The organism is Streptomyces violaceusniger Tu 4113 (assembly GCF_000147815.2).
In the GTDB taxonomy this organism is placed as follows: Bacteria; Actinomycetota; Actinomycetes; order Streptomycetales; family Streptomycetaceae; genus Streptomyces; species Streptomyces violaceusniger_A.
This window is the reverse complement of sequence record NC_015957.1, coordinates 5,497,670-5,555,100: the sequence shown is the minus strand read 5'-3', so window position 1 is coordinate 5,555,100 and position 57,431 is coordinate 5,497,670. Positions and strand designations below refer to the sequence as shown.

Sequence of the window (57,431 nt, the reverse complement as noted above, 5' to 3'; positions counted from 1 at the left end):
GCCCTTGAAGACGTCGAGGTGGGCGGGCAGCTTGTCCGCAAGGGCGAGGGGATCATCGTCTCGCTGATCGCGGGAAACCGGGACCCCCGCGCCTTCGGCGCCAACGAGGGCGAGTGTCCCGCGGACACGCTCGACATCGCGCGCAACGCCCGTCGCCACGTGGCGTTCGGATTCGGCTCCCACCAGTGCCTGGGCCAGAACCTGGCGCGGGTGGAGATGCAGGTCGCCTGGCCGCGGCTCTTCGAGCGCATCCCCGGGCTGCGGCTCGCCATCGCCCAGGACGAGCTGCCGTTCAAGAAGAACTCCATCGTCTATGGCCTCAACTCCCTTCCGGTCACCTGGTGAGCCGGGCGGGCCCCTGACGACGGAAGGACTGGCCATCGAGGTACCGCAGAATGAGGTGCATGAACGAGGACACCGCCACCGACACCACCCGTAGGCGCAATCCCCGCGGCCAGGGGGACCGGCTGCGCGCGGAGATTCTGGCTGCCGTGGCACGGCTCCTCGACCAGAAGCTCACCGGAAACCCGCTGCCGGTGTCCCTCCGGGAGGTCGCACGCGAAGTCGGCATCGCCGCCCAGAGCGTGTATCTGCACTTCGCCGACAAGGACCAGCTCGCGCGCGCCGTCGCCGAGGACGGCTACCAACGTGTCGTCGCGGCCATGCGCGACGCCGACGCCCAGGCCGCCGACCACGGAGCCGACGCCGGCGAACGCCTCCGCGCCCAGGCGAACGCCTTCTGTACCTTCGCCCGCACCGAGCGCGGTGTCATCCGCCTGATGTTCGGTCATAACTCGTCCAGCTTCGGCGAGCCCGGCCAGACCCACCCGGCCCGCCTGCTGTGGCGGCAGTGGGTCGATGCCATCGAGGCATGTGAACAGGAAGGGCTGCGCTGGCCGGATGGTGCCGAGCAGACCGCGATCCTCCTGTGGTCCGCCCTCTTCGGCCGCTTCGCCCTGTGGACCTCCACTTTCGGGCGCCACGACGCTCAGGAACTCACCACCTTCGTCGACCGCACCGTTGACACTCTGCTGCGCGACGCGCAGCGGTGACGGGGTCTCAGAGCTTGCCGGTGGGTGCGCCACATACGGCAGACTGCGTGCGGCATCATGATCACTCGCCGTCCCGTATTGGCGCGGTGGCCGCTCCACCCGGCGAAGCACCTGAAAGGAACGACGGATGACCTTGGACGCAGGACCGATACGCTCCGGCGCGCACTCAACGGCTGACGCGGTGGCGGACGCCCTCCCGGCCACGATGCGCGCGGCGCGGTTCGATGCGGCAGCGGGCACGCTCACGGTTGAGGATGTGCCCGTGCCCCGGCCGGGAGCGGGCGAGGTCGTGGTCAAGGTGGCCGCGTGCGGCATCTGCCAGTCGGACCTGAGCCAGCTCGACGGCCACATCGCACCCCGGCTGCCGGTGGTCACCCCCGGGCACGAGGCGTCGGGCGTGGTGGCGGCGGTCGGCGACGGCGCCGGGCACTGGAAGGCGGGCGACCGGGTGGTCCTGGGCGCGGGAAAGGCCTGCGGCACATGTCCCGCCTGCCGGTTCGGCGGTGGCACGAACACCTGTGAGGACCTCCAGGTCATGGCCTTCCACTACGACGGGGCCTGGGCCGAGTACGTACTGACCGACGCCACCACGCTCATCGCCGTGCCCGACTCCGTACCCCTGGAACACGCCGCCGTGCTCGCCGACGCCGTGTCCACCCCGTACGGCGCCATCGACACCGCCCAGCTGCGGTCCGCCGAATCCGTGGGCATCTGGGGGCTGGGGGGCCTGGGCACCCACCTCGTGCAGCTGACCCGCATCTGCGGCGCCTCCCCGATCGTCGCCCTCGACCCCCTGCCCGCCGCACGCGAACGCGCCCTCGCCCTGGGCGCCGACTTCGCGCTCGACCCGACGGACCAGGACGCCCGGGCCAGGCTGAAGGAGATCACGGCGGGCAAGGGCCTGGACGTCGCCTTCGACTGCGTCGGCCGTACGCCCTCCTTCACCCAGGCGGAGCGTGCCCTCGGCCATCGGGGCCGCCTGGTGCTCGTCGGCATCTCTCCCGACCCCCTGTCCGTCGGTCCCGAACTCCACTTCGTACGCAACCGCCACACCGTGATCGGGCACACCGGGTATCGCATGGAACATCTGGAGGACCTGGTCGAGCTGACCGCCCGGGGCCGTCTGGACATCTCCGGGTCGGTCAGCGCGATCCTGCCACTGGAGGACGTGAACGAGGCCATCCGCCGACTGCGTGACCGGGAGGGCAACCCCATCCGCATCCTGCTGCGGCCCTGAGCCGGGTCCGCTGTTCTGATGGGCGACGGACCGGTCGATGACGTACCAGAACGCCGGCGACCGTATCGCGTCGAAGTCGGCCCGATCCGGCAGCAGCGGGCCGGTGTTGAGGTCCAGAAGGTACCCGGCCGCACCGGAGGGGCGGCTGAGGAAATCCGTTCCGTAGACCACCAGTTCCAGGCCCGCCGCCGGGCAGTGCAGGTGGGGGTGGGTGAGGGCCCCGGCCAGGTCGTGCAGGGTCGGTCCGGGCAGTGACGGCTCCACGGCGACCGTCACATCGACGTCGCTGCGCCCGTGCCGATAGTCCCGCAGCGCGAGGGAGCCGACCGCGACGACACTCGCCAGATGAGGCCCGCACACCGTGCGGGTGCGCCGGATGAGTTCCTCCAGGTAGGGCCGTAGTTCGATGGGGAGGGAGCGTGGATCTTCGCGAGGGTGGGCCACGTGGCCAGTATCCACAGCGTGATCCGGGCCGCTGATTCCCTCTGGTGCTCTATTTATCCCCTATTCTGCCTTTTGTCGTAGAGCCTTCGTGAGCGGGACGGAGTCGGGGACGTGACGTTCGCGGAGTCGGCCGGTGGCGGCGAGCCCGCGTCCTCTTCCGAGTCCGGCCCGGTGACCGGCCTGCGGTACTGGGTCCCGCTGCTGGCCGTGTGTGCCGGGTACTTCATGGTGATCCTGGACGTGACGGTCATCAACGTGGCCGTGCCGGTGATCGGCCGGGAGCTGTCGGCTTCGCTCACCGGCATCCAGTGGATCACCGACGGGTACACCCTGGTCTTCGCCGGGTTCCTGTTGAGCGGTGGCGCGCTGGGGGACAGGCTGGGAAACCGCCGGATCTTCTGCACCGGCGTAGTGGTGTTCACCATGTCCTCGGCCGCGTGCGCATTCGCGCCGAGTACGCCCGTCCTGATCGCCGCCCGGGGGGTGGAGGGCCTCGGCGCGGCGTTGATCGTGCCCGGCTCACTGGCCCTTCTCCAGCAGGCATATCCGGCTCCGGCCGCCCGCTCGCGGGCCTTCGGCGTATGGGGCTCCATCGCGGGCATCGCGGCCTCGGCGGGGCCGCTGCTGGGCGGACTGCTGGTCTCCACCGTGGGCTGGCGGTGGGTGTTCCTCATCAACCTGCCCGTCGGCGTCGCCTGCCTGGCGCTGACGCTGCGCCACGTGGCACCCTCCGACCGGCTCACCGGCCGGGCTCTGGACTGGCCGGCGCAGTGCGCGGTGGTGGCGGCAGTGGCCTCGCTGACCGCCGCGCTCAACGAGGCCGGCCGGCGTGGCTGGTCCGATCCGGCCGTCCGCGGCGGGGTGGGCCTGTCCGTACTGGCCGTGATGGCGTTCCTGGTGCGCGAGCGGCTGGCCCGCTCGCCCGCCGTTCCGCCGAGCCTGCTGCGCTCGCGTGCGCTGGGCGGCGGTGCCGTCATCGGCCTGCTGTTCAATTTCGGCTTCTACGGCATGGTGTTCACCGCGAGCCTGGACTTCCAGCACCAGCGTGGCTACAGCGCCCTCGTCACCGGCCTGGCGCTGTTCCCCGCGGTGGCGATGACCATGTTCGCCTCCGTTCTGTCCGGGCGGCTGGCCCGCGCGACCGGCGACCGTCCGCTGGTGTTCACCGGCATGCTTCTGGCGGGCCTGGGGCTGGCCGGCTGGGTCGCGGCCGGGGCCGACCCCGCCTACCCGCTGCTGGTGGCCCCGATGATGGCGGCGGGATTCGGCACCTCCTTCGCACTCACCGGTTCCGCCTCCACCGTCATGGGCGCCGCGCCCCCGGCGTACTCAGGGACCGCCTCCGCCTTGTTCAACACCACCCGGCAGCTCGGAAGCGCCATCGGCGTGGCGCTCGGTGGCACCCTGCTGGCCACGGCTGCCGACTACGGCGAGGGGCTGCGCACCAGCATGGCCATCGGCGCACTCGCCTACCTGGCCGCCGCGGGTCTCTCACGGTTCTGCGTACCGCCCAAGTTCAAGGGTGAAACGCCTGATGCGGAGGCTCGCACATCCCGCTGAGCGGTTGCCGATCCTATTACTGAACGTCGCGCGTGCGGCCGCCCGTCGTCGGGGGCACGTTGCACGCTGATAAAGGTAAGTGACAATTCGTGACCGGCGTTTCGGGTCGTCTCGGGGCCGCTGACTTGACCCGTAATTCAGCCGAGCAGAACCGTTGTTTCGCTGCCCCAGCGGCTTCTGCCGCTGTCGTAGGCAGGATGCGCGCGTCCGCGTACGCGTCGATGGCCGGGGGTCGCCCCGCGCATCCGTCCGTGGTCGAGGAGGGTGCGGAAGCCGAGGCGGGTGTGATCGCTCCGTTCCGTGGTCGCCGTGCTCACCTGCCGGAACGCCATGGCGGATCGCCGGTCTCGACGACGGTCCCTCCGGCCTGCCGGACATCGGCTTGTCTCTGCCGCCGGAATCAGGTCATCGAGGCGGCATGGTCATGGCCCGCGGGCCGCCGTCGAAAAGCCGCCGTTCCGTTGGTCGTTCGGCGGTGTCGCCGGTAAACATGACCCGTCTCATATGTCGGCTGATTGGCCGAATAACGAAATGGTGAACGTAACGGACGGACCGGGCCGGGCGGGCCACGGCACGCGACCGGCCCTGGCCGTGCGATCGGTCCGGGTCGCGTCGGATCGTCAAAGTAGGCCCTCCTGCGGTTGAATCGTGCACGAATGCCCGAAAGTAAATCGGGATGAAACGGTCATGGGGTGACCGCTTTTGCGGCGGGGCGGCCGGAACTAGCATGCGACCTCGCGCGGCGGCAAGGGCGCCTATGCGTGATTGGCCAGATCGAAATGCATGATCGATTTAGGCTGAAACTAGTGGCCTGAACATCATTGCCGCTCCGGAAGAGGCCCGGATACCGTAAATGAGGGCCCCGTACGACGCGAAATGCGCAGGGAAACAAATTTCTGCCCGGGGTCCATTTCGCTGGACCCACCACTCCGGTATAGCGCAGTAAGTGAACCTATTGCCGCGGGTTTTGTCGCGCCGCCATGGCGTTTCGGAACCCGGTCGGCGGATGAGGCCTCGCCGGAGGCCGGGACCGAAATGAGGGTGATGCACAGGTGGATGCTGTCTTCGTCATGCCCGGAACTGTGGCCGCTCCGCGCGGGGGCGTCCTTCGCGACCTCCACGACCGTTACGAGACCGTCCGTGACGCGCTGTCCCGCATCGACAAGGCAGCCGGGGGCCTGGGGCTGCCCGACATCAGCACCAGGCTGATCGAGGACAACGGTACGAGCGACCGGCGCGGTCCCGAGGTCCAGTATCTGGAGATCTTCGCCGTCAGCCTCGCGACGCACCACATGCTGGTCGCCGAAGGTGTCGAGCCCATCGCGATCGTCGGACAGAGCATCGGGGAGCTGTGGGCCCTCGCCGCCGCGGGCCACCTGCCGGTGGAGGACGCCGCGCGCCTGGCGGTGGCCCGGTCTCAGGCGCTGACCCGGCAGAGCTGGCGGGGGAAGATGCTCGCGGTCGGCGTGGACGGCCGGCGGGCGGAGTCGCTCGCCGGGCTGATCGACCATCCCCACCTGGTACTGGCCTGCGAGAACGCCCCTCGACAGAGCGTCATCAGCGGGCCCGAGGAACTGATCCGGCATGTGGAGCGGGTCGCCGACGCCCTCGGCTGGCCGAGCCTTCCCCTGGACGTACCACACCCGACGCACACTCCGGCGATGGCGCAGGCCGCGCGGGATCTCCGGGCGACCGCGCCGAGGGTCGCGTACGGTTCCGGACGCTGGCGAGTGCGCTCCCCCTGGCTGGGGAGGGACGTCGGCAACGACGACCCGGTCGACCTGGTCGCCGGTGCGCTCACCGCCCGGGTCCGGATGCTGCAGACGGTCCGCGAGCTGCACGCGGCGGGTGCCGACGTCTTCGTCGAGTGCGGGGAGTGGCCGGTCGTCACCAAGTTCGTCGAGGCGTCGGTCCCGGGTGTGCGGTGTGTCGTACCGCTCAGCGAGAGCGATCCGGTCGGAGCCGTCCGGGCGTGGGCCGAGGAGTCCACGGCGATCGGCCCGTTCTACTCGCGCCCGCCGGTACGGCCGAGCGACAGGCTCCTGCCCTCCGCGCGGGTGAGCGCGCCCGAACCGGCCGGCCCGCCTTCGGCGGTCGCCGTCGCCGAGGCGCCGGCCCGGGTCTCCGTGCCCGTGCCCGCCGCCCCGGCGTACTACGCGGAGCCCGCCGCTCCGCCCGCCCCGGCCGCTCCGGTCATCCCCGCCGCCCCGGCCGCTCCGGTCATCCCCGCCGCTCCGCCCGCTCCGGCCGTTTCCTACGCTCCGCCCGCTCCGGTCGCCGCCCATGCTCCGGCCGCTCCTGTCGCGTCGGCCGCTCCGGTGGACGCGGTCGCCCCGCCGTCCGCCGGGCTGGACTACGAAACGGTGCTGGCCGAGCTGCGCACGCTCTACGGTGACTTCCTGGGCTACCCGCCGGACCTGCTCGGCGAGGACGATGGTCTGGAGTCCGAGCTGGGTGTGGAGTCGCTCAAGCAGGTCACCCTGCTCGGCCGGGTCTCCGAGCGGTACGACCTGCCCGATCTGAGGTCGAACACCTCGCTGCTGACCGCCGGTACGCTGCGTCGGATCGCGGAGGGCGTCGTACAGGGCCGGGCGGAGGCCGCCGGGTGACGGACGACAGCCTGCGGGGCAAGATCGCCCTCGTAACGGGCGCCGCGAAGAGCCTCGGCGCGGACATCGTGCGCCGCCTGGCGCAGGGCGGCGCCCATGTGATCGTGAACTACTTCCACTCGGTCGACCAGGCGAAGCTGCTCCAGGAGGAACTGGAACAGGCCGGCCAGAGCTGCGAGTTCATCCGCGCCTCCGTGGCCAAGACCAGCGAGATCGACCGGATGTTCGACCTGGTCCAGGAGCGCCACGGTGGCCTGGACATCCTGATCAACAACGCCGCGGGCGGGGCGTTCCTGCCCCTGTTCGACATCGACGACACCTACTGGCAGCGGGCGTGGTCCACCAACGTGATGGCGGCCTACCACTGTTCGCGCCGGGCGGCCGAGCTGATGACGGGACGGGAGGGCGCGAGCATCCTCTGCCTGTCCAGCGTCGGGGCGCACCAGCCGGTTCCGGGCTACGGTCCCGGTGGTGTCACCAAGGCGGCCCTGGAGTCGCTGGTCCGCTATCTCGCGCTGGAACTGGTCGGCCAGGGCATCCGGGTCAACACCGTGCTGCTGGGCTCCGTCGCCAGCGAGATCATCGTGAACCTCGACGGCCCGGCGACGGTCGGCGGCGCGGATGCGGTCGACGAACTGATGAACCGCACGCTCTCGACGCCGGAGGCGGCCCGGCTGATCGTGCACCTCCTCCACGAGGACGCCGGTTTCATCACCGGGCAGACCCTCGTCGCCGACGGTGGTATCAGCATCGGCGGGATGCAGGGCCTGCGACTGCACAGCAGGCTGGCCGACCAGGTGAGCAAGCCCGCCCGCCGCCCGGTCCTGTCGGCATCGGTTCCGACAGCGTCGGCGCCACCCGCGGCCGTATCGGCCCCCGCGCCATCCGCGTCCGCCCCCGCGCCCGTGCCGTCGGCGTCCGCACCATCCGTCCCCGCGCCAACCGCACCCGCACCGCCCCCAACACCTCGGCCAGTGGTGACCCCGGTGTCGGACGAGGTGCCGGACCGGTCGGTGGAGGCGGACCCCGGTGCCGTCGCGGTCGTCGGACTCGGCCTGGCACTGCCCGGGGCCAACAACCCGGCGGAGTTCTGGGACCGGCTGCGGGAGGGCGTCCTGCTCTCCAGCGAGCCGTCCGCCTTCGACCTGAAGCACTTCTGGGCTCCCACCCGCGAGGAGACCGACGCCTTCTACGTCCGCGAGGCCGGATACCTCCACGACTTCGTGCCGGACCCCGCCTCAATGGTCGAACCGGACGGGAACATAGGACACCCCGGCTGGCCGCGGACCACCCGCTGGCTGCGGCACTGTGCCGTCCAGGCTCTGGCGGGGGTGCGCCGGCGTCCGACCGACCGCTGGCTCACCGCGACCACCGGCATCCACGACCAGACCGGGCTCGGCCCCCAGGGCATCGTCCTCGGCGACGAGTACAAGCGCATGGTGCGCGAGGCGATCCCTGCCGACCGGGACGGCGACTGGCTGGCGGAGCTTGCCGACCACGCGATCAGCGCGCAGTACGGCGGTGACGGCGGCGACCCGCAGTCCTACCTGCCCGCGTCCGTCGTCCGCAACGCGTTGCGCGGGCTGATCCCCGGTGATACACAGCACCTGACCCTCGACGCGGCCTGTGCCAGCGGGCTGTTCGCCCTGGATGCGGCGGTCAAGGCGCTGCGCGAGGGCTCCTGCGACGTGGCGCTGGCCGGTGGCACCTCGGTGATCGAGCCGATCGGGTTCACGCTGTTCTGCCGGGCCCAGGGCATCTCGATGAGCGGCCGGGTACGGCCCTTCGACCGGGCGGCCGACGGGACCCTGATCGGCGAGGGCGCCGTCGCGCTCGTCCTGAAGCCGTACGCGCGGGCCGTCGCGGACGGCGACCGGGTGCTCGGCGTCATCCGGGGCACCGGACTCGCCGCCGACGGGCGGGGCAAGGGCATCCACGCCCCGGCCACGCGCGGGCAGGAGCTGGCGATCGCCCGTGCCTGGGCGGACGCGGGCGTCGAGGCCGACGACGTGGACTGGGTCGTGGCGCACGGCACCGGAACGCCGGTCGGCGACGAGATCGAACTCCGCTCGTTGCTGTCCCGGCTCGGGCCGGGCGAGCGGACGTGTCTGCTGACGTCGAACAAGCAGGTCTTCGGGCACACCGGGGTTCTGGCGGGCCTGGTCTCGGTCGCACACGCGCTGGTCGCCCTCGAACGCGGAGCGGTGCCCGGCCAGCCCGTGGTCACCGATCCGCATCCGCTGCTGGGCGACGGCGAGCGGCTGACCGTGCCGGTCAAGGACGCTCCCTGGCCGTCCGGCGGGGCGCGACCACGGGTCGTCGGGGTGTCGTCGTTCGGCCTCGGCGGGGCGGACGCGCACGTGGTCCTGTCCGACCACGTGCCACGGTCCGTCCCCGCGCGGAGGCAGGGCGTCGACGTACGCGACGACACGGAGGACCTGGTCGTCGTGGGCTGGAACACCCACCTTCCCGGCCTGGAGCCCGATCAGGTACCCGCCTGGCTCCGCGGCGACGGGCCCCTCCCGGAGCCCGATTTCGGCACCCCGTACCCCCTGCCCTCCCCGCGTGACGTGCGCATCCCGCCGCTGACGATGCGGCACATGGACGCCGCCCACCTGATGGTGCTCCAGGCGCTGGGCCCGCTGCTGGAACAGCTCGGCGAGCCGGGCACGAGCCTGCGGCCCACCACGGCGATCGTCATCGGCTCGACCTTGCCGACCACGCACAACACCCAGGCGGCGCTGCGGGTGCACGCCGCCGAGTGCGCCACCGCGTTCGACCTGCTGCCCGACCCGGCGCAGGCCGAGGTGCTCAAGGAGTACCTCGCGAAGGGCATGGCGGAGGCCAAGGGAGTGATCCCCGGCGATCTGAACGAGGACGACTTCACCGGCGCGGTCTCCTGCATCCTGTCGGGCCGGGCCGCCAACTACTACGACCTCCAGGGCCTGGGGACCAGCGTCTACTCCCAGCGGGACTCCGCGCACACAGCCGTCGACCTGGCCCTGCGTCAACTCCGGCACCGGGCCTGCGACCTCGCCCTCGTCGGCGCCGTGTGCCTGCGGCCGATCAGCGGCTGGGACCGGCACCTCGCCCACTTGGCGCCGGAGGGCCGGTCCATCGCGGAAGGCGCCGCGGTCCTGGCGGTCACCCGGCGCTCGACCGCGCTGGAGCACGGACTTCCCGTCCTGGGCACGCTCTCCGCCGAGGTCGCCGTCGCCGACCCCCGGCACCCGGTCACGTCGTCGCACGCCCTTCCCGTGCTGGCCGGCACCGGACACACCTATCTCTCCCTGGACGCCCTGCTGACGGTTCTCAAGGCCGTCGTCACGGAGACGGACACCGTGGTCCGGCCCGCCGCCACGGGCTCGCCGCTGATCCGGTTCACCCCGCCCGCGGGCCCGCGGGACGACGATCCCGGAGCGGACCGGCGGGAGACGGGGAAGCGGGACGCGCTCACCGGCCCGGAGCAGGCCCAACAGGAGCAAGCCGACCCGGAACGTGCCGACCCGGAACGTGCCGAACCGGAACGCGCCGACCCGGAACACACCGGGGTGGAACACACCGGGTCCGAGCACACCGGGTCCGAGCACACCGGGTCCGAGCACACCGGGTCCGAGCACACCGGGTCCGCGAACGCAGTGTCCGCGCACGCCGCGTCGGAACCGGCCGGTGCCGAACACGCCGAGGAGTTCACCGGCCGCCGTCAGACCTTCCGGCTCGTGCCGACCGACCCGCCGCCGACCGAGCCCGCCACGCCGTCGATCCCGCCGGGCACCGTCGTCATCACCGACGCCCCGGACCTCGCCGCCGCGGTCACCGGCCCGGACACCTCCGTCTGGTCACCGCGGCCCGGCGTCGCGGGCGCCGCCCATGTGCCGCCGGAGGACGCGCCCGGCGCACTGACCGGCCTGCCGTTCGTCCCGCGCCACATCCGGGTGCTGTCCCGGCTGCCCGTGGACGACGACGGGTGCGAGGAGGCCGAGGCCGCCCGGATGGAGGACCTCCAGGACCTCGCCTTCACCACGCTCCAGGCGGCGTTGCCCGCGCTGCGCTCCGGCGGCTCGCTCGCCGCGCTGCTGCTCGGAGCGGTGCCGGACGATCTGCCGCCCCCGCTCAGCGGGCTGTTCACCGGTCTCGTCCGCTCCGTGCGGGCCGAGGTGCCGCAGTGCGGCGGACTGACCCTGATCAGCGACGCGGTGGACGCGGCGACCGCCCTGGGCCAGTTGGCGCGGGCGGGCGCCGCCCAGGTGCCGACCCACACGCTGGCCTGCCGCGGGGACGAGTGGCTGGCCCTGGCCGTGGCCGACGACCCCGTGTCCCCGTCCGACGGCGTCCCGCTGCCCTCCGGCGCGGTCGTGGTCGCCTTCGGCGGCGCCCGGGGGATCACTCCCGAGCTGCTGCACGAGGTGGCCCACGGCACCGACCGGCCCCATGTGTACGTCATCGGCCGCACCCCGCTGCCGGACACCGACGATTCACTGCCATCGCAGGCCGAGTTCATGGCCGCCGAGCGCCGAAGGCGTCCCGACGCCTCCGTGCGCGAGCTGCGCGTCGCCTACGAGAAGGCCGAGGCGCGTCTGGAGGTGCGCCGTACGGTGCGACGGCTGGCGGAGCTGTGCGGCCCGGACCGGGTCCACCACCGCGTATGCGACGTCCTCGACGCGAGACGCACCACCGCCGTCCTCGGCGAGATCCTCGACCGGCACGGACGGATCGACCTGCTCATCAACACCGTCCTCGACCTGCGCTCACGTGCGCTGCACGCCAAGACCCTCACGGACTTCCGGGCCGTGCGGGCCACCAAGGCGACCGGCTACCGCAACCTGAAGCGCGCCCTGGCCGGACGCGCCCCCCGGATCTGGTGCAACTTCAGCACCCTGGCGACGCTCGCCCCCGCGCCCGGCGACATCGACTACTGCGCCGTCAACGAGTACCTCGCGTACGCGAGCGCCAGGGCACAGCGGCACGGGCCGGCGGGCCGCCACGAGATCGCGGTCCTGTGGAGCGGCTGGCGCGAAGTCGGCGTCGCCAGCAGCGTCACCATGCGGGAGACCCTCAAGCGCAACAAGATGGACGCCTACATCAGCACCGCGCAGGGACGTGCGCAGTTCCTGTCCGCGGTGACCCGGCCCCCGGCGGGCGGAGTGGCGTTCTTCATCCGGGAGGAGGAACGCGTCCTGCTGGCCCGGCGCGGCATCAGCACCCACGGCTCCCGCGCCGAGCCGCGGACCGAGGCCCCGGACGCGCCGGATCCGGCCCCGCCGGACCCGGAGTTGACCACACCGCTGCTCGACGGTGTGCTGTACCGGGGCGACGACTGGGCCGTGTTCACCAAGACCTGGGATCCGGGCACCCTCGCCGAGCGGGACGGCCGGTGGATGCGTCATCACCAGGTCAACGGTGAATACACGCTCGCGGGCACGTTCACCCTGGAGGCGGCGGCCGCGGCGGCGGCCACCCTCTGTCCCGGACTGCGGGTCACCGGGTTCCGCGGTCTCGTCTGCCGGTCGTCGATCACGGTCCGGCTCGCCGGGCCGATGCGCACCGTCGCGGTGGAGGCCCGGGTCGTGAGCCGTGTGGGCGACCGCGCCGAGGTGGCCGTCCGGATCACGGCACACCGGATCGGCAAGAACGGCAAGGTACTGCGCTTCGACGACCTGCTGTGCGAGACGCGGGTGCTGCTCGCGGACCGTTTCCCGGCGCTCGCCGGACCGCCCGACTTCTCGGGCCACGAACCCGAACCCGACTTCGCGATGCCGGTGTACTCCCCGGATCCGCCGATCTCGCTCACCGGACCGTTCGCCGGTACCGGTGACTACGCCCGCGGGCCGGACGGCAACAGCGCCAGGTTCCGTCTGGACCACACGGCCTGGTCTCCGGTCCTGGCCGGGATGACCGTACCGGCGATCCTGCTCGACGCGATGGTGCACCTGTTGCTGCTGCCGCCGCGCGGTGACCTGCCACCGCTGGTCGGGCCGATGGCCGGGCTCGACGAGGTCGACCTGGGCGGCCCGGGCGACGACTGCCGGCTCAGCGCGCTGCATCCGGTCATCCGGCTGCACTGCGACTTCGCCACCGGGGAGCTGACCGCGCTGACCGGTGACGGGCAGGTGCTGGCCCGGATATCCGGGGTCAGCGCACACGCCCTGGACCACAGCGGAGAACTCGTCCGGCCCCGCGGCGACGCGCCACGACCGGTCCGTTCCTGACAGCCGATTCGTGACAGCCGAGGAGACAGCAGTGTTGTGGCAGGACATCACGATCGCCGGGACCGGTGCGTGGATACCGCCGATCCGGCAGAAACACGAGCCGTGGGACAAGCCGGTGGACAACGGGCCGCCCTCCCTGGTCGCGCTCAACGGATTCACCTCGGCCGCCGTCTCCACGGACAGCACGCCGTCGCAGATGGCCGCCCGCGCCGGTCTGAAGGCACTGCGCCACGCGGACGTCACGGGCGCCGACCTGAGCCTGCTGGTGCACGCCAACTTCCAGGACGAGGACCACTACGCGCCCTCGGCCTATCTGCTGCGGGTGCTCGGCGGACCGGACACCAACGCGATCGAGCTGGGTGCCGCCAGCGACGGCGGGGGAGCCGCGCTGGTCACCGCGGCCGAACACCTCACCGCCAAACCGGCCGCGAAGGCCGCGCTGGTGACCGCCGGTGTCCGGTTCCGGCCCGAGCGGTGGGGCCACGTATCGGAGATGGGGCATCTGGCCGGTGACTCCGGCGCCGCCGCCGTCCTCACCCGGGGGACGGGCTTCGCGCGGCTGCTGGCGACCGACCAGGCCGCGCAGCCGCAACTGGAGGTGCTGACCCGGGCCCGGACGGCGGCCGACGGCAGCGGCCGGCCGCTCCTCGTCGAGGAGACCGGATTCATGCCGTACATCGACGCGCTGCGGCAGTCCACGCGCCGCTGTGTCGAGACCGTCCTCGAGGAGACCGGCGTCCGGCCGGAGGGCATCGCGCGCGTGGTGCCCATCGCGATCGGGGCGGAGGTGCTCGACCTGCTGCTCGGCGGTGCGCCGCTGGGCCTGCGGGCCGCCGACACCAGCTGGACCTTCGGCCGGCACCTCGGCCACTGCGGACCGTGCGACGTCCTGCTCGCGCTCGACCGGGAGTTCCGCTCCGGCACACTGCGGGCCGGAGAACGGGTCCTCGTCGTGAGTTTCGGGCTCGGCTTCCGCTGGACCACCGCGCTGCTGGAGATCACCCGCGATCCCGTCACCGCGGTGCCGGACGGCCACTCAACGAAGAAGTGAGGTTCTCCATGACAGACACGAGTACGGCCTCCGCCGGGTCGGTGCCGCTCGCCCCGCGGGCGTGGCCGCTGCTGGGCCACGCGCTGCCGCTGCTCCGTGATCCGCTGGCGTTCATCATGTCGCTGTCCGGATACCGCGAGATGGTCCGCGTCCGGCTCGGCCCGAGTTCCGCCGTGATGATCTGCGATCCCGACCTGACCCGGCAGGTGTTCCTGAACGACCGGACCTTCGACAAGGGCGGCCCGATCTACGACCGGATCCGCGAGGTGATCGGCGACGGCCTGTCCACCTGCGCCTATCCCCTGCACCGGCGGCAGCGCCGGCTGTGCCAGCCCTCGTTCCACCCGACCCGCCTCGCCGGGTACGGCACGGTGTTCGCGCGGGCGGCCGCCGCCAAGGCGGGCTCCTGGCGGGACGGCGACGTCCTCGACGTCACCCAGGAGATGATGACGCTCACCACGCGGGCCACCATGGAGACGATGTTCAGCGGCGCGCTGCCGGCGGAGACCATGCAACGGTGCCTGGCCGACACCGCGGTGATCGTGAGCGCGTTCTTCCGCCGGATGATGACCCCGGCCCTGCTGCGGCGGCTGCCGACCCGGCAGAAGCGGCGCTACGACGACGCCCGCACCCGGCTGGCCGCCACCATCGCGGAGATCATCGCCGAGCGGCGGGCCGATCCGACCGACCACGCCGATCTGCTCTCCACGCTGGTCGCCGCGGTCGACGAGGAGAGCGAGGACGGCCGACGGCAGCTCAACGACGCCGAACTCGCCGACGAGGCCCTCACGTTCTTCCTCGGCGGCATGGAGACCACGGCCATCACCCTGGCCTGGGCGCTGCACCTGCTCGCGACGAACCCGGACGTCCAGCACCGTCTGAAGGCCGAGACCGACCAGGTCCTGGCGGGCGGGAAGCTCGACCCCGCGCATCTGCCCTCGCTGGGCCTGGCCTCCCGGGTGGTGACCGAGACGCTGCGGCTGTATCCGCCGGCCTGGATGATGACCCGTGTCGTCCGGGAGGACGCCGAACTGGGCGGCGTGCGGTTCAAGGGCGGCAGCACCATCGTGCTCAGCCCCTACCTTCTGCACCGCCGGGCCGACCTCTACGACGAGCCCGACCGGTTCGACCCGGACCGCTGGCTCGACGCCCAGCCCGACCGCCGGGCCACCTACATCCCGTTCGGCGCCGGTGCCCGTAAGTGCATCGGGGACCAGTTCGCCCTCACCGAGGCGATCCTGGCGCTGACCGCCATCGTCGACCGCTGGGAGCTGTCCCCGGTCGGTGACCAGCCGTTCCAGCCCAAGGTGGAGACCAGCCTGAGCTCACGGGGACTGCGCCTGCGGCTCACCGAGCGGCGGTCCGCCGACCCCGGCGACGCGGAGCACGCCGCCGCCGCACCGCTGTCCGCCTCCGTCCAGCCGTCCACCCAGCCGGGCGCCGCCGCCTGCCCGGTGAAGCACGGGAAGTGATCCCATGAGGCCTCACCTCAAGCCCCTGGTGAAGCAGTTGCTCGGCTCCCGGGAGATCAGCCTGCACGCCGCGGAGCCGGCCGACGCCCTGCACGCTCCCTCGCGGCCCTACCCGAACGGGTGGTTCTGCCTGGCCTTCAGCGACGAGCTGCGGGCCGGGTCCCTCACCACCCGGCGGCTCGCGGGCGCCGAGGTCGTCCTCTACCGGACGGCCAAGGGTGTGCTGCGGGCGGTCCGGCCCCAGTGCCCGCACCTCGGAGCCCATCTCGGCGTCGGCGGATCGGTCGAGGGCGAGGACATCGTCTGCCCCTTCCACCGGTTCGCGTTCGACCCGTCCGGTGCCTGCGTGCGCACGGGCTACGACCAGCCGCCGCCGAAGGCGTCGCTCACGCAGTACCCGGTGTGCGAGGCCAACGGCTCGGTCTACGTGTGGTGGCACGCCCTCGGCATGCCCCCGCAGTGGGACGTCCCGCTCTTCCCGATGGACGACCGGCAGCCGTTCAGCCACGGCACGTTCGACATCGCCGGTCACCCGCAGGACGTCATCGAGAACGCCTTCGACTGGGGCCATCTGCCGGCCCTGCACGGTCTGGAGGAGGTCGACATCGAGGGCCTGCCGGTGACGGGGGAACCGGTCAGCACGGTCACCGCGATGGCCCGCAACACGATGATGCGGGGGTTCCACCAGTCCTACACGCTCACGGTGATCGGACTGGCCACCATCGCGGCGCGGACGGTCCTGCCCGCGGGCGCGGGAAGCCTCTATGTGATGCTCCACGCGACCCCGACCGCCCCGGGGCGGATGCAGGTCCGCTTCGGCACGAAGCTGGAGCTGAACGGACTCCCCGGGGTGCCGGACTGGCTGGGACGCCCGGCGGTGATGCCCCTGGCCCGGTTGCTCAGCGAAGTCCTGCAACGGGTGGGCAGCGTCGACACCGGCGCGGACTTGCTGATGTGGCACCACCAGGAGCACGTCGCGCGCCCCCGGCTCGCCAAGGGCGACGGTCCAATCGGCCGGTACCGGCAGTGGGCGCAGCAGTTCTACACGGAACCCGCGGGTGACCTGATCCCACCGCGGCCCGAGCGCACCGAGATGAGCCGCTCGGAGGAGTGAGCGCAGGCGACAGGGCACACGGGATGGCGGCGTCGCCGGTCGACCTTGACGGCGCCGGCCGGACGACGAGGCCCCGGGGCGGATCGAAGGCGCTTCTACGAGTACGAGGGAGAAATGGGCATGGCCATGTCATCGGACCGTGCGGTTCCGGAGCCCTTGGGCGACCCCGGCGACATCGAGACGGAACTACTGCGGTTCCTCGAACTGCGTACCGGGAAAACCTGGCTGGCCGACATGGACGTCTTTGGCTCCGGCGGGCTGTCCTCGCTCTTCGCCATGGAGCTGGTGGTGCACCTGGAGCGGACGTACGGCATTGCCGTACGCGGCGGGGATCTCCAGATGGACAACTTCAGGACCGCGCGGAGCATGGCCGCCCTGGTCGGCCGCCTCCAGCGACCGGCCGTGGGCGGCTCCGGCGCATGACGCCGTCGCCGCGGCGGCCTCCGCGACCACCGAGCCGATCGGCGACCGGCAGCCGACCCGCCCACGTCGTCGAACGCACCGGCGGTCGCCTACGGCTCCTTCTAGAGGGCGGCGTCGTACCGAGGGGAGTCGCTGTCGCCGTTGTGCCCGTCTTGTCCAATTGACGGTGTGACCAGCCTTTGCCACGGGGTGAATCCCGCAGCCTGATCACGACTCGATACGCGCCCTCGTGCAGCGGACGGGGTTCACATGATCCGCCGGACAGAACGCAAGCGGCCCAGCCGCTGGAAGCAGGGTCAGCCTCTGGCGACCACGCAGAAGGGATGCCCAGCCGGATCGGTGAGGACCCGCCAGCGATCTTCATTCGGCTGGTAATCCGGCTTGCCCGCGCCCAAATCCAGTAGCCAAGCCTCGGCCTTGTACAGGTCGTCGACGTCGAAGTCCAGGTGGAACTGCTGGGGAGCGGTTTGGTCGGGCCAGCGGGGAGCCTGGTAGTCGTCGACCCGCTGGAAACCGATGAAATGGCAGCTCCGGGGCGGTCGGTGACCTTCGCGATGTCACACACTAATGGGACCGTTGGGACCGTCCTGTCGAACCCATGCGTCCGCGCCCGAAGAACACCCCGCCAGGGCCTACTGGCCGACACATCGGCACGGCCGTCGTGCGTTCAGGCGTCCATGGGTGGTAGCCCGGGCAACAGCTTCTCCAGCGTGATGGGGAAGTCGCGGACACGCACACCGGTGGCGTTGAACACCGCGTTGGCCACCGCCGCACCGGACCCGCAGATGCCCAGCTCACCGATGCCCTTCGCGCCGAGGACGTTGGCCTTGTCGTCGTATCCGTCCAGGACGACCGCCTCGACGTCGGGGATGTCGGCGTTGACGGGCACCAGGTATTGCGCGAGATCCCGGTTGACGAAAGCGCCGGAGCGTGGGTCGACGACGGCCTCTTCCTCGAGGGCGGCGCCGACGCCCCAGATCATGCCGCCGATCAGTTGCGAGCGGGCCGTCTTCGGGTTGAGCAGGCGGCCCACGGAGAACACGCCGAGCATCCGCCGCAGACGGATCTCGGCGGTGTCCGCGTCGACGCCCACTTCGGCGAAATGGGCTCCGTAGGTGTGGATGGAGTAGTTGGTGTAGTTGGGCTCATCGCCCATGAAGCGGGTCTCGCCCTCTGCCGCCACACCGCCGGGGTGGTTGCGTGCGACCAGCTCGCTCAGCGGCTCCGACGCGCCACCGATGCGGACGTCGCCGTCGGAGAACACGGCGTCCGCCGGGTCCAGGCCCCGCAGCGCGGAGCGCGCGTCGTCGTGCGCCTCGGCCAGCAGTTTCTCGCGTAGCGTCGCACACGCCCGGTGCACCGCGGTGCTGGAGTTCGCGGCGCCCCAGGAGCCACCGGATCCCCAACTGGTGGGGTTGTCGGAACGCCCGAGCTCAATGCGCACCCGGTCGGCCGGCAGGCCGAGCCCACCGGCCGCGACCTGAGTCAGGATGGTGTACGTGCCGGTGCCGATGTCGGTCATGTCCGTCTGGACGACGGCGGTGCCGTCCGCCTCCAACCGCACCCGCGCCGCGGCCGGCCCTTGGAGATGCACCCGGATGGCCACGGCCATCCCGTAGCCGACCAGCCACCGTCCCTCCCGTCTGCTCGAAGGAGTGGCGGGGCGTTGCTCCCAGCCGAACCGGCTCGCGCCTTCGCGCAGGCATTCGACCAGATGACGGTCGCTGTACGGCACGCCTCGCTCGGGGTCGAGGGTGGGCTCGTTGCGGATCCGCAGCTCGACCGGGTCCATCCCGAGCGTATCGGCCAGCTCGTCCATCGCCGACTCGACCGCCAGCAGGCCCGGTTCCTCGCCCGGCGCGCGGACGTCCGTCCCACGCGGCAGGTCGAGCGGCGTGAGCCGGTGGCTGGTGAGCCGGTGGGGCGCGGCGTAGAGGCTGCGGCTGGTGGCCGCGGTCTGCTCGGCGTACTCCACGTCCGGGTTGGTGTGCATGGTGACGTCATGGGCGATCGCGGCCAGCCGTCCGTCGCGCTCCGCGCCCAGTCGGACCCGCTGGCTCGATGTGGAGCGCATGCCGATGAGCTGGAAGATCTGCTGCCGGGTCATTGCGACCTTGACCGGGTGGTCCAGCTCGCGAGCGGCGAGCGCCGCCAGGATCGTCTCGGCGTGGATACCCAGCTTGGATCCGAATCCGCCGCCGACGAAGGGGGAGAAGACGTGGACCCGTGCCGGGTCGATCCGCAGCGTGTTGGCGATCGATGTCTGCGCCGCGTCGACGATCTGGGAGCTGACGTAGACGATCAGGTCCTCGTCACGCGGTGCCACCAGGCACGCGTTCGGCTCGATGGGCATGGAAAACTCATACGGCGTCGTGTAGAGCTGGTCGACCTTGACCGCCGCGCCATCGAATCCGGCATCGAAATCGCCCACCGACGTGTCCGTGGGCAGTCCGGCGTTGACCGTTTTCGGGACGTACGCCTCACCTTCGTGCTCGGCGAAGGCGAACCGCCCCCGCCCGCCCGCGTACTCCACCTCGATGAGCTCGGCCGCCGCCCGGGCCTGTTCGAAGGTCTCGGCGACGATCAGCGCCACCGGCTCGCCGTAGAAGTGGATGTCCGGGCCGGTCAGCACCGGCTGGGCGCGCCAGTACTCGAACGGAATGGACTCATCACGGATGCCCTGCTCCGGGGCGTTGAGATGCGTCATCACCATGCGCACTCCCGGTGCGCCTTCGGCGTCCTCGGTGTCGATTTCGATGATGCGGCCCTTGCCGATGGTCGCGCCGACGATGAACCCGTAGAGCGGTTGGCCGGCCTCCCAGTGCTCGTAGGCGTAGGCGGCCCGGCCGGCGACCTTCAGCGGGCCGTCGACACGCTGTATGGCTTGCCCGATCATCTCGCCTCCTCAGCTCGCCTGGGCCGCTTGCGCCAGCGTGCGGCACAGCGTGCGCCTGGCCAGCTCGATCTTGAAGTCGTTGTCGCCCCGCCCGACCGCGTCGCGCATCGCCGCCTCGGCCGCGTCCCGATAGGTGGCCATCGTGGCCGGACGGCCCGTCAGCGCGTCCTCCGCCTCGACGGACCGCCACGGCTTGTGCGCCACTCCGCCGAACGCCACGCGCGCCTCGCTGATCGTTCCCTGATCGGCCGCGACGATGGCGGCCACCGAGACCAGCGCGAACTCGTACGACGCCCGGTCGCGCACCTTGCGGTAGATCTGCCGGCCCGGCGGGGGCGAGGGCAGCACCACGCTCATGATCATCTCGTCGGGGGCCAGCACGGTCTCGATGTGCGGGGTATCGCCCGGCAGCCGGTAGAAGTCCGTGATGGCGACGCGGCGTACCGATCCGTCGGCCCGGAGCAGCTCGATCTCCGCGTCGAGCGCGGCCATCGCGACGGCCATGTCGGAAGGATGGGTGGCGATGCAGGAGTCGCTGGCGCCGAGGATCGCGTGTATCCGGTTGAACCCGCCGATCGCCGCGCAGCCGGATCCGGGGTGCCGCTTGTTGCAGCCCGCCGCCGTGTCGTAGAAGTAGGGACAGCGCGTGCGCTGCAACAGGTTTCCCCCGGTGGACGCCTTGTTGCGCAACTGGCCCGAGGCGCCCGACACCAGCGCCTCCGACAGCGCCGGATAGCGCGTACGCACCCGGGAATCGGCGGCCACATCGGAATTCCGCGTCTGGGCGCCGATGCGCAGTCCGTCGTCGGGCAGCTCTTCGATGTCCCGGAGCGGAAGCCGGCTGATGTCGACCAGATGGCTCGGATCCTCGATGTCGAGCTTCATCAGGTCGAGCAGATTGGTGCCGCCGCTGATGAACTTCGCGCCGGATCGCGCCACCGCGGTGACGGCGGCCTGTGTGTCGGTCGCCCGCTCATAGGTGAAGGACCTCATCCCGGGCCTCCCTCCGCGCTGTCGCGGATGGCCGCGACGATGTTCGGATAGGCGGCGCACCGGCAGATGTTGCCGCTCATCCGCTCGCGGATCTCGTCATCGGTCATGGTGATTCGCGGCGCGGACACGTCGGCGGTGGCGTGGCTGGGCCAACCCGCCGCCACCTCGGCGAGCATGCCGACAGCCGAACAGATCTGGCCGGGAGTGCAGTAGCCGCATTGGAAGCCGTCACGCTCGACGAAGGCCCGTTGTACGGGGCCCAGGTGGTCGGGATCGCCCAGGCCTTCGATCGTCATGATCTCGTCGTCCTCATGCATGACGGCGAGCGTCAGACAGGAGTTGACGCGCCGGCCGTTGATCAGCACCGTGCACGCACCGCACTGCCCGTGATCACACCCCTTCTTGGTACCGCTCATGCGCAGCTGCTCGCGCAGTGCGTCCAGCAGCGAGGTCCGCGGATCCACTTCGAGACGCCGCACCTGGTCGTTGACGTTCAAGGTGATCGCCGAGTGTGGGGCCGGCTCGCCCTGGCTCCGCCTCATGGCGTCCGTATCCGAAGCGCTCATCACGGCCCGCCTTCCTCACTAGGTGCAGGGATCACCCCGGATGTGCGGCGCCACTGCCGGGCGCGACCCCGCGGCCCGTCGCCACTACCCGGGCACGCTCCCCTTTCTCCAGCGTCTCGCAAGAACGCGACCGTCGCACCGCGAGGGTTTTGCCACCGGCGGCTCGGCAGCCGCAGTTCCGCATCCCGATGGAAGTAACAGTGTGTTGAGCGCTTGTGGCCTATCGTGGTCGTGCGGGCGGCCGTCGAGCGGAGTTGGGCAGACTCGGCTGTTTCCTGTGGTGGCTGCGGGGATACAGTCCGGCCAAGGTCCGGATGGGTACCAGGGGAGGGGCTGGTGTGTTCGAGGTCGTGACGGTGAGTGCGCTCACCACATTCCTCACCGCGGTGGGGAACGGCGCCGCCGGGGAGATGGGCAAGCAGATGCTGCTGTCGACGGGCGCACTGGTGAGGCGGACCCTGGGGCGGGAGACGCCGCTGCCGGCCACCCCGGAGGGGTGGCAGGTGCTGGCGAGGGAGACGCATGCGCGCCTCAGCGGGGATCCGCGGCGCGGTGGTGAGTGGGCCATTCTGCTGCGGACCTTGGAGGATTCCGAGGTGACGCTGCGCCCCGGTGCCGGACTCCCGCCTGCCACACGCGACTTCACCGACCGTCAGGCCGTCTTGCGGCGGCTGAAGCGAGAGGCGACCCGCGCCGCGGCGGGGCGGCCACGCGTAGCGCTGTTATACGGGCCGCCCGGGATCGGAACCAGCGCGGTGGCTCTCCACTGGGGCGCCGACCAGATCGCGCAGTACCCCGACGGGCAGTTCTACGTCGACCTGCGCGATGCCGCCGGGGAGAGCGGACTGGAGCCGTCCGCCGTCATGCTGCGCCTGCTGGGGCAGATGGGCGTCGAGCCCGAGGAGATTCCGCCCGCGGAGGCGGCGCGGGTCGAGCTCTATCGGCGGTTGCTGGCCGGCCGCAGGGCGTTGGTGGTGATCGATCACGCGTCCTCGGCCGCGCAGGTCCGCGGCCTTGTTCCGGCCACGCCGGAGGTCTTCCTGCTGGTGGTCGCCTCCGGTCCGGCCTTCGCGCTGGAGGCCGAGCGCATCGCCGTACCGCCGCTGAGCGACCGGGACGCGGTGAAGATGCTGCGCAAGGTGGCAGGGCCGGAGAAGGTGGCGCTGGCCAAGCCGCGGATGCCGTCCCTGCTGGGCCACTGCGCGGGCAACGCCTTCGCCCTGAAGGCCGCGGCGATGAGCCTGCTGGCCGATGAGCCGCCGCTGCCGGAGGACGTGGCGGCGTCCACGGCACGTCATCCCGTGCACGGCATGGTGCGGAGCGCCTGCCGCCGCCTCCGGCCGGACACCGCACGGCTCTGCCGGCTGACCGCTCTGGGCGGCTGGCCCGCGATCGACGCCCGGCTGGCGGGCGACACCGCGGCGGTCGGCCAGGAGGAAGCCGCCCAGATGCTCGCCGAAGCGGCGGACGCACAACTGGTGGAGGCCCTGGGCGACGGCCGGTACCGCTTCCGGCCCGAGGTGCGTCGCGTTCTGGCGGACACCGCCGCCCTCGAACACGGGATCCCGGAGTGTTCCGCGGCGACGTCCCGGGCCCTCGACGGACTGCTGAACCGAGCGCTGCACGCCGCGCACGCGGCGCTGCCGCAGAGCTGGCGGACCGAGCCGGCACCGGCGCAGGGCACTGCGTGCCGTAACGAGGCCGAGGGCATGGCGGCACTGCTGGCCGAGACCGGAAACGTGGTCCGGGCGGTGTTCGTGGCGGAGGACTACCAGCACATCGACACGGCGATGCGCATGGCCCGCGCACTGTGGCCGGTGCAGCTCAAGGCCGGGTTCTGGGACGAGGTGCTGCCCGCCCTCCGGATCGCGGCCCGGTGTGCCGACCGGCATCACGCAGATCCCCGCATGGCGGGTGCACTCCACTTCCAACTCGGCCACTGTCTCGGTGAATTGAGGATGTGGGACGAGGCCGATCGCGCGGTGCACACCGCCGCCGCATGTGAACGCGCCGCAGGACACGTACGGGGCGAGGCATCGTCCGTCGAGATGCTGGGCCTGCTGAATCTGAACCACTGGCGGTACGACGCGGCGTACGAGCGGTTCGTCGAGGCGGAGCGCATCTACCGGCGGATCGCTCCCGGCCAGGAGGGCGCGGAGGACCTGCCACGTGCCCTCGCCCTGGCCGAACGCCACCAAGGGCGAGCCCTGCGTGGTCTGGGCAGGCTGGAGGAATCCCGCGCCCGCCTGGAGACCGCGCGGGACTTCTTCGCGGAACGGGGAGAGGCGTACAACCAGGCCCGCGCCCTCACCGACCTCGCCGAGACGCTGCACGACGCCGGCGACGACGCCGAGGCGCTGACGAAGATCGCCGAGGCCGAGCGCCTGCTCAACCCGGAGAAGGCGACTCCGCACCTGAACCATCTCGCCCGTCTGCGGCTGCGCTGCCAACCCCCGCGCTAGCGGGCATCACCGCCACCGGGTGCACGCCGCCGGCCGTGTGCACCCGGAGCGTCGTCCCACCGGGTGGCACGGTCCGGCCGCCCGCCAGCCAGGCGTGCAGCGAGGAGGCGTACGCGGCCGGGTCGGCGTCCGCACCCGGGCCCGCCTTGAGCTGGAACACGCCGTGATCCCGGCCGCGCACGGTGCACCGGTCCGGCCCGCTCACGTACACGGCGAGCGCACAGTGCGGATGGCGGTCCAGCACCTCCGCGCTCCACTCCTCCGCGCCACCGAGGCGGGGGTCGTCCGGCTGCCCCTCGCGTACGATCACGTCGGCCAGGGCCAGGTCGCCGGGGTCCCGGGTGTCCTCGTGCACGGCGAGGTGTGTTTCGCCGACGGCCTCGTACGGGTGCCCCGTGGTGCGCTCGATACGGACCTCGGTGCCGTGCACACGGGTACGGACGTTCAGCGGAGCCGTACGCCGTGGGGGATCGTACGGTGGCAGGGGCAGCGGCTCCAGCAGCGCGGGGGCCGCGGGCTCGGGGAGATCCATCAGGCCGTAGAAGAGCCGCCGCAGCAGCGCCGCCGAGGCACCCGGGGCCGAGCTGGTGAACTCCGCCGGACCGGCGAGCGGGCGGTGCCACGCCAGCAGCTCCTCCAGCTGATCCCGTGGCGGGCCGTGCGGATCGAGCCGCGGCGCCTCCCGTACGAACGTGGCGAGCGGCGCGGCGGGATCCAGCCTGTCCTGTGCGGCGGACGCCAGCAGTACGGGGATGCCCAGCGCCGCGGCGTAGTAGGAGACCGCCCCGAAATCCCCCACGACGACGTCCGCCGCCAGCAGGGCCTGCCGCCACGCGTGCACGGGGTCGATCAAGGTGAGACCGCTGCGGCGGGCCCGGTCCAGCCACACCCGAATCTGCCCCGGGCCGTGCCCATACCAGATGTTCGGATGCAACACGGCCACCAGCCGGTAGTCGTCGGCCGGCAACTCGGCGGCGAGCCGGGGCAGCAGACTCGGCAGGACGTCATGGTCACCGCCGTTCCCGAAAAGACCCTCCGGATTCCAGGTGGAGTTGAGCACGACGAGCCGCTGACCGCGCCGCACACCCAGAGCCCGCCGGAACCGCTCACGGTAGGCACGGCCGGCCAACAGGCGGTCGAAGCAAGGGTCGCCCGCGAGGACGGCCGCCTCCTCGGCTTCGGGGCATACCCGCCGCAACCGCTCAAGCTGCTCCGGATGGGACAGCACGAGACCGTCCACGAAGGGTTCACCGTTCGCGAGCAGCCACTCCGGTGACAGCCCGAACGTCGGCTCGCGGCCTCCGGCTTCCGTCACCACCAGCTTCTTGGTGTATCCGACACCATGCGACAGCACGGCTAACCTGCCACGAAGCCGGTCGAGTTGACCACCGAAGCTCGCGGAAACCGCCAGGTCCACCGGTGTCGCCAGCGCCTGCTCCCAGGGCAGCACGGGCAGACCCAGCTCGGCGAACAGCTCGCGGATCCCCCCTTGGAAGGCGGATGACTCCGTCGACGTGGCCAGCAGTTGCACCCGAAAGTCGTCGTGGAACAGCGGCAGCACGTCCAGCAGCCGTCCGGCAGAGGTGACGTTGTGCACCACCAGCAGGACGCGGCGGGGGGTGGCCCGGCTGGCCCAGCGATCGGAGCCTTCTCCGACCGGGACCCGTATCGCCAGGGGATCGGCTGCCCCCACTCGCCACCTCCTGCTGGTCACGCAACGTCCTCGGTATGCCGGATCACCCTAGCCATGTGATCGAGTGCACGGTGACCGAACGCCACGCCGTGCCCGGTGCGCTTTCCGCCGTATCGTGGAAAGAGTCCACCGGGGACGGCGCCTCGTACGGGTCGTGCGGGGTGGCGGGCCCCGGACAGGCGGCGCCCCGAGGGCGGAAAGGAGCGCATCGGAGATGGACCAGACGAACCCAGTCCCGGACCCCGAGCGCACTCCCGGACTACGGCCCAGCGTGGGCGTGCCCCCGGGGGAGACCCCACCGGCCGAGGACGGCCTCTCGGAAGCGGGCCCCCAGGAGACGTACAACCCCACGAGAGGCTGGTCGAAGGGCCCCACGATCATCATTTGGGCCTTTGTGGTGCTGTTCGCGGCCTTCTGCGTCGCGTTCGCGATCGCCGTGCTGTAGGCGGCCCGGGGCGGGCGAGGCGGCCCGGGGCGGGCGGAGGTGACCGCTCGCGGCGCCCTTGGCCGCGGTGGCCTTGTGCCGGTGTCTCTCGTTCCTCGCCACTCACTCATCGCCTCCCAGGTGATGTTCACCTTTCGCAGTGGCTGGGAACACGGGGGTGGACGCGAAGGAGGCCCGTTGATGCATGACGACCACGAGGCGCCGAGGAACGAGGGTGGTGAAGTGCGGTCCGGCCGTGTGGAGACCCGGGAGGAGCGGGCCGACCGCAAGTGGGCCGAGTTGCTGCAGGAGGTGAGGGTGACGCAGACGGGCGTGCAGATTCTGTTCGCCTTCCTGCTCGCGGTCGCCTTCACCCCGCACTTCCAGAGCCTTGGCCACGTGGATCGGTCCATCTACGTGGTGACCGTCCTTCTGGGGGCGGCGGCCACCGGCGCGTTGATCGCGCCGGTTTCCCTGCACCGGATCGTCACCGGACGCCGACTGAAGCCGGAAACGGTGGACTGGGCCTCCCGTTTCACCGTGGCCGGGCTGGTGCTGTTGCTGTGCACGGTGGCGTCGGCGCTGCTGCTGATCCTGCGTGTCGTCGTGGCCGATGCCACCGCGTTGTGGCTGGCGGCCGCGGCCCTGATCTGGTTTGCGACCTGCTGGTTCGTCCCCGCGGCCTGGCTTTTCCACCGCTCGCGCAGGGAGGGCTGAGGATCGCTGAAGGGCCGTCGTCCCGGCCCGGCGTCGCACGGTTTCCCGTCCGGTGCGGCGGGGCACCCGTCGCCCATGGATCACATGGAGGCTCCCGTCCTGGAGGCCCTGGCCCGGTACCACGAGCGTGGGGCCCTCCCCTTCACTCCGCCCGGGCATAAGCAGGGCAGGGGCGCCGACCCGGAAGCACCGGCATAGGCACAGGCAAGGTGGGGCCGGCCACGACAGAGACGACCCACCACGACAGAGACGACCTACCACGACAGAGACGACCTACCACGACAGAGGCAGAGGGAACGGTGAGCGAAACACGTCCGGCGAAGCCGACCCGGCCGATGCCCCTGCCCACGGCGCGGGGAGAGGTGTCCGGCGCGCTCGTCGACGCCCTCGTACGGGAGCCCGGCGGGGCGACACTCCCCGTCGGCCGGTCGCTCCGGACGGCCGATGCCTACGGCGATGATCTGCAGCTCGCGCTGTACGTGTGCTACGAACTCCACTACCAGGGCTTCTCCGGTGTGGACGACACCTGGGAGTGGGACCCGGATCTGCTCCGAATGCGGCACGCGCTGGAACGCCGCTTTCTGGATGCTCTGCGCTCCGATGCCACCACCCACGACGACCCGGACACCGCCGTGGCCCGGCTGCTGGTGGAGTCGGCCGACGGCGCGGGGGTGTCCCACTACCTCCGGGATGACGGTGAGCTGTGGCAACTGCGTGAGTACATCGCGCATCGGTCGCTGTACCAGCTCAAGGAGGCCGACCCGCATGTGTGGGTCATTCCGCGGCTGCGGGGCCAGGCCAAGGCGGCGATGGCGGCGGTGGAGTACGACGAGTTCGGGGCCGGGCGCGGGGAGCGGGTGCACGCGGAGCTGTTCGCCGATCTGATGACCGACCTGGCTCTGGACCCCACGTACAACCACTATCTGGACGCCACATCGACGCGGATGCTGGCGGTGGTCAACATGATGTCCCTGCTGGGGCTGCACAGGGCGCTGCGCGGCGCTCTGGTGGGACACTTCGCCACGGTCGAGATCACCTCCTCACCCGCGTCCGACCGGCTGGCCCAGGCGCTGCGACGGCTGGGCGCGGGCGAGGCGGCGGTGTTCTTCTACACCGAGCATGTGGAGGCCGACGCCGTCCACGAGCAGGTCGTACGCCACGGCGTGATCGACGAACTCCTGAAGCGCGAACCGGGCCTGGCCGCGGACGTGGCGTTCGGCGTCGACGCCACCGTGTTCCTGGAAGACCGCCTGGCCGAGGAACTTCTGGGCGCGTGGCGACAGGGCCGCTCCTCACTCCACGTCCCGCTGTGATCCCGGCTGTCCCGCCTCCGCGGACTGCGACTTTGGCTCCAGCTCGGGCGCCGTCGCCGAGGTGGTGCGGCCCGGCAGTACGACCAGCGCCACGGCCGCGCCGACCAGGGCGGCCGCCACTCCGACGCTCATCGTGACGGACTGGGCGTCCGTGAAGGCCGAACGGGCCGCCTCGGCCAGCCCCTCGCCATCCGGGCGGTGCCGGGCGTGCGACAGTGTGGCGCCGAGCGAGGACATCGCGTCGTCGGGCAGACCGTCCGGCAGCTTCCTTCGGTAGACGGTGGCGAGCAGACTGCCCAGCCCGGCCACGCCCAGAGCGATGCCGAGTTGCTGGTGGGTGTCGTTGAGCGCGGAGCCCATACCGGCTCGCTCGGGCGGCACCGCCCCCAGCACCGTGCTGGTGGCCGAGGGCCCCGCGATACCGGATCCGATACCGGCCAGCGCCAGCCCGATGGACACCGGCGCAAAGCCACTGCCCTCGGAGAGCGAGGCCAGCACCACGAACCCGGCCCCCGTGACGGTGAATCCGGCGACGATGCAGGCCCGCGGCCCGAACCTGGCCGGGGCCCGGCCGCCCACGGTCGAGCCCGCCACGACCCCCGCCGCGAGCGGCACCGCGGCCAGACCGGTCTCGAACGCGCTGTAGCCCAGCACCAGTTGCAGATACTGGCTCAGCACGAAGAGAGTGCTGCCGGTGGTGATCGTCATCACCGCCACCGCGAAGCCGGCCCCGGAGAACCGCCGGTCGCGGTAGAGCCGCAGATCGACCATCGGCGTCGCGGAGCGGTGCTGCCGTACGCCGAAGCCGATCAGCGCCATCAGCGCCACCGCCGTCCCGCCCAGCACCGCGGGCGCGTTGTACCCGTACGCCGGGGCCTCGATCAGAGCCCACACCAGGCCGGTCATGCCCGCGGTGACCAGAACCGTGCCGAACGGATCCAGCCCGCGGCCATCGGGCGCCCGCGTTTCGGGCACCAGCCGTACGACCCCGAACAGGGCCACCGCCACCACGGGGACGTTGATCAGGAAGACCCCCGCCCAGCTCCACATGTCCACCAGGGCGCCACCGAGCAGCGGCCCCGCGGCCATGCCGACGGAGGCGACCGCGCTCCACACCGCGAAGGCCCGCGGGCGCTCCTGTTCGGGGAAGACCACGACGAGGACCGCGAGCGTCGCGGGCATCACCAGCGCCGCGCCCACTCCCATGAGCGCCCGCATCGCGATCAGCCACCACACCGACGGGGCCGCCGCTGCCAGCGCCGACGCCGCCCCGAAGACCAGCAGCCCCGCCACGAGGGTGCGCCGCCTGCCGTAGCGGTCGGAGAGCACACCCGCGGTGATGAGGAGCCCGGCGAAGACCACGACATAGGCGTCGATCACCGCCTGGAGCTGGTCCGTCGAGGCGTCGAAGGCATCGCCGATGGCGGGCACCGCGACATGCAGGACGGTGTTGTCGATGACGATCACGAGCAGGGCGGCACATAAGGCCACCAGGATCGCCCACCGGCGCGGATGGCCTTCTTCGTCCCTCATGGTCCTCCCTCGTTCCACGTCTCCAACGCTGTTGGAATCTATCCAACACTGTAGGATTGGTGGAACGGTAACGGCAACGGGGTAGGCTGCGGGCTCGTGAGCGTGAAGCCGAACGGGACCAAGCGACCGAACGGGACCAAGGGAAAGAAGGCGCTGGACAACGCGCCGGGAGCGGTGTGGTTCCGCGCCGAGAAGACGTCCCGCCCACGGCCCCAGCTGTCACATGAGCGGATCATCGCCACCGCCGTCGAGCTGCTGGACCGCGACGGCGTACAGAAGCTGAGTATGCGCCGGCTCGCCGACCGGCTCGGTGCCCACGCGACCAGCCTCTACTGGCATGTGGCCACCAAGGACGACGTCCTCGACCTGGCCCTCGACGCCGTCTTCGCCGAACTCGACCTCCCCGAGGAGCACAGCGCCTCATGGCAGGCGGACGTCGAGGCGTTCATGACCGGCCTGCGTTCCGTCCTCCTGCGCCACTCGTGGGCCGCTGCCTTGGCCAACTCCCGCCCCCTCATGGGGCCCAACGCCCTGCGCTCCTCGGAGTTCGCCTACACCGCGCTCACCACTGGCGGCTTCGAAGGGATCCACCTGTCGTCCGCCGCGGCCACCATCACCCACTATGTGATCGGCTCCGCCTCCTCCGAAGCGGTGTGGCAGCAGCGCTCCGACGAGGCGGCGACCCGCTCGGCCGTGGACGCCCACATCCGTGCCCATATCGACGAATACCCCACCCTCGCCGGTCACTTCCCCCTTCTCGAGGAGGACGACTGGGACTCCCACTTCCACCGCGGCATGCGCCTGCTGCTGGCCGGTCTCACGTCCCCCGACGCTCACGCGTGAGCGGTTCGGCGCCGCAGGACACCGACCACGCCGACGAGCCAACGAAAGGAACGGTCATGACCGCCCCGGCCTCGACGCTGATCGAGGCGGCCCGGCGCCTCGCCGACGAGGTGCTGGCGCCCGGCGCCGAGTCCGCCGACCGCGAGGGCGTCTCCGTAGCCACGATCGCCGAGGTCAAGAGGTCCGGGGTGCTCGGGGTGGGCGGGCCGGTGGCGTACGGCGGGGCGCAGGTGCCGGACGCGGTCGCTCGGGAGATTGCCGAAATCCTGGCCGGGGCCTGCTGTTCCACCTACTTCGTGCAGGCCCAGCACCACAGCCCGGTCAGGATGCTCGCCGCCGCCGACTGCCCGGCGCGCGAGAGGCTGTTGCGGCCGCTGTGCGACGGCACGCTGCTGTCCGGAATCGCCTTCTCCCATCTGCGGGCCCACCCGCGCAAGCCGGTGCGGGTCACCCGGGTTTCGGGTGGCAGGCGCTTCGACGGCCGGGTGCCGTGGTACACCGGCTGGAGCCTGAATGACGTGATGTTGCTCGCCGGGGTCACCGACGACGACGAGGCGCTGTTCGCCTTCGCGGACGCCCGTGAGCAGCCCGGTCTGCGGCCCACACCGCAGCTCCAGCTGGCCGCGCTGACCGGCACCCGCACGGTCGGGCTGGAGCTGGACGGCCTGGTGGTGCCCGAGGAGGACGTGGTCTGGAGCCGTCCCTACGAGGAGTGGGCCATCGCGGACCGGCCGAAGAACACCAACCCCAACCCGGCCATGTTCGGCGTGGCCGGGGCGGCACTGGACCTCCTGGAGGCCGCCGGGGACGCGGAGGCGAAGGAGACGGCGCAGGTGCTGGGCGAGCGGCTGCGTGAGGTGCGCCGGGAGGCGTACGCGCTGGTGGACGAGGTTCCGGCGGGTGAGCGACTGGCGGACCGGCTCGCGGTGAAGACCCGGGCCTACGACGTGCTGCGCGCCGCCACCACCGCGGCGATCGTCGCGGGCGGCGGCCGGGCGTTCGGCCTCGGCAGCCCCGCGCAGCGGCTGGCCCGGGAGGGCCTGTTCCTGGTGGTGCAGGGTCAGACCGCCGACGTCCGCAGCGCCCACCTGCGGGCATTGCGTGGGTGACCCGCCGCCGTGGCCCCAGAGGTGATCGGCGTGCCCCTGAGGCGGCCCGGCCACGTACGGTCCTGCGCCCGCGCCGCCTACTCCAGGCCGGACGCTCCCAGGATCCCCCGGGTGGCCGTGTCGTCGAGTCGCCGGCCCAGTAGCAGCAGGATCTCCGTGCCGTGCCGCAACGTACCGCGTTCGAGGGAGCGCCGCGCACCGGTGTCCAGCTCATGCCAGAGCAGGGGATCCGCGACCAGGACGCGCAGGTCGAGCGTCACCCGGCGGCCGTAGATGTCCCACAGGCGGGTGGCGATCCGGCCGTCCTGCCACACCCCGGCCAGGGGTGTCGGTGCGCACCCGGCGGACACGTACGAGGCCGCGTACCGTCAGCCAGCCACCGCCCGCCGTCACCCCCGGTGGCCGCAGCACGGTGAACACCACCACCGCGAGCAGCGCCCACGGATCGGCCCATCCCACGGTGAGCCCGCCCGAGGCCCAGTCGAGCAGCGTCGTCACCCCGCCGAACGCCAGCGCGAGACACACCGCCCACCGCCCGCCGCACGCGGACGGCCGCCACGGGGCGTCCGGGCGGGCCCGCCCATCAGCCGTTCCATACGGGCACGCTAAGCGGGCACAGGACGGATGGAACGCACCCTGACGCGCCCTGACGCTCCTCTTACGCCGCCGGGATGACCTTCAACGGGACTTTGGCGCTCCGCCGGAGCCTCCGTCGGTGTGAAGGTGGCCGGACCCGACGCAGCCGGTCCGGCCACCCCATCTCACGCGGTGAGTTCCTTGTGGATGCGGTTCAGCATGAAGGCGGAGGACTCCCGGGCCCGCTCCTCCCAGGCGAAGACACAGGCGGTGGCCACGCCGTCGAAGTTCAGCTCGCGGAGGGTGCCGAAGAAGGTGTCCCAGTCGACTTCGCCCTGGCCGACGTCCAGGTGCTGGTGGATGCGGGCGGGGGTGCCGGGCGGGTTGAGGATGTAGCGCAGGCCGGAGGAGCCCTTGTGGTTGAAGGAGTCCGCGATGTGCACATGCTGGAGCTTGTCGCCCGCGTAGCGCATCATTGCCGCGATGTCCGCCGTCGGCTCGGCGCCGGAGAGGTGGAAGGTGTGCGGAGCGCAGTAGAGGTAGTTCACCCAGGGCTTGTTGATGGCGCGGACCAGGTCGACGGCGGGAGTGTTCTCCTCGCAGAAGTCGTCCGGGTGGGCTTCGAGGTTGAGGGCGATGCCCTCGCGTTCGAAGAGCGGCAGCAGTTCCTCCAACGAGCGCCAGAAGGCGGCCTCGCTCTCGGCGGCGCGCTCCGGGCGGCCGTTGAACTCCGAGTTCATCAGCGGGCACTCGAGGTCGGCGGTGATCTCGATCATCCGCTTCCAGTAGCGGACGGCAGTCTGCCGCTCGGTCTCGTCGGGCGAGGACCACTTGTACAGCGGCAGCACGGAGGAGAGCTGGACACCATGCGTGCGCAGGGCCTGCTTCAGCGCCGCGACGCGCTCGTCGTCCGCCCGGGGATGGAGGAAGAACGGCATGAAGTCGTCGCGCGGGGACAACTCGATGTGGCTGTAGCCGAGTTCGGCGACCGTGCGCACCATCTCGTCGAGCGGCAGCGCGCGGAGCATGTAGGGGTCGAGTGCGATCTTCACGAGGTGGCTCCGTAGAGGACGGGTCGGGGCTTCATATCAACGGTGATGACCTCGCCACCCGACTCCAGGGACTGGACGGCGGCGTCGGTGATGACGGTGGCGGCGTAGCCGTCCCAGGAGGACGGGCCGGTGGGCTCGGCGCCCGCCGTGACGGCGGCGACCCACTCGCCGAACTCGGTGTCGAAGGCATCGCCGAACCGGCCCTTCCAGTCCTGCAGTACGGCGGTGCCGTGCCGCCCGGCGGTACGGATGCCGACGGCCGCCGGGTCCGGCAGTCTGACCAGGCCGTCCTCGCCCACGGTCTCGCACTGGATGTCATAGCCGTACTGGCAGTTGACGAAGACCTCCAGGTCGATGCGGACACCGTTCGCCGTCTCGAAGAGCATGATCTGCGGATCCTTGAGGTGGCCGAACCGTTTGCCGGTGGCGCGCGGGGTGATCACCTGGACCGAGCTGATCTCGTCGTCGAGCAGCCAGCGCAGTACGTCGATCTCGTGGACGGCCGTGTCCTGGGCCGCCATCGCGGAGACATAGCTGTCCGGCACGGTCGGGTTGCGATGCGCGCAGTGCACGATGAGCGGAGTGCCGATGGCGCCCGAGGTGAGCACGTCCTTCATCTGGCGGTAGCCGACGTCGAAACGGCGCATGAAACCGACCTGGACGAGGCGGCGGCCGTGGGCGCGTTCGGCCTCCACGATGCGCAGACAGTCCTCGGCGGTGGTGGCGAGCGGCTTCTCGCAGAACACCGGCTTGCCCACCGCGATGGCGTTCAGTACGTGCTCCGCGTGGGTGGGGCCCCAGGAGGTGACGAGGACGGCGTCCACATCGGGGGAGTGGATCAGGTCGCTGCCGGTGGGCAGTGCGGTGGCGCCGACGCGGGTGGCGACCTCGGTGGCGCGGGCCTGGTCGATGTCGGTCACGGCGGTGACCGTGGCACCGGTGATGACCTCGGTGAGTCGCCGGATGTGGTCCTGGCCGATCATTCCGGCGCCGATGACACCTATATGTACGGTCATGGTTGATTCCTTCAGGAGCGGGATCAGGAGCGGGATCAGGGGCGGGGTCAGGAGCGGATTCAGGCGCGGGGTCAGGAGAAACGTGTCCGGAGCTCGGCTTCGAGGACTTCGAGCGTGCGGCCCTTGGTCTCGGGGACGTAGAGCTTGACGAAGGTGAGGGAGAGCAGGCCCGCCACCACGAAGAGGAAGAAGGTGTTGGAGATCCCGATCCCGGAGACCAGGGACGGGAAGACCAGACCGATCACGAAGTTGGTCAGCCACAGCACCACGGCCGCGACACCCATGCCGAAGCCGCGCATCCGCATGGGGAAGATCTCCGAGAGCATCAGCCAGGTCACCGGGGAGATCGCGCCCTGCTGGAAGGCGAGGAAGGTGATGGTCATGGCAAGCACCGCGTACGCGCGCCCGTCGCCCGAGGGCAGCACCAGGGAGAAGACGCCGATCAGCAGCAGGGCGGAGGTGGTGCCGAGCTGGCCGGTCATCAGCATCGGGCGGCGGTTGACACGGCCCAGCAGCCAGATGCCCACGAACGTGGCCAGTACCGAGATCACACCGTTGGCGATGTTCGCCGTCAGCGCGCTGTCCGCGGCGAAGCCGGCGTCGGTGAGGATCTGCGTGCCGTAGTACATGATCGTGTTCACGCCGGTGATCTGCTGCACGATCGCGATGCCGAAGCCGGTGAACATCAGCTTGCGCACCCACGGCGTGGCCCTCATGTCCTGCCAGCCGCCGAGTTTCTGCTGCTCCTCCTTGATGGCGAGCGCGGACACCTCACTCAGCTCGGCCTCGGCCCGCTGCCGGGAGCGGACTTGCTTGAGAACGCCGAGCGCGTCGGTGAACCGGCTCTGGGAGGCCAGCCAGCGCGGGCTCTCCGGCATGACCAGCATGCCGAACCACAGCACGACGGCCGGAATTGTGGCCAGCACCAGCATCCAGCGCCAGACGCCGCCCGACTCGCCGCCCACCTGGGCGATGATCGCGTTGGAGGTGAAGGCCAGCAACTGGCCGCTCACAATCATGAGTTCATTGCGGGTGACCAGGGCTCCGCGCCGTTCGGCGGGCGAGATCTCCGCGAGGTAGACCGGTACGGTCACCGACGCTCCGCCGACCGCGAGGCCGAGGACGAACCGCGCCACGACCATGACCGCGGTGGTCGGGGCGAGGGTGCAGCCGAGCGCGCCGATGAAGAACAGCACGGCCAGGGCGAGGATGGTGTGCCGCCGTCCGCGTGCGTCCGACAGCCGGCCGCCGGTGACCGCGCCGAGCGCGGCACCCAGGAGGAGCGAGCTGGTGACCATGCCCTCGGTGACCGGGGTGAGGCCCAGGTCGTCGGTCATATAGGGCAGCGCGCCATTGATGACGCCGGTGTCGTAGCCGAAGAGAAGACCGCCGAAGGTGGCGACGACCGTGATGATCCGCAGCCGCCGGGAGACCGCCCGCGGAGCGGGGTCCGTGATGGCGGTGGCTGGTGTGGGGGCCTGTGTCGCGTCGTCCCTGACGTCCATGGCCGCCTCCTGCCGGTTCGAGGGGAGGGGGAACGGTCTAGCGCGCTCTACTAGCGCGCTCTAGGCGAGTACGATGGCCCCTGTCCGAATGTCATGTCAATAGCTTGTTGCCGGGGGGTTTCGCGACTGCCCGTAAGGTGGGCGGCATCGGAGGGTGGTCACAGGTGGATGGATCGGGCAAGCAGCGGCCCACCATGGCGGACGTCGCGGAGCGGGCGGGCGTGTCCCGGGCACTCGTCTCCATCGTCTTCCGCGATCAGCCGGGAGCGAGCCCGCAGACCCGCGACCGCGTGCTGCGCGTCGCCGACGAGATCGGCTACCGGCTCGACAGCGCGGCCCGCCTGCTGGCTCGCGGCCGCAGCCGCACGCTCGGCGTGATGTTCACCGTTCGCCAGCCCTTCCATGCCGACCTCGTCGAGGGCATCTACCCCGAGGCCGAGCGGCTCGGCTACGACGTCCTGCTCTCCGCGACCGCTCAGGGGCGCGGCGAGGCCAAGGCCGTCGAGGCGCTGCTCGGTCACCGCTGCGAGGCGGTGATCCTGCTCGGGCCCGACGCGCAGCCCGCGGACATCGACGCGCTGGGACACCGCACGGTCACCGTCTCCGTCGGCCGCCGGGTCCCCCACGCCCGCGTCGACAGCGTGCACACGGCCGAGGGCAAGGGCGTACGGCAGGCCATGGAGCACCTCGTCGAACTGGGCCACCGCCGGATCGTGCACATCGACGGCGGCCGCGGACCGGGCTCGGCCGAACGCCGCCGCGCCTACCGTGCGGCGATGCGCCGTCATGGCCTGGAGCCGGAACTGCGGGTGATCCCCGGCAACCACACCGAGCAGTCCGGCATCGAGACGGGGCGACTGCTGCTGGACGAGCGCGACCACGGCCGGCCCCTGCCGACGGCGGTCCTCGCGGGCAACGACCGTTGTGCGATGGGGCTGTTGATGACCCTGACCCAGGCGGGCGTCGACGTCCCGCGCGACCTGTCCGTCGTGGGCTACGACGACAGTCACCTCTCTCATCTGATGCCGATCGGCCTGACCACGGTCCGCCAGGACGCGGTGCTCATGGCCGAGCACGCGGTGCGGTTCGCGGTGGAGCGGCTGGAGGGCACGGCGCCGGAGCCGCGGGAGGCGGTGCTGGACCCGAAGCTGACGGTACGGGGCACCAGCGGACCGCCCCCGGAGAGCGTCGGCGCGGAAAATCGGTAAACGCCTCAGGTGCTGGAGTCACGGCGGGCCGCGGTGATCCACGGCGGCCCTAGGTCAAAGGGCTCGTCATCGACCCGTAGTGGCGGGCGGCCCGGGGACGTTCACAGCTTTTCGAAGGGGTCGTGTGCGGCGAGCAGCTTGTCCACCCGCGCCTGGTCGACCCGGCTGACGATCTGCCCGGCCTCCTGCCGGTCCCGGATCACCTTGGCCAGGGTGAACGCGGACGTCACCAGGTAGAGCACGGAGATGGCCAGGAAGCCGCGCACCCAGGCGTCGGCGCTCAGCTGGAAGATACCGACGGCGGTGGCGGCCATGGCGACGGCGAAGGAGGCGACCGCCTGGCCGTAGAACGCGGCCGTGCTCTGCTGCTTGACCGGTGTCTCACTCATGCGGACAAGAATCGGCGGATGCGGCGGTCCCCGCATCCGTCCGGATACTCAGAAGGTACTCAGAAATCGGGCGTTGTCGTCGGCCCGCCTGGGCCGGGCCGCGGGCCCCGGGCCCTTGTCGCTGTCGTTCACCGCGCCGCTCCCTTCCGCTGCCGGGCTTGCCAAGCGGAACGGCGTTCCGTATCGTTTACCGGAGCGAGGTTCCGTTTGCTTATGTGTCAGAGCGGGACCCGGCGACCACGCCACCCATGGCCACCACGCTTCCGCATCCTTCCGGAGGTTGGCCGGCCAGAAGCTGTTCCGCTTGAACCTCGGCAGCGCGCCCAGGTGCCGCTGCCGGTGCCGAAAGGACCGACGGCTCCATGTCACACACACCCCCGCCCCGTTTCGGGATCATGACCGCCCCCATGCAGGTCGACTACCACGACATCCTGCGGGTCTGGCGCGAGGCGGACACCATCCCGGAGATCGAGCACGCATGGGTCTTCGACCACCTCATGCCGATCGGCGGCGACCCGGACGGACCGGCCTACGAAGGCTGGACGCTGCTCTCGGCCCTCGCCGCCCACACCCGTCGACTCCGGTTCGGCCTGCTGGTGACCAGCAACCGGTTCCGGCCGCCCGCAATGCTGGCCAAGATCGCCACGACCGTCGACATCGTCTCCGACGGTCGGCTGGAGTTCGGCATCGGCGTCGGCTCACGGCCCGGTCACCCCCTGGCCCGGCGTGAGTACGCGGCACACGGCCTGCCCTTCCACGACACCGCGCACGCCGTGGGCAGTCTCGCCGAAGCCTGCACGGTGATCCGGCGGCTATGGACCGAGGAGAAGCCGTTCGACTTCCACGGCACCTATCACCAGCTCACCGGAGCGTTCGGCAACCCCAAGCCCGTCCAGCGCCCCCACCCGCCGATCACCATCGGCGGACGCTCGTCCGCGACGCTGCGCGTGGTGGCCGAGCACGCGGACGTGTGGAACATGCCCGGCGGCGAGATCGCCGACGCCATCAACCGCAGCGCACTGCTGGACCGCTACTGCGCCGAGATCGGCCGCGACCCCGCCTCGATCACCCGCTCGATCGTCCTGTCCGTCTCCTACGACCAGCCCGGCGTCACCCGGGCCGCGATCGCGGAGGCCATCGACGCCGGCTTCTCGCACATCATTCTCGGCCTGGCGGCGCCCTACCCCGCCGATGTCGCGCGGTGGGTCACCGACGAGCTCATCAGCGCGTCGGCCTAGCGGTTCTCAACCGGCATCCGTACGGACCCGGGTGAGCGCGGCGACCGCCTCCCGCGGATCGTCCGCGTGAAACCGGAGCGTACGGGCGAAGCCCTCCGCGCCGAGCGGTCGCACGTACTTCACCGGTTGCGTCAGCTCCACCGTCACCGTGGTCTGGCTGCCCACTGCGAGGTCGAGCACCCCGTCCGCGCTCACCCGCACCAGCCGCCCGTCGGGGTAGCGCCGGTCGACCCGGGCGGTGGCGATGGCGGTGGCCGGAACCCGCAGGTCGAACAGTGCGCCGTAGCGTATGCGCAGCGAGCCGTCCGGCCCCACGATGTGCGGCCGGACCACGCAGGCCGCGTGCAGGGCGAGGATCAGCACCACCCCGTACACGTCGATGACGAGCAGGACCGCGTGCACGGCCGGCCATGGGATCACCATCGCCAGCGCGACCGTCTCGATGACCGAGACGAAGACCATCGCGTACATCATGGCCGTCTGGGGTCCGGTGTAGGCGAAGGCCAGCGCCCCCTCGGGGATCTGGTGGCGGCGGCGCAGCACCCATAGGGCGAGGCTGTGCAGGGCCCGGATCTCGTGTGCGAGGAGTCGGCGCACGACCACCGGGACCAGGGTGTGCAGCGTGCCTCTCACCCGCGCCGTCGCCCGCGCGATCCGCGGACTCATGACGCCCTCCTGTCGTGCAGCCGGGCGGTCATCTGCTCCATCACCCGGCGGACCACCTCGGCCTGGGCGGGCGAGTAGTCGGCGAGAAGCGCCTGCTCGAAGCCGGTCGCCGTCGGGCCGTCCTCCGGGATGGCCGCCAGCAGCTCGTCCGGTACGGCGGCGACGAGGTCGTCGGCCAGCGCCGCGATCCGCGGATCGTCGGCCTCTGCCCCGTCCAGTTCGTCCAGCCGCTCGTACAGGGGGAGTATGGCGGGGTCCTCGGCCAGTGGCCGCAGCGCCGCGTACACCGCGTCCCCGCCGACGATCCCGTCCATCAGGATCAGATGCTCGCGATCCTTGGCGGCGGCCGGCGAGGTGGTGGCGGGCGCACCCTTCAGGAGCTCGATGAGCGCGGGGGAGAGCGGCGCGTCCGGCGTGAGCGGGCCCTGCAGAAGAGCCTTGAGGACCCTGCGGCGCTGCTGGATCTCGTGTTCCTGGCGTGCGAGGTCGGCATCCAACTCGCCCAGCACTTCGGCCAGTTCACGCCCGGCGTCGTCCGCGAGGACGTCCCGCACCTCGTCCAGGGCGAGCCCGAGCTCGGTCAGCCGCCGGATCCGGGCCAGCAGGATGGCGTCCCTGAGGCTGTAGACACGGTATCCATTGGCCCGCCGCTGGGGCTCGGGCAGCAGGCCGATGTGGTGGTAGTGCCGCACGGTCCGGGAGGTGACTCCGACCAGCGCGGCGATTTCTCCGATGCGCATGGTGCCAGTAGAAACCCTGCCGCTGCGGCAAGGTCAAGCGCGGCCGTGGCCTGCCCGCGCTCCGCCCGGCGGGCCCTCGACGGCGCCGATATCAAGGTGGCCGCGGTAGAGCGGGGCGCCCCGGTGGTCACGGCCGCCGTTGTCCGGGACGACAGTGCCGTTGCCGATCAGCGGTGAGCCCGGCCGGGGAGCGAAGCCCAGCGCGGTGCGCAGCCGCGGGCCGCTGTCGGGGGTGCCGTACGGCCCGGACACCGCCGGGTTCACGAACAGCGGGTCGCCCGTGCGCGCGGTGGTGTCGGTGGCGGGAACGGGCAGCGGGGCACCGCCGTGGAAGTTGTTGGCGTAGCGGATGGTCGGGCTGGTGGTCAGGCTCGCGTCGGCGACCGCCGAGGAGAAGGCGTTGTCGTGCAGGTCGTAGCGCGCGTTCAGGGAGGAGCCGTAGCCGTGGACGAGGTACCGGCTCGCCGGATTGTGCACCGAGTTGTTGTATACCTCGGCCGATGCGGCCCGGTCGGAGTGCAGATAGAGCGGATACCGGGAATTCCCGCTCAGGATGTTGTACCGCACCACGACATTGCCGAAGGAGAACTGGCACAGCAGAATGCCATCGCCGTTGTCGTGCACGAAGTTGTACTGGATCCGCGCTGCAACGCGATGTATCCGACGAATGTGCGCGGGGCAGTGGTCGACCACAATGTGGTCGACCGGGCGGGGACCTCCGGGCATCGAGGCGTACTACGCGGACGATGTCGTGGTGCAGCGCAATGAGGTGTACCGGACGGAGCAGAAGGCCGGGGGCGCCGACTCCAACGGCATTGACGCCGACAAGGGCACCACGCGGGGGCCGTTGCTCTCGTCCGGTCGTCCGGCGGCGACCCGTGTAGGGGGCAACGGCACGGTAGCGTAAGGAGGTCGAAATACGGTCAGGTGCGGTGAGAGCGCACATCCGGGGAAACAGTGAGGGAGCGTTATGCGGCACGAGATCAGCCCCGAGCCCATACTTCAGGTCGGGCTCGGCTTCATGGCGTCGAAGGCACTGCTCACCGCGGTGGAACTGGATCTGTTCTCGCAGCTCGCGGAGGGCCCCCGCACAGGCGGTGACCTGGCCGAGGAGCTCGGGCTGCATCCCCGCGGCGCCGTCGACTTCCTCGACGCGCTGGTCGCCCTCGGATTCCTGGAGCGATCCGGCGGCGCGTACCGCAACAGCCCGTCCGCCGACGCCTTTCTCGACCGGAAGAAGGCCACGTATGTCGGCGGCATCCTGGAGATGGCCAACGTCCGGCTGTATCCCTTCTGGGGGTCGCTCACCGAGGCGCTGAGAACAGGCGAACCGCAGAACGAGCACAAGCACGGCGGCGACGTATTCGACGCCATCTACCGGGACCAGGAGGGCCTCGAGGGATTCCTGCACGGAATGACCGGGCTCAGCATGGGCAAGGCACTGGTGATGGCCGAGCGGTTCCCCTGGGCCGAGTATCGGACGGTGCTGGACGTCGGGGGAGCGGTGGGCTGCCTTCCGGTGGCGGTGGCCCAGCGTCATTCCCATATGAGCGGCGGTGTCTTCGAGCTGCCCCGGGTGCGGCCCGTCTTCGAGAAGTACGTGGCGTCCTTCGGTCTGGAGGACCGGCTCACGTTCCACGGAGGCGACTTCTTCACCGACGACCTGCCCGGCGCCGATGTCATCGTGCTGGGCCAGATCCTGCACGGCTGGGGTCTGGAGGAGAAGCGGCTGCTGCTTGAAGAAGGCGTACGACGCGCTGCCGGACGGGGGAGCGGTCCTCGTCTACGACGCCATCATCGACGACGACCGCGAGGAGAACACCTTCGGTCTGCTGGCGAGCCTGAACATGCTCATCGAGACCCGGTCCGGCTTCGAGTACACGGCCGCCGACGGCCGCGCCTGGATGACGGAGGCGGGATTCCGCAGCAGCCGGATCGAACCGCTGACGGACGGCTACTCCATGCTGGTGGGAATCAAATAGCCGTCGCACATCCGCCCGGCCCGGTGCCGGAAGCACCCGGTGCCGGAACCACCCGTCGCCGGGCAAACGCTCCCTCGCCCCGAGCCGCTAGGACTTGTCCGGCCGATCATGTGACTGCCTCGTGTCTGAATCGTTGATGTGGCATGGGGCGGGGTGATCTGACGGATGCGGAGTGGGAACGACTGCGGCCGTTCCTGCCGGTCAGCAATGGACGTTGTGGCAGGTGGCGGGATCATCGACAGGTGATCGACGGGATCCTGCACCGCGTGCGCACCGGGGTGCAGTGGCGTGATCTGCCCGAACGGTTCGGACCGTGGAAGACCGTCTATGAACGCCACCGGCTATGGTCGGCCGACGGCACCTGGGAACGCCTGCTGCAGCAGGTCCAAGCCGCGGCCGACGCCGCGGGCGACATCGACTGGGACCTGGCGGTCGACTCGACCATCGTGCGCGCTCATCAGCACGCGGCCGGTGCTCGCACAGATCCGCCGCCGGCAGCCGCGTCAAAGGGGGCCGAAACAGCAGAACACCAGGACGAGCCTCCGTGGCAGAGCCTGCTCGCCCGGCTGGTGGAGGTGGTGCAGGAGGTGAGGGACTGGGCCGCTCGCGCGGCGGACTCACGAGCAAGCTCCACCTGAGCGCCGACGGCCGCTGCCGCCCGCTGTCCCTGATTGTCACCGGTGGACAGCGGGCGGACTGCACCCAGTTCCAGCCGGTGCTGGAGAAGATCCGCGTTCCACGGCCGGGGCCGGGCAGACCGCGCACAAAGCCCGACAGCCTCGCCGCTGACAAGGCCTACAGCAACGGGCCCTGCCGCGACTACCTGCGACGACGGGGCATCCGGCACATCATCCCGGAGAAGTCCGACAGTCAGGCCGCCCGCCTGCGTAAAGGCTCACGCGGCGGACGGCCACCCGGCTTCGACGAGGAACGGTACAAGAAGCGCAACACGGTCGAGCGGGCGATCAACAGGTTGAAGCAGTCCCGGGCCGTGGCCACTCGCTACGACAAACGCGGCTACGTCTTCCTCGGCACAGCCACCACAGCCGCGCTGGTCATTTGGCTTCGCACATGATCGCCCGGACAAGTCCTAGAAGCGGTAGCGAAGGATCCGGCCCACATCCCGGAAGCCGGGCAGATGCGCCATCACCCGCATGCTCATCCGGCCGGAGGTGGGCATCTTCTCCACCCCCGGCATGTCCACGCTGCGCACCGCGTCCAGGCAGGTCAGCCCCGGGTACCAGGTCTCGACCTCATGAGGGTCGTCCAGACCCCAGTGGAGTGTGGCGCCCGCGTTGCGCACCGCGGGGACCATCTTCTGGAGCCGGATGCCCAGCGGCCCGTAGACGTCGAAGAGAAGCTGGCCGCTGGGGAACCGCTCGGTGATCCGCTGGATCAGCCGCTTGCCGTCCTCCTTGCGCAGATACATCGTCAGCCCCTCGGCGACGACCACGGTGGGCCGGTCGTCGGGCACCTCGCGCAGCCACGCCTCATCGGTCACGGAGGTGCCGATCATCTCGTAGTTCCCCGACGGCTCGGGAAGCAGCCTCCGCCGCAGATCGATCACCTCGGGGTAGTCGATGTCGAGCCAGCGCACCGACGAGGGCGGGGCGAGGCGCTGTACCCGGGTGTCGAGACCGCAGGCGAGATGGAGCACGGTCGCCTTCTGATGCTCGGCCAGGAACTCCATGGCCCAGTCGTCGAGCTGTTTCGCCCTCAGGGCGATGCCGACCGCGGTCGTGTCCGTCATCCCCGTTTTGCTGAAGTCGTAGGCCACGCGCTCCACCGCCTCGCGGGCCGCGTGGTCGTGCAGGATGGAGTCCGGTGAACGGCTGTCGACCGCCCTGCCGTACAGCGTGGCGAGCAAGGTTTCCTGAGCGCCGCTGAGAGTGATCTTTTCGCGATCCATGGTTCCTCGTCGATGTGGGGGTACCGGACGGAACATTACGCATGGTTGCGCACGGAACGGACAGAACCCGTGTCCGTACGGTCCCACGTTCCCCCGGGCGAAAGCGACCGGCCTCTGGGCCATTCGAGTTCATCCGGCCAACATCAGGGGCCGGGCGTCAGCGACCCTCGTCGTCGCCCCGCGGCAGCCACAGATCGGGCCCGAAGACCTCGTAGTGGATCGCGGAGGGGTGCACACCGCGCTCCAGCAGTTGGGTCCGCACCGACCGCATGAAGGGCAGCGGCCCGCACAGATACGCCTGGACGCCGTTGGGGATCCCGATCCCGGACAGGTCGACGTGGCCGGTGCGCTCGGCCGGCCAGTCGCCATCGGGCCGCTCGTACCACACATGGGCGGTGCCCTGCGCCAGCTTGGTGACCAGCCGTTCCTGGTCGGCGCGCAGGGCGTGGTCGGCGGGGGAGCGGTCGGCGTGGACGGCGATGACCGGGGCCCGATGTCCTCTGGCCGCCAGCTCCTCCAGCATGGCCACGATCGGGGTGCAGCCGATCCCCGCGGAGGCGAGCAGCAGTGGCGCGTCCGTGGCGTCGAGCACCATGTCGCCGTACGGCGCGGAGACGGTGAGCTCATCGCCGTCGTGGACATGGTCGTGCAGATGGCCGGAGACCTCACCGGCCGGGTCCTCGCCGGCGTTCACGCGCTTGACGGAGAAGGTGCGCACCGTGGCGTCGGGGGCGTTGGTCAGGCTGTACTGGCGGATCTGCCGCGCCCCGTCGGCCAGTTCCACCTGCACCGAGACGTACTGGCCCGCCCGGAACGCCGGGGCGGGGCGGCCGTCCGCAGGCCGTATCAGGAAGGTGACCACGTCCGCGGTCTCCCGGGTCCGCTCGATCACATCCCACTGCCGCCAGGTCCCGCCGGCCAGCACCCCCTGCTCCGCGTACAGCCGCCGCTCGGTCTCGATCAGGGCGTTGGCCATCAGCCAGTAGACCTCGTCCCAGGCGGCGATCACCTCCTCGCTGGCAGCGTCGCCGAGCACCTCCGCGATGGCGGCGGACAGATGACGGTGCACCACCGGATACTGCGCGGCGCTCACCCCGAGCGAGGCGTGCTTGTGGGCGATCCGGCTCAGCAGGGTGTCGGGGCGGACTCCCGGCCGCTCCACCAGGGCGGTGGCGCACGCGGCGATCGCGCCCGCGAGAGCCTGCCGTTGCGTGCCCGCGGCCTGGTGGGCCCGGTTGAACAGATTCCGCGGCAGTTCGGGATGGGCCGCGAAGAGCTTCCGGTAGAACAGGTCGGCGATGGTGCCGATGGCCTCACCGACGGCGGGAAGCGTGGCGCGGACGGTCTCGGCGGACTTCTGGGAGAGCATGAGCGGGCCTGACTGGCATCTCAGATTCGTATTCAGCGGCGTAGGTGAACCGGGCATGGCGACCTCCGTGGCATCACGGCTCAGGGGACGGGACCCGGGGTTCGCACCCCGGACGGGGCGGCCTCACGGGGATTGGCCGGGTGCGCGCCCGACCAGCCCCAGCAGCAATGGGCCGGTCGGGGACGCCACCAGATCGTCCACCGTCAGGGGATCGAGCGAGGCGAGGAACGCTTCCTGTGCCCGGCGCAGCGCCATGCGCAGCCGGCACCCCTGCCGTAGTGGACACGGCGTATCTCCCTCGCAGTCGACGACATCGCCGACCCCTTCGAACTCCCGGACAAGCTGCCCGACCGAGGCGGTGCGCCCGGTCGCGGTGAGCGCCAGCCCACCGCCTCGACCGCGCCGTGTCTCGATCAGGCCCAGGTGCTGGAGCCGGGCTGCCACCTTCGCCAGATGGCTGTAGGGCACCTGTAGCTCCCCGGCGACCTGCCGGGCGGTGCAGGGCTCGGCTCCGGTGACTGCCAGTCGCATGATCGTGCGGAGCGCCAGGTCCGTTGACTTCGTCAGCCGCATGACGCCACATTAGGTGAATGCGAATCTGAGATGCCATTTATATGGGTGTGTTCCGGCCATGGCCGCGTGGGGTGTTTCGGCCCCGCGCCGGTCAGGCTTCGTCGGGCGGTCGGCGGCGCAACGCCCGCGTCACCGACCAGGCGACGGACACCATGGGTACCGCCACGATCGCCCCGATCACCCCCGCGACGATGCTTCCGGCGATGACCGAAATCGCCACCACCACCGGATGGAGCCGTACCGCCCAGCTCATCACCAGCGGATGCAGTACATGGCCCTCGAACTGACCGACCGCCACGATCAGCAACAGCACCACGGCCGCGATGGCCGGACCCCGCCCGGCCAGAGCCACGACCGTCGCCACCGCCAGCGCGATCGGCGAACCGATCAGAGGAACGAACGTCGCGAAGAAGACCAGCAGCGTCAGCGGCAGGGCCAGCGGCACCCGCAGCAGGGACAGGGCGATGCCGACCAGGGCCGCGTTGGAGGCCGCCACGACGATGATGCCCCGGGTGTATCCGGCGAAGGTGGTCCACGCCGCCCGCGCCGCCCGGTCCCACGGAGACCGGGCGCGCTCGGGGAGCTGGCCCCGGAACCACCGCCACATCCGGTCCCCGGAATGGATGAAGAAGATCGAACAGAACAGGGCCAGGAACAGCGCCGTGCCCGCCTCCACGACCCGCCCCGCGCTGCTGAGCGCCCTGCTGATCAGCGTCGCGCGATGTCGCGACACAAAGGAGGTGACCTTGTCGTGGGTCCCCGACAGCACGCCGCGCCGGACATGGAACGGCGGCCCCTCCAGCCACCGCTCGATCCGGCTGATCCCGCCGCGCAGCTCACCCACGAGCCGGCCCGCCTCCCCGGCCGCCGCGTTTCCCACCAGCGCCAGCAGCCCGAGCACCACGAACAGCGTGCCGAACACCGCCAGCGCCACCGCCAGCGGTCTCGGGAGAACGCGCGCCAGCAGATCGGCCAGCGGCCGCAGCAAGGCGGTGGCCACCAGCGCGAGAAACACCGCGACCGCGACGAGCTCGAACTGCCCCAGCACCGAGAACGCCAGATAGACGGCCACTCCGATGACCATCAGCCGCCATGCGTAGGCGGTGGCCAGGCGCAGCCCGGGATGGACCCGCCCGTCCTCGTCCCCGGCCCGGCGCACCGCCGCCGCCAGGGCCGCGGAGCCGGAGTGGCGGGCCCGCGCCACCGCCCGCGAGGCCCGCCCCGCGGGGCCGCCGGTGACACCACGCCGAGCGCGTCTCGCCCGCCCTTTCGGTCGCTCGGGCGGGGGAGGAGCGTCGCTGCTCACGTCGTCGCCACCGCCTTCCGTGTCCCGGTCCCGCACGGCGGAAGAGAAGGGTGATTAATCCCCATACGTACAGATTCAATCAGGGTGGCTGTCCGAGCGCCGGAACACCTCTGCCCGGCGCGGCGGCCCCACCCCGCCCCCTGCCGTTCCGCACCGGTGCCTGCATAAGATCGCCCTGGTCACCCCTCGGCAAGGAGTCGCTCATGGCATACGACATCACCGCCATCCGCGCACAGTTCCCCGCACTGAAGGCCGGATCGGCCCACTTCGACGGGCCCGGGGGCACCCAGACCCCCCTCCCCGTCATCGAGGCCATCACCGACGCGCTGGGCAACCCGCTGGCCAACCGAGGCCGGCTCACCGCGGGGGAGCGCAACTCCGAGGCCCTCGTCCAGTCGGCTCGGCAGGCCATGGCCGATCTGCTCGGCTCCGACCCGGCCGGGGTGGTCTTCGGGCGCAGCGCCACCGCCCTCACCTACGACTTCTCCCGCACCCTCGCCAAGACCTGGGCACCGGGGGACGAGGTCGTGGTGTCCCGGCTGGACCACGACTCCAACATCCGCCCCTGGATCCAGGCCGCCGAAGCCGCCGGGGCCACAGTGCGCTGGGCCGACTTCGACCCCGCGACCGGCGAACTGACCCCCGACGACATCAGCGCCCAGCTCGGCGGCCGTACCCGGCTGGTCGCGGTCACCGCCGCCTCGAACCTGATCGGCACCCGCCCGGCCATCCCGGAGATCTCCCGGCGGGTGCACGCGGCCGGGGCGCTGCTCTACGTCGACGGCGTGCACTACACCGCCCACGCCCATGTCGACATCCGACAGCTCGGAGCGGACTTCTTCTGCTGCTCCCCCTACAAGTTCTTCGGCCCCCACCTCGGCGTCCTGGCGAGCCGGCCCGAGCTCCTGGAGACCCTGGCCCCGGACAAGCTGCTTCCCTCGACGAACGCCGTCCCCGAGCGCTTCGAATTCGGCACCCTGCCCTACGAATTCCTCGCCGGCACCCGCGCCGCCGTCGACTTCCTCGCCACCCTGGCCCCCGGCGCCGAAGGCAGCCGGAGGGAGCGGCTGGCGTCGTCGTTCACGGCCCTCGAACAGTACGAGGCCACCCTTCGCCGGCGCATCGACGAGGGCCTGGCCGCCCTCGACCCGATCACCATCCACTCCCGGGCGGCGGACCGCACCCCGACCGTGCTGCTGACCATCGACGGCCGCGACACCACCGACGCCTACCGCCACCTCGCGAGCCGCGGCGTCGACGCCCCCTCCGGCTCCTTCTACGCGGTGGAGGCATCCCGCAGGCTGGGCCTGGGCGACACCGGCGGCCTGCGCATCGGCCTGGCCCCCTACAACAGCGCCGAGGACGTGGACCGATTGCTGGAGGCGCTCTCGGACTTCCTGCGCACGCCGGCCCCACGCGAATGAGTCACCCGGCGATCAGAGGCCGGTCGACGGATCATGGCAATGAGCGGAGGTCTCGAACCTCTTCCTGGAAGCGGGGAATGCTCGCCAACCCATTGGCGCAGATCAGGCTCCTCCACTGGGGATCGCGCCCCGCGGCGAACTGCAGGCCGAGCATCGCTCCCCAGGAGTGGCCATAGACGTGCGGCCGTTCCAGGCCGATTGGTGGATCACCGAAACTCCAAAGCCGTGAATCCGCAAAAGTAAGGCTTGATTTGCCTGGTCACGTCGGGCAGGACCGACAAGGGTCCTTCGGCAGGTGGTGGTGTTCGCCTGGATGTTCCCGTGGGGGCGGTATTGGGGCCGGGGCGGTGCGACGGGCAGGCTCGTGGGTGCTGTGCCTGCGTCGTTCGGGAAGGGGTCTTCAGTGGCCGATGTGTTACCGCGTGGCGATCGGCTGCCGTCGTTGACGGGTCTTCGCTTTCTGCTGGCCGGGGTGGTGCTGGCGGGCCATGTGCTGACGCTGGGCAGATTCTTCGAGGACCAGGGGGTCTATGAGGCCGCCGATGCCTCGTCCATGGCGAGCGCGGCGGCGGTCTCCTCCTTCTTCCTCCTCAGTGGTTTTGTGCTGGCGTGGAACGCGTCTCCGGCCGACACCGCCCTCCGGTTCTGGCGCCGCCGACTGGTGAAGATCTTCCCGAACCATGTGGTGACCTGGACCTTGATGCTGGGCCTGCTCATGGTGACGGGCACCGCCGCCTTGCTTCCGGTGCCGGATCCGGGGTTGGGGGAGGCGGTCCGGAATCTGCTGCTGGTGCACGCCTGGGTTCCGGACATGGCCGATTTCAGCAGTGTCAATCCGGTCACCTGGTCCATCTCATGCGAGGCGTTCTTCTACCTGCTCTTCCCCCTGCTGATCCGGCCGGTGCGTGCGCTCCCGGCACGGCTGCTCTGGCCGGTCATCGCCCTGGTGGCGGGGCTGGTGGTGGCGATGCCGATGGTGGCGATGGCCGTCACCGACGAGGCGGCCCCGGGGAGTTGGTCGCCGCTCTCGACGGAGCGGTGGTGGCTGATCTACTTCTTCCCTCCCGTACGGCTGCTGGAGTTCATCCTCGGAGTGGTGCTCGCCCGGGCGGTCCAACTGGACCGCTGGCCGCCGCTGCGGCCGCACTGGCCGCTGCTCGCCCTGGCCGGAGTCTTCGCCGCACGGCCGCAGTTGCCGGAGGAGTACGTATGGGGAGCGGCCACCTGTCTGCCGGTGGCCGCCCTGATCCCGGTCATCGCCACCCGCGATGTCCAGGGGCACCGGAGCCGGCTGGGGCGACGTGGCCTGGTGGTGCTGGGCGAGGCGTCGTTCGCGCTGTACATGGTCCACTTCCCGGTGCTGTACGCGATCCGGGTGCAGCTGGACCAGCGGACCTTCGACACGGTGACCGCCACGGCGCTGTCCCTCGTGGTGTCGGCGCTGTGTGTGGCGGTGTCGCTGCTGCTGTGGCGCGGTGTCGAGATGCCGATGATGCGCCGTTTCGCCCGCGCCCGCGTCCGTTCCGCGCCGACCGCGCACCCCGCGCCCGGCGGCCAGACCGCACCCATGCCCCAGGAGGACCCCGCCCCATGACCGGGGCCCGGTGCATACCCGCGCGCGGCGGTCGCACGGAACCGCTCAGCGTGGAGACGTACGGAACCGCTCAGCGTGGAGAGACGCGCACGCGGTGGCTTTCGCCGTCGGAGAGGAACGCCGCCAGTTCCCGCCCCTCCTCGGCGGCGGCGGTGCGGTCGGCTTGGGACAGGCGGCCCAGCGGGGTGACAACCACGGTGCCGGTGTCGACGCTCCAGGTCGCGGCGACTCTGCCGTCCACCAGCACCACACGCTGCCCGGCGACCGAAAGACCCCGATGGGCGTCGTCGATGATCCGGCCGCGGTCGTGGTACCCGAGGATCGCGTTGTCGAACGCGGGCAGGAACCGCACCGGCGCGGGTGTGTCGGGGTCGGGGCGTGGCGCGCCGGGGAGGTCGAACAGCTCGCGGCCGCGTTCATCGCGGAAGCCGACCAGTTCCTCCCGTATCGCGGAAACGGCGGCCGGGAGCCCGGCGAGGCCGCACCAGGCGCGCAGATCGGCTGAGGCCGCGGGGCCGAAGGCGGCCAGATAGCGCCGTACCAGCGCCTGGCCGACCGGGTCGGAGCCATCGGGAGAGGCCGGTTCCGGCTGTCGGCCCAGCCAGGAGGAGAGCAGGACGTTGCGGACCCCTGCCTTGGTGCGCCACAGCCCGCGGGGCGGCGTCTGCGCCACCGGGACGAGGGCGGCGATCAGCATCTCGCCCAGTGCCCGCGGTGCCGGGGCAGGCCAGCGCGCGGCGAGTGCCCCCACCAGCTCGGCCATCGAGCGGGGCGCGCCGTCGGCCATCACCGCCCGGCCCGCGGCGGCGAGTTCGTCGAGGTCTATCCCCTCGAGCTCACGGCGGGAGGTCCCGAGCACCCGCTGGCGCAGCATGGCCTCGTGGCGAGCCCGCCAGGCCAGGGTGTCATCGGCGGTGAGGAGATGGACCGTGCGGCGCATGAGATGGGTCCGCACCAGGCCGCGCCCGCTCAGCAGGTCCGAGAGGACCGCCGGGTCGAACGCGCGCAGCCGCGACCAGAGCCCGATGAACGGCTCCTGCGGCTCCTGTGCCTGCATGCCGCACAGGTGCGCGACGGCGTCGGGGACCGGTACGTCGGCGCGATCGAGCAGCAGTTGGCGGGCGAGCGTGGCGCGGCCCAGCGCCCGGTTGCCGAGAACGGTCATCGTGTCACCGCGGCGCGCTCGTCCGCCGATCGCCGCCGCAGCACCGCGCGTTCGAGGGCCGGCGGGGTGTAGGACACATCGAGCGGGCCGATGTCGATTCCGGGCGGCACGATCCGGTCGATCCGGTCGAGGACCTCGTCGTCGAGGGTGACCGCGGCCCCGGCCAGGAGATCCTCCAGGTGCTCCATGGTGCGCGGGCCGATGATGGCCGAGGTGACGCCGGGGTGGGTGATGGCGAAGGCCATCGCCAGGTGGGTCAGCGACAGGCCGGCCTCCTCGGCCAGTGGGATGAGCCGCTCGACGGCGTCGAGTTTGCGCTCGTCGGTCAGATGCCGGGGCACCCAGTTCATCCGCGCGTTCCGCACCGGGGGCCCGCCCCTGCGGTAGCGGCCGGTGAGCAGGCCCATCGCCAGCGGGCTCCACACGAGCGTGCCCATGCCGTACCGCTGGCAGACGGGCAGGATCTCGCGCTCGATGCCGCGGTTGAGGAGGGAGTACGTGGGCTGCTCGGTGCGGAAGCGCTGCAGTCCGCGCCGGTCGGCGACCCACTGCGCCTCGACGATCTCCGAGGCCGGGAGGTTGGAGGAGCCGATCGCGCGCACCTTGCCGCTGCGCACCAGGTCGGTGAGGGCGGAGAGCGTCTCCTCGATGTCGGTGCGCGGGTCGGGATGGTGTAGCTGGTAGAGGTCGATGTGGTCGGTCCGCAGGCGGCGCAGCGAGTGCTCGACCTCGGTGATGATCCAGCGCCGGGAGCTCCCGCCACGGTTGGGATCCTCACCCATCGCGCCGTTGACCTTGGTGGCCAGCACGATGTCGTCGCGCCGGCCCGTCAGCGCCTTGCCCACGATCTCCTCGGACACCCCATGGGGTCCGTACACATCGGCGGTGTCGACGAAGTTGATGCCCGAGTCCAGGGCCCGATGGATGATCCGGACACAGTCGTCGGGATCCGGGTTGCCCACCTGGCCGAACATCATCGTGCCCAGGCAATAGGGGCTGACCTGAATACCGGTCCGCCCCAGCTCACGCGTCTTCACGGTCGCGCCGTTCCCTTCGGTTCCTTGGCTCTTGGGTTCCGGAACCGCGCTGGTGACGGCTGTCACCTGCGCGGTTCCGGGGGAGATCCGGCAGCGGTCAGCTGGGCTTCTGCCCGTCGAGCGACTCGCGGATGATGTCCGCGTGCCCGGCGTGCTGGGCGGTTTCGGCGATGACGTGCATCAGCACCCGGCGCACGCTGTGCGCCGCTCCCGGCTCGTTCCAGGGCGCCTCCGGCAGCGGGTGTGTCGCCGACAAGTCGGGGACGGCGGTGATGATCTCCTCGCTCCGGGCGGCGACCTGCTCATAGCGCAGGAGAATCCCGGCCAGCGTCTCGCCGGGCGGCATCTGGAAGTTGTTCTGGTTGTCGATCGCCCACTGCGGGATCTCCTGTGCCGTACCGGCCGCGAGGTCGGCCCAGGTGACACCGTCGGGCAGGTCGTAACGGAGCGCCGAAGGGCCTTCGAGCACGAAGCGCAGCCATCCTTCCTCGATGGCCGCGACGTGCTTGATCAGCCCGCCCAGGCACAGTGCGCTGGCCGTCGGGCGCTCGCCGGCCTGCTCGTCGCCGAGCCCGCGCACCGTGGTGGTCAGGGCGGATCGTGCGGCGGCGAGCTCGGCGAGCAGATCGGCCCGCTCGCCGTCGAGCGTGGTGGGGGGTGTGGCGGTGGCGGTCACGGTGATGGGTCCTTCTGTCGTTCTCGTTGTCTGACAGAGACAACGGTCGCAGGGGTAGAGGACAGGTTGTGGCCGCTTCTCGGGACAGAATGGGTGTCATGCCGAAGACATCAGCGCGACTGCTGTCACTGCTCTCCCTGCTGCAGGCACGCCGGGACTGGCCGGGGCAGCTACTGGCCGAGCGGCTGGAGGTCAGCCCGCGCACCGTGCGCCGCGATGTCGACCGCCTGCGCGAACTCGGCTATCCCATCGCGGCCATCAAGGGCCCCGACGGGGGCTACCGACTCGGCGCCGGTACGGAACTGCCGCCGCTGCTGTTCGACGACGACCAGGCCGTGGCCCTCGCCGTGGCGCTTCAGACCGCCGCCGTCACCGGGGCGGGAATCGAGGAGGCGGCGGTGCGGGCGCTGAGCACCGTCCGGCAGGTCATGCCCGCGCGGCTGCGCCATCGCGTCGACGCCCTCCAGGTCACCGCCGTCGACGGCGCGGGGACCCGGCCGAATCCGCAGGTCGCCCCGGATGTTCTCCTGACCCTCAGCGCGGCCGTCCGCGCCCGTGAAGTGCTGCGCTTCGGCTACGTCCCCGTCTCCCCACCCGGAACCGCCGCCCAAGCCGCCCAAGCCGCCCACGCCGACCCCGCCGCGACCGCGCCGCGCCGGGTGCAGCCGCACCATCTCGTCACCCGGGGCGGGCGCTGGTATCTCGTCGCCTGGGACCTCGACCGCGACGACTGGCGCACCTTCCGCGTCGACCGGATCATCCCGCGCACCCCCACCGGGCCCCGCTTCACCCCGCGCGAACTGCCCGGAGGGGACGTGGCCGCCTTCGTCGCCGGCAGATTCCAGGGCTCCGACGGCACCGGCGGCCGGCCTTGCCACGGGGAGGTCATCCTCGACCTCCCCGCCTCCGTCGTGTCCACCTACACGCAGGACGGAGTGGTGGAAGAACTCGGCCCGGTCCGCTGCCGGCTCGTCCTGGGCGCGTGGTCATGGCCCGGACTGGCCGCCAGTATCGGCAGGTTCGACGCCGAGATCGAGGTCATCGGGCCGCGGGAGCTCAAGGACGCCTTCGCCCACCTGGCCCGCCGCTACGCACGAGCCGCGGCCGACTGACCCGCCGAGCCCACCACGCGACCGCCGAGCCGATGAGCGACCCGCACTGCGCCTCGCGTCTCAGGGAGCGGCGTCGAGATCCACCTCGAGGTTCTCGGCCTCGGTCCAGAACCCGTCGTCCGCGTCCTGCAGCCGGGACGCCGCATGTCTCAGGTGGAGCAGCGCCGCGTCGCGTGCCGCCTCGGCGTCGCGGGCCTCGATGGCGGCCAGGATGGCGTGGTGCTCGTGCCGGACCGCTTCGAGGAAGTCGCCGCGGCGCGCCTCGTTCGCACGCGTGACACGGATTCCGCTGCGCAGCACCTCGCCGAGGTAACGCAGCGTCGAGAGCATCACCGGATTCCCGGTCGATTCGGCGATGGACCGGTGGAAGGCGAGATCCTCGTCCACGCCGTCGCCCCCGGCCGCCACCGCCGCGTCGATGGCCTCCAGGGCCTGACGCATCCGGGCGAGGCCGGCCGGAGTGGCCCGGGTGGCCGCGAGGTACGCCGCCTCGCCCTCGATGGGGCGGCGCACCTCCACGATCTGCCGCACCTTGGACTTGGTGTCCTCGGCGGTCTCGGCCTCCAGGTCGAGCGGCCGGGTGCGCCGCGGCATCACGAACACACCGAGCCCCTGACGGGGTTCGACCAGACCCGCGTTACGGAGCCTGGAGACGGCCTCGCGTACGACGGTGCGGCTGACGCCCAGCTGCTTGACCAGCGCCACCTCGGTCGGGAGCTTGTCGCCCTCGGCCAGCCGCCCGGACTCGATCTCTTCCGAGAGTATCGCCGCGACCCGATCCGCGAGCCGCACGGGACCGCTCACCTTGGAGAACATGGTCTTCAGTTTATCGGCACCGTTCCGGTCGCCCCGGCCGCTAAGGGTGCACACCGTCCACGACCGCGTCGGCGTGGTCCTCGAGGTAGTCGCGCACCACCGAGGCGAAGTCCGGGTCCGGTGCCAGTCCGAGCGCGGCGGCGCGTGCGTTGTCGAACGCGGCGGGCCACGAGCCCACGAGGGCCTCGACGCCGGGATCGGGTGCGATCGTCACCAGGTCGGCGACGGCGTCCCCGGCCACCTGCCGCAGCGTGCTCAGCATGTCGGCGACCGAGACCGTGAGCGCCGGAAGGTTGACCGGAACCCCGCCGTCGATCCGGCCCGGCCCGGCGCCGCGCTCGGCCTCCGCGACGCGCAGGATGCCCTCGACGGTGCGCCGTGGCGAGGCCAGGGCCACCTTCAGCTCGGGGTGGACCGGGCAGGTCGCCGGGAGGCCCGCGAGCGGTTCGCGGATGATGCCGGACAGGAAGCCGGAGGCGGCCGCGTTCGGCTTGCCCGGCCGCACCGACACGGTCATCAGGCGGGCGACGCGCCCGTCGAGGAAGCCGCGGCGGGTGTAGTCCGCGATCAACTGCTCGCAAACGAGTTTCTGGATCCCGTAGCTCGACCGCGGTGTGGGCAGGGTCGACTCGCTGACGACCGGCGGCAGCGGCAGCGCGGGGTCGGAGCCGTAGACGGCGACGCTGCTGGAGAACACCATCCGCGGCGTCGGCCCCCCGGCGGCCGACTGGGCCCGCGCGGCCTCGAGCAGCGCGCGCGTCGTGTCCACATTGGCGCTCATGCCCAGGTCGAAGTCGGCCTCGCACTCGGCCGAGACCGCCGAGGCGAGGTGGATCAGCACATCCACCGGCTCCGCGAACACCTCGTCGAGCCGGTCGACCAGGTCGCCCCGTACGACGTCCACGAGGGGCTCGGCCGCTGCCGAACCGGGCGGCACGACGCGGTCGGCGAGCACCAGCCGGTCGATCGGCGCACCGCGGAACGTCCGTGCCGTGAGCAATGCGGCGGCGACCCGCTGTCCCAGGAAGCCGAAGCCACCCGTGATGACGATCCTCATGCGTTGTCTCCTCGGTAGTCGTGTCGCCAGCCGAGCCCCTCGCTCGTGCCGGCGCGGGGGTTGTACTCGCAGCCGATCCACCCGTCGAAGCCCAGGTCGTCGATGACGCCGAACAGATGGCGGATGTCGAGTTCGCCCCGGTCGGGCTCATGGCGATCGGGTACGCCCGCGATCTGCAGATGGCCGACCCGGCCGGTGGGCAGGTCGCGGCGCAGGGTCGTGGTGAGGTCGCCCTCGACGATCTGGCAGTGGTACAGGTCGAGCTGCACCTTGAGGTTCGGGGCTCCCACCTCCCGTACCACGGTGTGCGCTTCGGACTGCCGGCTCAGGAAGTAGCCGGGCATATCGCGGCCGTTGATCGGCTCGATCAGGATGTCGACGCCCGCCGCGGCGGCCCGCTCCGCGGCCCGGGCGAGGTTGGCCAGGTAGGTGTCGCGGTGCTCGGCCGGGTCCTGTGCGGGTCCCACCAGCCCGGCCATCATGTGCACCCGTGGGCAGCCGAGCTCCGCCGCGTACTCCAGCGCCCGCTCGATCCCGGAGCGCACCTCCGCCTCGCGTCCTGGCAGCGCCGCGAGCCCGCGTTCGCCGGACTCCCACGCGCCGGGCGGCGCGTTGAAGAGCACCTGCCTCAGGCCGTGGTCGTCGAGCCGGCGGCGCAGCTCGGTGGCGTCGTACGCGTAGGGGAAGAGGTACTCGACGGCCTCGAAGCCGTCCGCCGACGCCGCGGCGAAGCGGTCGAGGAAGTCGTGTTCGGTGTACATCATGGACAGGTTCGCGGCGAACCTCGGCATGCTGGCTCCTGCGTTCGGGCCGGGAGCGTCCCCGGTCAGCGGTTGACGACGTGCTTCTTGGTGGTGAGCACCGCGACGGCGCCGACGACGAGGCTGACCGCCAGGACGTGCATCGGGATCGACGCCGAGCCGGTGGCGTCCTTGAGCGCGCCGATCATGTAGGGGCTGACGAAGCCGGCGAGGTTGCCCACCGAGTTGATCATGGCAAGGCCCGCCGCGGCGGCGGTGCCGCTCAGGAATGCGGTGGGGAGCGACCAGAACAGCGGAGCGCAGGTCAGCACCCCGGCCGCGGCGATGGACAGCGCGGTCAGGGACAGCGCGGTCGAGCCGTTCCAGACGGCGGACAGCGAGAATCCGACGGCGCCCATGAGGCTCGGGATGACCAGGTGCCAGCGGCGCTCGCGGCGTTTGTCCGCCGAACGGCCGAACAGGTTCATCGCGACGAGCGCGGCCAGGAACGGCACGGCGCTGAGCACGCCGATCGCGAAGTTGCCCTCGATGCCGGTGGAC

Annotated in this window: 49 protein-coding genes and 2 pseudogenes (2 of these 51 running past the window's edge); 25 read left to right on the top strand and 26 right to left on the bottom strand. The window is 71.2% G+C overall.

Annotated features, from left to right (window positions below; genetic code table 11):
* From STRVI_RS23035 to STRVI_RS23020, 4 genes are all read left to right on the top strand, one after another.
* Positions 1-345 carry the final stretch of a cytochrome P450 gene (locus tag STRVI_RS23035; RefSeq protein ID WP_014058031.1) on the top strand. 891 nt of this gene lie to the left of the window's left edge, so only the last 345 of its 1,236 coding nucleotides appear in the window; the start codon falls outside the window, past its left edge; its stop codon occupies positions 343-345.
* A gap of 59 nt (positions 346-404) precedes the next feature.
* Complete coding sequence (locus STRVI_RS23030; protein WP_043236404.1) at positions 405-1,052, top strand: TetR/AcrR family transcriptional regulator; 648 nt, start codon at positions 405-407, stop codon at positions 1,050-1,052.
* A 127-nt stretch (positions 1,053-1,179) separates the two neighbouring features.
* On the top strand, positions 1,180-2,289 hold the full coding sequence (locus STRVI_RS23025) for a zinc-binding dehydrogenase (RefSeq protein WP_014058029.1): 1,110 nt from the start codon (positions 1,180-1,182) through the stop codon (positions 2,287-2,289).
* A 555-nt stretch (positions 2,290-2,844) separates the two neighbouring features.
* Positions 2,845-4,293 (top strand): MFS transporter, encoded by a 1,449-nt coding sequence (locus STRVI_RS23020; protein WP_014058028.1) that lies wholly within the window; start codon positions 2,845-2,847, stop codon positions 4,291-4,293.
* Positions 4,294-4,430: 137 nt separating this feature from the next.
* Here STRVI_RS23020 and STRVI_RS52130 read toward each other — a convergent pair whose 3' ends face one another.
* On the bottom strand, positions 4,431-4,610 hold the full coding sequence (locus STRVI_RS52130) for a hypothetical protein (RefSeq protein WP_150112910.1): 180 nt from the start codon (positions 4,608-4,610) through the stop codon (positions 4,431-4,433).
* 753 nt (positions 4,611-5,363) lie between these two features.
* Here STRVI_RS52130 and STRVI_RS23010 point away from each other — a divergent pair.
* The 6 genes from STRVI_RS23010 (at position 5,364) to STRVI_RS22985 (ending at position 17,171) form a co-directional block, all read left to right on the top strand.
* A complete protein-coding gene (locus tag STRVI_RS23010; RefSeq protein WP_014058027.1) occupies positions 5,364-6,902 on the top strand; it encodes an acyltransferase domain-containing protein in 1,539 nt (512 codons plus the stop codon).
* The gene (locus STRVI_RS23005; protein WP_014058026.1) at positions 6,899-13,111 is read left to right on the top strand and encodes an SDR family oxidoreductase; all 6,213 of its coding nucleotides are present in this window, start codon (positions 6,899-6,901) and stop codon (positions 13,109-13,111) included. The genes STRVI_RS23010 and STRVI_RS23005 overlap by 4 nt, the downstream gene beginning before the upstream one ends.
* Positions 13,112-13,121: 10 nt before the next feature.
* Positions 13,122-14,162 (top strand): 3-oxoacyl-[acyl-carrier-protein] synthase III C-terminal domain-containing protein, encoded by a 1,041-nt coding sequence (locus tag STRVI_RS23000; RefSeq protein WP_150112909.1) that lies wholly within the window; start codon positions 13,122-13,124, stop codon positions 14,160-14,162.
* A gap of 8 nt (positions 14,163-14,170) precedes the next feature.
* On the top strand, positions 14,171-15,634 hold the full coding sequence (locus STRVI_RS22995) for a cytochrome P450 (RefSeq protein ID WP_014058024.1): 1,464 nt from the start codon (positions 14,171-14,173) through the stop codon (positions 15,632-15,634).
* Between the two features lie 4 nt (positions 15,635-15,638).
* The gene (locus STRVI_RS22990; protein ID WP_014058023.1) at positions 15,639-16,748 is read left to right on the top strand and encodes an aromatic ring-hydroxylating oxygenase subunit alpha; all 1,110 of its coding nucleotides are present in this window, start codon (positions 15,639-15,641) and stop codon (positions 16,746-16,748) included.
* 114 nt (positions 16,749-16,862) lie between these two features.
* Positions 16,863-17,171, top strand: coding sequence for an acyl carrier protein (locus STRVI_RS22985; protein ID WP_014058022.1), 309 nt, complete (start codon positions 16,863-16,865; stop codon positions 17,169-17,171).
* A 296-nt stretch (positions 17,172-17,467) separates the two neighbouring features.
* Here the strand turns inward: STRVI_RS22985 and STRVI_RS48380 are convergent.
* The 4 genes and pseudogenes from STRVI_RS48380 to STRVI_RS22970 form a co-directional block, all read right to left on the bottom strand.
* Positions 17,468-17,692 (bottom strand): annotated as a pseudogene (locus STRVI_RS48380) (VOC family protein); the annotation flags it as partial.
* Between the two features lie 146 nt (positions 17,693-17,838).
* Positions 17,839-20,067: a xanthine dehydrogenase family protein molybdopterin-binding subunit gene (locus STRVI_RS22980; protein ID WP_014058021.1), complete on the bottom strand. Its 2,229-nt coding sequence runs from the start codon at positions 20,065-20,067 to the stop codon at positions 17,839-17,841.
* Positions 20,068-20,076: 9 nt separating this feature from the next.
* Positions 20,077-21,060: an FAD binding domain-containing protein gene (locus STRVI_RS22975; RefSeq protein WP_014058020.1), complete on the bottom strand. Its 984-nt coding sequence runs from the start codon at positions 21,058-21,060 to the stop codon at positions 20,077-20,079.
* Positions 21,057-21,626 (bottom strand): 2Fe-2S iron-sulfur cluster-binding protein, encoded by a 570-nt coding sequence (locus STRVI_RS22970; protein ID WP_014058019.1) that lies wholly within the window; start codon positions 21,624-21,626, stop codon positions 21,057-21,059. The genes STRVI_RS22975 and STRVI_RS22970 overlap by 4 nt, the downstream gene beginning before the upstream one ends.
* Before the next feature lie 338 nt (positions 21,627-21,964).
* Here STRVI_RS22970 and STRVI_RS22965 point away from each other — a divergent pair, with 338 nt between their 5' ends.
* Positions 21,965-24,088 (top strand): ATP-binding protein, encoded by a 2,124-nt coding sequence (locus STRVI_RS22965; RefSeq protein WP_014058018.1) that lies wholly within the window; start codon positions 21,965-21,967, stop codon positions 24,086-24,088.
* Here STRVI_RS22965 and STRVI_RS22960 read toward each other — a convergent pair.
* Entirely contained in the window at positions 24,015-25,781 is a 1,767-nt protein-coding gene (locus STRVI_RS22960) for a hypothetical protein (protein ID WP_014058017.1), read from the bottom strand. The two genes, STRVI_RS22965 and STRVI_RS22960, sit on opposite strands and share 74 nt — an antisense overlap.
* Before the next feature lie 214 nt (positions 25,782-25,995).
* Here STRVI_RS22960 and STRVI_RS22955 point away from each other — a divergent pair, with 214 nt between their 5' ends.
* From STRVI_RS22955 to STRVI_RS22945, 4 genes and pseudogenes are all read left to right on the top strand, one after another.
* Positions 25,996-26,226: a DUF6480 family protein gene (locus STRVI_RS22955; protein ID WP_014058016.1), complete on the top strand. Its 231-nt coding sequence runs from the start codon at positions 25,996-25,998 to the stop codon at positions 26,224-26,226.
* Between the two features lie 180 nt (positions 26,227-26,406).
* Positions 26,407-26,922: a DUF6328 family protein gene (locus tag STRVI_RS22950; RefSeq protein WP_014058015.1), complete on the top strand. Its 516-nt coding sequence runs from the start codon at positions 26,407-26,409 to the stop codon at positions 26,920-26,922.
* A gap of 75 nt (positions 26,923-26,997) precedes the next feature.
* Positions 26,998-27,108: pseudogene (locus STRVI_RS54710) on the top strand (aminotransferase class I/II-fold pyridoxal phosphate-dependent enzyme); the annotation flags it as partial.
* A 149-nt stretch (positions 27,109-27,257) separates the two neighbouring features.
* On the top strand, positions 27,258-28,235 hold the full coding sequence (locus tag STRVI_RS22945; protein WP_043236397.1) for an iron-containing redox enzyme family protein: 978 nt from the start codon (positions 27,258-27,260) through the stop codon (positions 28,233-28,235).
* Here STRVI_RS22945 and STRVI_RS22940 read toward each other — a convergent pair.
* A complete protein-coding gene (locus STRVI_RS22940; RefSeq protein ID WP_014058013.1) occupies positions 28,215-29,768 on the bottom strand; it encodes an MFS transporter in 1,554 nt (517 codons plus the stop codon). The two genes, STRVI_RS22945 and STRVI_RS22940, sit on opposite strands and share 21 nt — an antisense overlap.
* Positions 29,769-29,864: 96 nt before the next feature.
* Between STRVI_RS22940 and STRVI_RS22935 the strand changes: the two genes are divergently transcribed.
* Together STRVI_RS22935 and STRVI_RS22930 are read left to right on the top strand one after the other, a co-directional pair.
* Positions 29,865-30,611, top strand: a complete 747-nt coding sequence (locus tag STRVI_RS22935; protein WP_014058012.1) for a TetR/AcrR family transcriptional regulator — start codon at positions 29,865-29,867, stop codon at positions 30,609-30,611.
* A 56-nt stretch (positions 30,612-30,667) separates the two neighbouring features.
* Positions 30,668-31,720, top strand: coding sequence for an acyl-CoA dehydrogenase family protein (locus tag STRVI_RS22930; RefSeq protein WP_014058011.1), 1,053 nt, complete (start codon positions 30,668-30,670; stop codon positions 31,718-31,720).
* Between the two features lie 77 nt (positions 31,721-31,797).
* Here STRVI_RS22930 and STRVI_RS54705 read toward each other — a convergent pair whose 3' ends face one another.
* The 4 genes from STRVI_RS54705 to STRVI_RS22910 form a co-directional block, all read right to left on the bottom strand.
* Positions 31,798-32,070 (bottom strand): hypothetical protein, encoded by a 273-nt coding sequence (locus STRVI_RS54705; RefSeq protein ID WP_251982719.1) that lies wholly within the window; start codon positions 32,068-32,070, stop codon positions 31,798-31,800.
* Positions 32,071-32,481: 411 nt separating this feature from the next.
* A complete protein-coding gene (locus STRVI_RS22920; protein ID WP_014058010.1) occupies positions 32,482-33,348 on the bottom strand; it encodes a sugar phosphate isomerase/epimerase family protein in 867 nt (288 codons plus the stop codon).
* A complete protein-coding gene (locus STRVI_RS22915; RefSeq protein WP_014058009.1) occupies positions 33,345-34,364 on the bottom strand; it encodes a Gfo/Idh/MocA family protein in 1,020 nt (339 codons plus the stop codon). The genes STRVI_RS22920 and STRVI_RS22915 overlap by 4 nt, the downstream gene beginning before the upstream one ends.
* 71 nt (positions 34,365-34,435) lie before the next feature.
* Positions 34,436-35,869, bottom strand: coding sequence for a sugar porter family MFS transporter (locus STRVI_RS22910; RefSeq protein ID WP_014058008.1), 1,434 nt, complete (start codon positions 35,867-35,869; stop codon positions 34,436-34,438).
* A gap of 194 nt (positions 35,870-36,063) precedes the next feature.
* Here STRVI_RS22910 and STRVI_RS22905 point away from each other — a divergent pair, with 194 nt between their 5' ends.
* The gene (locus STRVI_RS22905; RefSeq protein WP_043236394.1) at positions 36,064-37,077 is read left to right on the top strand and encodes a LacI family DNA-binding transcriptional regulator; all 1,014 of its coding nucleotides are present in this window, start codon (positions 36,064-36,066) and stop codon (positions 37,075-37,077) included.
* Between the two features lie 101 nt (positions 37,078-37,178).
* Here STRVI_RS22905 and STRVI_RS22900 read toward each other — a convergent pair whose 3' ends face one another.
* On the bottom strand, positions 37,179-37,466 hold the full coding sequence (locus STRVI_RS22900) for a YiaA/YiaB family inner membrane protein (protein WP_043236392.1): 288 nt from the start codon (positions 37,464-37,466) through the stop codon (positions 37,179-37,181).
* 362 nt (positions 37,467-37,828) lie between these two features.
* Here STRVI_RS22900 and STRVI_RS22895 point away from each other — a divergent pair, with 362 nt between their 5' ends.
* Positions 37,829-38,704 (top strand): LLM class flavin-dependent oxidoreductase, encoded by an 876-nt coding sequence (locus STRVI_RS22895; protein ID WP_014058005.1) that lies wholly within the window; start codon positions 37,829-37,831, stop codon positions 38,702-38,704.
* A 6-nt stretch (positions 38,705-38,710) separates the two neighbouring features.
* Here STRVI_RS22895 and STRVI_RS22890 read toward each other — a convergent pair whose 3' ends face one another.
* The 3 genes from STRVI_RS22890 to STRVI_RS22880 are packed head-to-tail and all read right to left on the bottom strand — an operon-like array spanning position 38,711 to position 40,734.
* On the bottom strand, positions 38,711-39,370 hold the full coding sequence (locus STRVI_RS22890) for a hypothetical protein (RefSeq protein WP_014058004.1): 660 nt from the start codon (positions 39,368-39,370) through the stop codon (positions 38,711-38,713).
* The gene (locus STRVI_RS22885; protein ID WP_014058003.1) at positions 39,367-40,110 is read right to left on the bottom strand and encodes a MerR family transcriptional regulator; all 744 of its coding nucleotides are present in this window, start codon (positions 40,108-40,110) and stop codon (positions 39,367-39,369) included. The genes STRVI_RS22890 and STRVI_RS22885 overlap by 4 nt, the downstream gene beginning before the upstream one ends.
* A 33-nt stretch (positions 40,111-40,143) precedes the next feature.
* A complete protein-coding gene (locus tag STRVI_RS22880; protein WP_043236389.1) occupies positions 40,144-40,734 on the bottom strand; it encodes a hypothetical protein in 591 nt (196 codons plus the stop codon).
* Positions 40,735-40,804: 70 nt separating this feature from the next.
* Here STRVI_RS22880 and STRVI_RS22875 point away from each other — a divergent pair, with 70 nt between their 5' ends.
* The 3 genes from STRVI_RS22875 (at position 40,805) to STRVI_RS48375 (ending at position 43,167) form a co-directional block, all read left to right on the top strand.
* Positions 40,805-41,017, top strand: coding sequence for a hypothetical protein (locus STRVI_RS22875; protein ID WP_043236387.1), 213 nt, complete (start codon positions 40,805-40,807; stop codon positions 41,015-41,017).
* A 63-nt stretch (positions 41,018-41,080) separates the two neighbouring features.
* On the top strand, positions 41,081-42,229 hold the full coding sequence (locus tag STRVI_RS22870) for a methyltransferase (protein WP_435532587.1): 1,149 nt from the start codon (positions 41,081-41,083) through the stop codon (positions 42,227-42,229).
* 6 nt (positions 42,230-42,235) lie between these two features.
* Positions 42,236-43,167 (top strand): IS5 family transposase gene (locus tag STRVI_RS48375; protein ID WP_435532578.1). Its coding sequence is split into 2 segments (ribosomal slippage): positions 42,236-42,613 and positions 42,616-43,167, totalling 930 coding nucleotides; the frame shifts between segments, so codons are not numbered across the junction.
* A gap of 15 nt (positions 43,168-43,182) precedes the next feature.
* Here STRVI_RS48375 and STRVI_RS22855 read toward each other — a convergent pair.
* The 4 genes from STRVI_RS22855 to STRVI_RS22840 form a co-directional block, all read right to left on the bottom strand.
* Entirely contained in the window at positions 43,183-44,001 is an 819-nt protein-coding gene (locus STRVI_RS22855) for a class I SAM-dependent methyltransferase (RefSeq protein ID WP_014058002.1), read from the bottom strand.
* 157 nt (positions 44,002-44,158) lie between these two features.
* Positions 44,159-45,370, bottom strand: a complete 1,212-nt coding sequence (locus tag STRVI_RS22850; protein WP_043236383.1) for a globin domain-containing protein — start codon at positions 45,368-45,370, stop codon at positions 44,159-44,161.
* Between the two features lie 123 nt (positions 45,371-45,493).
* Positions 45,494-45,943 carry an RrF2 family transcriptional regulator gene (locus STRVI_RS22845; RefSeq protein WP_014058000.1) on the bottom strand — a complete coding sequence of 150 codons (450 nt, stop codon included), beginning with the start codon at positions 45,941-45,943 and terminating at the stop codon, positions 45,494-45,496.
* 91 nt (positions 45,944-46,034) lie between these two features.
* Complete coding sequence (locus STRVI_RS22840; protein ID WP_106685936.1) at positions 46,035-47,249, bottom strand: AI-2E family transporter; 1,215 nt, start codon at positions 47,247-47,249, stop codon at positions 46,035-46,037.
* A gap of 203 nt (positions 47,250-47,452) precedes the next feature.
* On the opposite strand from STRVI_RS22840, the gene STRVI_RS22835 reads away from it, so the two are divergent.
* Positions 47,453-48,673 carry a cysteine desulfurase-like protein gene (locus STRVI_RS22835; RefSeq protein WP_014057998.1) on the top strand — a complete coding sequence of 407 codons (1,221 nt, stop codon included), beginning with the start codon at positions 47,453-47,455 and terminating at the stop codon, positions 48,671-48,673.
* 403 nt (positions 48,674-49,076) lie between these two features.
* Positions 49,077-50,267: an acyltransferase family protein gene (locus STRVI_RS22830; RefSeq protein ID WP_043236380.1), complete on the top strand. Its 1,191-nt coding sequence runs from the start codon at positions 49,077-49,079 to the stop codon at positions 50,265-50,267.
* 70 nt (positions 50,268-50,337) lie between these two features.
* Here the strand turns inward: STRVI_RS22830 and STRVI_RS22825 are convergent, their stop codons facing one another.
* From STRVI_RS22825 to STRVI_RS22815, 3 genes are all read right to left on the bottom strand, one after another.
* A complete protein-coding gene (locus tag STRVI_RS22825; protein ID WP_014057996.1) occupies positions 50,338-51,432 on the bottom strand; it encodes a winged helix DNA-binding domain-containing protein in 1,095 nt (364 codons plus the stop codon).
* Positions 51,429-52,469, bottom strand: coding sequence for an aldo/keto reductase (locus tag STRVI_RS22820; RefSeq protein ID WP_043239520.1), 1,041 nt, complete (start codon positions 52,467-52,469; stop codon positions 51,429-51,431). Before STRVI_RS22820 ends, STRVI_RS22825 begins: the two co-directional genes overlap by 4 nt.
* Before the next feature lie 97 nt (positions 52,470-52,566).
* The gene (locus STRVI_RS22815) at positions 52,567-53,145 is read right to left on the bottom strand and encodes a DinB family protein (RefSeq protein ID WP_014057994.1); all 579 of its coding nucleotides are present in this window, start codon (positions 53,143-53,145) and stop codon (positions 52,567-52,569) included.
* A gap of 98 nt (positions 53,146-53,243) precedes the next feature.
* On the opposite strand from STRVI_RS22815, the gene STRVI_RS22810 reads away from it, so the two are divergent.
* On the top strand, positions 53,244-54,257 hold the full coding sequence (locus tag STRVI_RS22810) for a helix-turn-helix transcriptional regulator (RefSeq protein ID WP_208949165.1): 1,014 nt from the start codon (positions 53,244-53,246) through the stop codon (positions 54,255-54,257).
* Between the two features lie 60 nt (positions 54,258-54,317).
* Here STRVI_RS22810 and STRVI_RS22805 read toward each other — a convergent pair whose 3' ends face one another.
* The 4 genes in view from STRVI_RS22805 to STRVI_RS22790 are tightly spaced (at most 40 nt apart) and all read right to left on the bottom strand, a layout consistent with a single transcriptional unit that may run on beyond the window.
* Positions 54,318-55,073: a FadR/GntR family transcriptional regulator gene (locus STRVI_RS22805; protein ID WP_043236372.1), complete on the bottom strand. Its 756-nt coding sequence runs from the start codon at positions 55,071-55,073 to the stop codon at positions 54,318-54,320.
* A gap of 40 nt (positions 55,074-55,113) precedes the next feature.
* Positions 55,114-56,130 carry a D-erythronate dehydrogenase gene (gene denD, locus STRVI_RS22800; RefSeq protein ID WP_014057991.1) on the bottom strand — a complete coding sequence of 339 codons (1,017 nt, stop codon included), beginning with the start codon at positions 56,128-56,130 and terminating at the stop codon, positions 55,114-55,116.
* On the bottom strand, positions 56,127-56,921 hold the full coding sequence (otnI, locus tag STRVI_RS22795; RefSeq protein WP_014057990.1) for a 2-oxo-tetronate isomerase: 795 nt from the start codon (positions 56,919-56,921) through the stop codon (positions 56,127-56,129). Before otnI ends, denD begins: the two co-directional genes overlap by 4 nt.
* A gap of 35 nt (positions 56,922-56,956) precedes the next feature.
* Positions 56,957-57,431, bottom strand: the end of a protein-coding gene (locus tag STRVI_RS22790) for an MFS transporter (protein WP_014057989.1). 833 nt of this gene lie beyond the right edge of the window; the window shows 475 of its 1,308 coding nt (coding positions 834-1,308); its start codon lies beyond the right edge, outside the window; the stop codon is at positions 56,957-56,959.

Excerpts from the sequence above, each read along its gene's own strand:
- STRVI_RS23030 (WP_043236404.1), top strand. The coding sequence starts at position 405 with ATGAACGAGGACACCGCCACCGACACCACCCGTAGGCGCAATCCCCGC.
- STRVI_RS23025 (WP_014058029.1), top strand. The coding sequence starts at position 1,180 with ATGACCTTGGACGCAGGACCGATACGCTCCGGCGCGCACTCAACGGCT.
- STRVI_RS23010 (WP_014058027.1), top strand. The coding sequence starts at position 5,364 with ATGCCCGGAACTGTGGCCGCTCCGCGCGGGGGCGTCCTTCGCGACCTC.
- STRVI_RS22995 (WP_014058024.1), top strand. The coding sequence starts at position 14,171 with ATGACAGACACGAGTACGGCCTCCGCCGGGTCGGTGCCGCTCGCCCCG.
- STRVI_RS22990 (WP_014058023.1), top strand. The coding sequence starts at position 15,639 with ATGAGGCCTCACCTCAAGCCCCTGGTGAAGCAGTTGCTCGGCTCCCGG.
- STRVI_RS22985 (WP_014058022.1), top strand. The coding sequence starts at position 16,863 with ATGGGCATGGCCATGTCATCGGACCGTGCGGTTCCGGAGCCCTTGGGC.
- STRVI_RS22980 (WP_014058021.1), bottom strand. The coding sequence starts at position 20,067 with ATGATCGGGCAAGCCATACAGCGTGTCGACGGCCCGCTGAAGGTCGCC.
- STRVI_RS22975 (WP_014058020.1), bottom strand. The coding sequence starts at position 21,060 with ATGAGGTCCTTCACCTATGAGCGGGCGACCGACACACAGGCCGCCGTC.
- STRVI_RS22970 (WP_014058019.1), bottom strand. The coding sequence starts at position 21,626 with ATGAGCGCTTCGGATACGGACGCCATGAGGCGGAGCCAGGGCGAGCCG.
- STRVI_RS22955 (WP_014058016.1), top strand. The coding sequence starts at position 25,996 with ATGGACCAGACGAACCCAGTCCCGGACCCCGAGCGCACTCCCGGACTA.
- STRVI_RS22950 (WP_014058015.1), top strand. The coding sequence starts at position 26,407 with ATGCATGACGACCACGAGGCGCCGAGGAACGAGGGTGGTGAAGTGCGG.
- STRVI_RS22945 (WP_043236397.1), top strand. The coding sequence starts at position 27,258 with ATGCCCCTGCCCACGGCGCGGGGAGAGGTGTCCGGCGCGCTCGTCGAC.
- STRVI_RS22940 (WP_014058013.1), bottom strand. The coding sequence starts at position 29,768 with ATGAGGGACGAAGAAGGCCATCCGCGCCGGTGGGCGATCCTGGTGGCC.
- STRVI_RS22930 (WP_014058011.1), top strand. The coding sequence starts at position 30,668 with ATGACCGCCCCGGCCTCGACGCTGATCGAGGCGGCCCGGCGCCTCGCC.
- STRVI_RS22915 (WP_014058009.1), bottom strand. The coding sequence starts at position 34,364 with ATGACCGTACATATAGGTGTCATCGGCGCCGGAATGATCGGCCAGGAC.
- STRVI_RS22910 (WP_014058008.1), bottom strand. The coding sequence starts at position 35,869 with ATGGACGTCAGGGACGACGCGACACAGGCCCCCACACCAGCCACCGCC.
- STRVI_RS22905 (WP_043236394.1), top strand. The coding sequence starts at position 36,064 with ATGGCGGACGTCGCGGAGCGGGCGGGCGTGTCCCGGGCACTCGTCTCC.
- STRVI_RS22900 (WP_043236392.1), bottom strand. The coding sequence starts at position 37,466 with ATGAGTGAGACACCGGTCAAGCAGCAGAGCACGGCCGCGTTCTACGGC.
- STRVI_RS22895 (WP_014058005.1), top strand. The coding sequence starts at position 37,829 with ATGTCACACACACCCCCGCCCCGTTTCGGGATCATGACCGCCCCCATG.
- STRVI_RS22890 (WP_014058004.1), bottom strand. The coding sequence starts at position 39,370 with ATGAGTCCGCGGATCGCGCGGGCGACGGCGCGGGTGAGAGGCACGCTG.
- STRVI_RS22885 (WP_014058003.1), bottom strand. The coding sequence starts at position 40,110 with ATGCGCATCGGAGAAATCGCCGCGCTGGTCGGAGTCACCTCCCGGACC.
- STRVI_RS22875 (WP_043236387.1), top strand. The coding sequence starts at position 40,805 with ATGTGGTCGACCGGGCGGGGACCTCCGGGCATCGAGGCGTACTACGCG.
- STRVI_RS22870 (WP_435532587.1), top strand. The coding sequence starts at position 41,081 with ATGCGGCACGAGATCAGCCCCGAGCCCATACTTCAGGTCGGGCTCGGC.
- STRVI_RS22855 (WP_014058002.1), bottom strand. The coding sequence starts at position 44,001 with ATGGATCGCGAAAAGATCACTCTCAGCGGCGCTCAGGAAACCTTGCTC.
- STRVI_RS22850 (WP_043236383.1), bottom strand. The coding sequence starts at position 45,370 with ATGCTCTCCCAGAAGTCCGCCGAGACCGTCCGCGCCACGCTTCCCGCC.
- STRVI_RS22845 (WP_014058000.1), bottom strand. The coding sequence starts at position 45,943 with ATGCGGCTGACGAAGTCAACGGACCTGGCGCTCCGCACGATCATGCGA.
- STRVI_RS22835 (WP_014057998.1), top strand. The coding sequence starts at position 47,453 with ATGGCATACGACATCACCGCCATCCGCGCACAGTTCCCCGCACTGAAG.
- STRVI_RS22825 (WP_014057996.1), bottom strand. The coding sequence starts at position 51,432 with ATGACCGTTCTCGGCAACCGGGCGCTGGGCCGCGCCACGCTCGCCCGC.
- STRVI_RS22810 (WP_208949165.1), top strand. The coding sequence starts at position 53,244 with ATGCCGAAGACATCAGCGCGACTGCTGTCACTGCTCTCCCTGCTGCAG.
- STRVI_RS22805 (WP_043236372.1), bottom strand. The coding sequence starts at position 55,073 with ATGTTCTCCAAGGTGAGCGGTCCCGTGCGGCTCGCGGATCGGGTCGCG.
- denD (WP_014057991.1), bottom strand. The coding sequence starts at position 56,130 with ATGAGGATCGTCATCACGGGTGGCTTCGGCTTCCTGGGACAGCGGGTC.
- otnI (WP_014057990.1), bottom strand. The coding sequence starts at position 56,921 with ATGCCGAGGTTCGCCGCGAACCTGTCCATGATGTACACCGAACACGAC.